Source organism: Pedobacter sp. GW822-FHT03F06, from assembly GCF_058801365.1.
Window position 1 is genome coordinate 173,015 of the sequence record NZ_JBXANE010000003.1, and the last position, 57,671, is coordinate 230,685.

The following is a 57,671-nucleotide window of genomic DNA, read 5'->3' on the forward strand; positions in this document are numbered from 1 at the left end:
TCTTTAGCAAAAACCTTCAACGCCATGTTCAAATAAACCAATGCCTGGCTCTGGTTACCCAAACGCTGGTAAATAGCAGAAATATTAGTATAACAACTTGCCATATCGGTTTCGTTACCCATTTTTTCGTAGATAGCTATAGCCTTTTGGTTAACTTCTAATGATTTTACATAATCCGGAATGCTGCCATATAAAGCACCCAAATTGAGGTAAGTTCCGGCAACCATATCTAAATTACCCACTGAAGAAAATTCGGCAGCTGCATTTTGATAATTTTCTTCTGCCTTTTGATAATTAGACCTTCCGTGATACATTAAGCCTCTACGGTAATAAGCCATTGCAGAGAATTTTTTCAGATTTTTCTCATGTGAAAGCTGAATGGTTTTATCCACATACTCTTCCGCTTTATCTACATTTTTCATCCTCATGTATTGGCGGTAAACTTCCGTCAATATTTTGATTTTGGTTGAATCTGTTTTTAAATTCTTTTGATTTAAACTCAAAAGGCTATCCAGTTTTTGCTGTGGTGCACTCACCTGGCTAAAAACAGCCATGCATAAAAATGAGAAAAAGAGAAACAGCATGCCTTTCTTAGAAAAACACGCTTTACTAACGAACCGGGCATTTACAAGATAGCGCTTCATTTTCAGATCAAATCAATGATTTGTTTCTTCTAGACGATGAGCATAAAAAACCTTGAGAATGACACCGTTTCATGTCTGGGATGAGATAAAACATACTGAAATAACAAAATAGAGTTTGGTGCATAAAAGTAGTTAAAAAACTAATTAATATGTAACCATTTTTTTACCTTTTCATCAAGAATCCCACTTCATTTAGGCATAAACAAAATAAGAAACTGATTGTAAACCTTTTAAACTATTCAGGCAGTTAAATCTTATGCCCCAGCGGTTGCTTTATTAAAAAAATGCGGGGTACTTAGTTGGATTTGCATCGTGCATCATCTGATAAATGGTTTCAATAACATCATCAACCGATGGTTTACTGAAATAATCACCATCAGATCCAAATGGCGGACGGTGTGCTTTAGCCGATAATGTTTTCGGCTGACCATCTAAGTGGAAATAGCCTTTTTGTTCTTCGAGTACCTTTTGCAGGATATATGCAGATGCACCTCCAGGAACGTCCTCATCTACAACCAGTAATTTATTGGTTTTGGCAAGGGAGTTTACACAAACCTGGGTGGTATCGAAAGGTAATAAGGTTTGTGGATCTATAATTTCTACAGAAATGCCCAATAGGCTCAATTCTTCTGCGGCTTCCTGAACAATTCTTAACGAAGACCCGTAAGATACTACGGTTATATCCGTTCCTTCTTCTAAAACTTCTGCTTTGCCCAAAGGAACCGTAAAATCACCAACATTACTGGGTAATTTTTCTTTAAGTCGGTAACCATTTAAACACTCAATTACTACGGCAGGCTCATCGGCCCTAAAAAGGGTGTTGTACATGCCGGCAGCTTGAGTCATATTTCTTGGTACGCATAAATGCATTCCCCTTAAAGCACCTAAAATCATGCTGATTGGTGAACCTGAGTGCCAGATTCCTTCCAATCGATGACCACGGGTACGCACAATAACTGGTGCTTTTTGAATCCCTTTGGTTCGGTATGATAGTGATGCTAAATCGTCGCTAAGTACATTAAGTGCGAAAATTAAATAATCAAGATACTGTATTTCGGCAATCGGTTTTAAGCCCCTCATGGCCAAGCCAATACCTTGCCCCATAATGGTCATTTCTCTAATTCCGGTATCGGTAATCCTCAACTCACCATATTTGGCCTGTAAACCTGCAAAACCTTGATTTACATCGCCAATATTCCCTAAATCTTCTCCGAAAGCCACTAAACGTGGATCGCGGGCAAAATTTTCGTTAAAACAGGCATTAAGCACTTCCCTACCGTCGACCATTTTCGATTGTTCATCATATGCCGCGGTAACCACTGCAATCATATCCGGACTTTCTTTGCCATCAGTATGCAGTTTAGAATTATAACGGTCGTGATTAAACTTGGCCTGCTGTTTATACCAGGTTAACAGTTCATTGCGTTCCGGAGAATTAAAACCAGCTGATAAACGGATTGCCTTCCTTACAGCAGTAAATACCTCCCTGCGTTGTGCATCGGCAGTTGAGGCCAGATTTGCAGCAATTTTAGCCAGTTCAGGTTGATGTTTAGCTACGCCTCCAATTAGATCAACCACTTGTTTTTGTTCGGGTTTAATGCTATCCAAAAACTCATTCCAAGCCTCTTTTTGTGCATTACGGACAAAAACTTTTGCGTCTTTTTCAACCGCTGCAATTTCCTCTTCGGTTGCTACTGCAGAATCGAGCATCCAGGCACGCATTTTCAGGATGCAATCGTGTTCGGTTTCCCAAGCTAAACGATCTTTTGATTTATACCTTTCGTGCGAACCAGAGGTAGAGTGCCCCTGAGGCTGAGTAAGTTCGGTAACGTGAATTAAAACAGGTACATGTTCATCTCTACAAACATTTATTGCTTTTTCATACACCTCGCATAAAGCAGGATAGTCCCAGCCTTTTACTTTATAAATTTCATATCCCGGTTGATCAGGCTCACGCTGAAAGCCTTTTAAAACTTCAGAAATATCTTCTTTTGTAGTTTGATATTTTGCCGGAACTGAAATGCCATAAGCATCATCCCAAATCGAGATGGCCATGGGTATCTGTAAAACACCTGCAGCATTAATGGCTTCAAAAAACACCCCTTCAGAAGTTGATGCATTACCAATGGTGCCAAAAGCAACTTCATTTCCGTTAACCGAAAAGTGCTTTAAGTAATCCAGTTCCTTATTTTGCCTAAATAATTTAGAAGCATAGGCTAAGCCAACCAAACGGGCCATTTGACCGCCGGTTGGAGAAATATCTGATGAACAGTTTTTAATCTGCGTTAAATCGTTCCAGCTTCCATCTTCATTAACTGATTTTGTTGCAAAATGGCAGTTCATTTGCCTTCCGCCTGAAAACGGATCAGCTCCATCGGTGGGATTGGCATAAAGCTGTGCAAAAAATTCTTTAATGGTAGAAATCCCTGTTGCAAAGGCAAAAGTTTGATCGCGGTAATAGCCCGAGCGCCAATCGCCGTTTTTAAAAGCTTTCGCCATAGCTACCTGAGGCACCTCTTTCCCATCGCCAAAAATACCAAATTTAGCCTTCCCTGTTAATACTTCTCTACGGCCTAAAACACTGGCCTGCCTACTTTCAAAGGCTATTTTATAGTCGTTTATAACGATAGATTTAAAATCGTTAAAACTGAGTTCAGAAGCATCAATAGTGTTGGTCATCAATTTTTCATTCGGCATAGTAATCAAAGATTGGTTGCGGCAAATATATACAAAATTAAAAGTTTGCCTTTATCCTCCATTGTAAAATTATATATGGATTTGTAAAATATATTTGGAATAGTTTTTGTTTTAATATGAAAACATTAAATTTGTTTTAGAATTTAAAAAATAAATTACAACCACATAACATGAAAAAGATCTTAGTATTATTCGCTTTTGTTTTAGGTTTAGGTATTGCTGTAAATGCACAAACTAAACCTGCAGAGTTTAAATTTGAATCGGAAACGCACGATTTCGGTAAAATCGTTTTAAACAAACCAGTAACTTACGATTTCAAATACACCAATATTGGCGAAGAGCCATTAATTATTACCAAAGCTGAAGCAAGTTGTGGATGTACAGTACCTAAATACACTTCTACTCCATTGAAAAAAGGTGAAACTGGTGTAATTTCGGTAACATTTAACGCTGCTGCCGGTCCATCAACTTTTTCAAAAGCCGTAACCATTACTTCAAATGCTAAAACACCAATTAAAGTGCTTTACATTAAAGGTGAAACGGTTGCCGCAGCTTCGAAATAATTATTTAAACGATAATATTTAAAAAGTCCCGATTTTCATCGGGACTTTTTTATTTTTGTGCCATGCCAAAAATTTCACAAAAAGGTGTGCAGATGCCTGCATCGCCAATCAGAAAGTTAACTCCATTTGCAGATCAAGCTAAAAAAGATGGTAAAAAAGTTTTCCATTTAAATATTGGTCAACCAGATATTGAAACACCTGAAGGAATGTTAAATGCCATCAAAAACATTGATTTTAATGTTTGGGCCTATACGCCATCAGAAGGTACACTTGCATACCGCTTAAAACTTACTGAATACTACAATAAACTGGGTTACAATATTACACCAGAAAATATATTGGTAACAGTTGGTGGTTCTGAGGCCATCACCATTGCCATGCAGACCTGCGTAAACGAGGGCGATGAAATTATCATTCCAGAACCTTTTTATGCCAATTATAATGGCTTTGCCTGCATGAGCAACGTGGTGGTAAAACCCATCCTTTCTTACATTGAAAATGGTTTTGCTTTGCCTCCGATTGCCGAATTCGAAAAACTGATTACCGAAAAAACGAAAGCAATCATTATTTGTAATCCCAATAACCCTACTGGTTATTTATATTCAAGAGCAGAATTAGAGGCATTAAAAACACTTTGCGTTAAATACGATCTATTTTTATTCTCTGACGAAGCTTATCGCGAATTCTGTTATGATGGAAGAGAATTTATTTCTCCAATGCATTTAGATGGTTTAGATGAAAATGTAGTGATTATGGACACCGTTTCTAAACGCTACAGCGCTTGTGGTGCACGTTTAGGTTGTTTAATTACCAAAAACAAAGAAGTTATTGCATCAGGATTAAAATTTGCACAAGCAAGATTAAGCCCGGGCATGGTTGAACAAATTGCCGGTGCAGCGGCTGTAGATACGCCTGATAGCTATTTTGAAAAAGTAAATACCGAATATACTTTGCGCCGTGATACTTTGGTTAATCGGTTAAATAATATCGAAGGCGTTTTCTGCCCTAATCCGGGCGGCGCATTTTACGTGGTAGCAAGATTCCCGATTGATGATGCTGATAAATTCTGTCAGTGGATTTTAGAAGATTTTACACACAATAACCAAACGGTAATGATGGCGCCTGCAACGGGCTTCTATTCTACCCCGGGTTCTGGTAAAAACGAAGTGCGTATGGCCTACGTGTTAAATACTGATGATTTAAACGCCGCGATGGACTGTTTAGAAGTAGCATTGCAACAATATCCGGGAAGAACGGTATAGTTTGCAGTTTACAATTCCGGTTTCCAATTTTAGATGCCAAATAACAGTTTAAGGCTATTATTTGGCATTTTATTTGTATATTTGCATCCGGTTTACAAACTGATTACTCAAAACTGTAAACTGAAAAGGGGCCGTTCTTGGATTTGACAGGGTGGCGAAGGTTATGTTAGCATGCAGTGCGTTGTACGGAGAGCACTTAAAGTGAACGTTCACATTTTAGTTGGCGAAAATACTTACGCCTTAGCTGCTTAGTTTAGAACTAACTAGCTTTTGTCCCTCTAACTGCTGCATTGTTGGGTTAGAATCTGGGGCATCGAAACAACAAAGCTGGCTTTAAGGAGATACGACTTAAAGTGAGACAAAGTATCTAAGGATTTAAATAAGGTCGGTTTTCAGCCCGTTTATTTCCCTAAAATCAATTGAAAAATAAGCATGTAGAAGGTATAATTTATCTCACAACTGGACAAGGGTTCGACTCCCTTCGGCTCCACTGGAATCAGTAACAAAATTCACCAAAAAACACTAAAAGCCTGCAAATCAACAATTTGCAGGCTTTTGTTTTTTGGTATTTAGTGGCTTTTTTGACCAAATAACGCATATATAAGGTGCCTTAAAAGGTGCCTCAGGAAATGAAAGCACCTGAGGAACTTTTTAGGGGGTTAAAAAACTGATTATCAACCAGTTTACCTTGTAAACATCTTGACTTTTTTTGACTGCAATCTTAACTTTATTCACCTTTTAAGATTACTTTTATGAAAAGAAATTTCAGTTTACTCTTCTTTTTGAAGAAAAGAAACACAGACCAAGAAGGCTGTTCTTCCGTATATCTCAGGATTACGGTTGACAAAAAACGCGCAGAAGTTGCGACAGGCAAACAGTGTAGCGAAACAGACTGGGATAATGGTAAATTCAAGGGCCGAACGACAATGGCAAAAACATTGAACTTGTATTTACGCCAGCTAGAGTCCAAGGTACACGAGGCACATCGACATCTATTACTATTGGATGAAGACCTCACGGCACAAAATTTAATGGACAAATTCCTCGGTAGAGGTCAAAAAGTCCGAAAACTTAGGGAGGTATTTACAATGCATAACGAAGAAATGGCTGCACTTGTAGGTGTAGAATATGCGCCTATGACACTCCTCCGTTATCAAACTGCACTCCGACACATCACTCAATACCTGAAAGAAAAATATAAAGTCCAAGACATTGATATCCGGAAGATTGACCACCAGTTCCTCACTGACTATGATTTCTTTCTAAGAACAACAAGAAAATGCAATAATAATTCAGCCGTTAAATACATCAAAAACCTTAAAAAAATTATTAAGCTCTGCCTGGCAAACGGGTGGATCAACAGAGATCCGTTCGCTAATTTTAAAGCAAAGGTGAAAGTAGTTGAAAGACCATGCCTTTCACAAGACCAGATAAATAACTTAGAAACCCTGGAATTTGGAAATGAAAGGCTGGACCGTGTTAAAGATATATTTCTCTTCAGTTGTTACACAGGGCTTGCTTACATTGACATTTATAAGCTAAAAAGGTCAGAAATCATTATCAGGAATGAAAATGAAATGTGGCTTATCACCAATAGACAAAAAACGGGTACACCTACACGTGTTCCCCTGCTTCCAAAGGCAATCACCTTGCTCGATAAATATAAAAATCATCCACTATCCATCGATCAAGATAAAGCTTTCCCGGTAAGCTCTAATCAAAAAATGAATGCTTACCTAAAAGAAATCGCAGATTTATGTGACATCAAAATTCCACTATCCTACCACATTGCCCGCCATACCTTCGCCACAACGATTACCCTTCAGAACGGAGTTCCCATCGAAACAGTAAGTAAAATGCTCGGACACAAGGACATCAGAACAACGCAGCACTACGCCAAAACCCTGGATGTAAAAGTTGGTAGAGATATGGCAGCACTTAAAGAGAAGCTAGCTACGGAAAAAACTGTGGCTAAAAACACCGTCTACAATTACACCATTACAAAATAAGCTATGATGGAGACCAATAACATGCCAGTAGAACAAAATATCATCGAAAAAATCTTTCATTTCCGCGGCTTAAAGGTAATGCTGGATTCGGATCTTGCTGCGCTATACGAAGTTGAAAACAAGCAATTGAAACGGCAGGTAAAACGAAATCTGATTCGGTTTCCTGAAGATTTTATGTTTGAACTCAGTGATGATGAACAGAAAATCTTAAGGCGCCAATTTGGCACCTTAGGACATGGAACGTATTCAAAATATCGGACTATGGCATTTACGGAACAGGGAGTTGCAATGCTTTCGAGTGTTCTGAACAGTGAAAGGGCCATTCTGGTGAACATCGAAATCGTCAGAACATTTACCAAAATCCGCTCGACGATTGCACAAAGCACAGTTTTAAGGCAAGAAATCGAAAAGATCAAAAACCGACTGGACAACCAGGATAAAAATCTGGAAATTGTATTTAAGTATTTGGATGAACTTATTACGCCACCGATACCTGAACCAGTACCCAGGCAGCGTATCGGCTTCAGACCTGACATGACATAGCAAGCAAATATACCCCAGAGGCAAACTGCCTCCGGGGTATTACCTAAGTGAGAGAAAAACACAGCCAATAACAAACATTAAAAATCAATTGTTAACTGAAGATTCTCCGGCCAAGTTCAATAGCTGCCAGCACGACACTAGATTTTGCGGAACCGATACCTTTAAACCGTGACAGATCAGCATGTTTCATGCCGGCCAACCCTTTCAGGTCAAAGGCCCTGGTTTTAAATATCTCATTGCCGATATCCAGCGCACTATTATCAGGCGTTCCAGAGCCGATCAGTATGACCAGCAATTCCGCTGTTTTCATAGCATTCCCTCCTGTCAACAAAAGTTTTTCCCTCGGCCTTAACTCCACCGGTAGCGCCTTAATTCCATAGATACGCTCCTGCTTTTTCTCATGAAATAAATCAAGTACAGACTTTTCCCTCTCTCCAATTTGTGAAGCTGTTGTAAACAGCGAACAAAAGGCAGAGATAAGAAATTCAAAATCTTCCTGAAAGACAACGATGCTGCGCCTGGCGTAAGTCCCATCCCGCTGTTCATCACTTCTGGTAATCTGTATATAATTAGTATTATTCCTGGCCATTTTAAAGTCCAGAAAAAAGTTTCTTCTTCCGGAATGGAATGTTTCTGTAGCAATAGTTCTGTTTTTCATAGCGTAAAAATTTAATTCCACAAAACTGTATAACAATCACCTTTTTAAACGGAAATTAAACGATTATAAACGTTTAAAATCGGTTAATCAAAGCATCCAATACGGTACCATGCTCGCCAACAATTACCATTTTCAAGAGATTATACTTAAATTCAATCGTGAATCTTCAAGGCCCTACCAATGAAAACAGACAACGATCCAATCACGTACCACTGTGAAGAATGTAACGAAATACTCCACGGCAGAATAGATAAGCGGTTTTGCAGTGACCTTTGCCGTACCAGTTTCAATAACCGCAAAAGACAAAAAGTTGCTGCAATAGATCCGCCTTTCCTACGTGAAATACCCAAAATAATTCTCAACAACTACAGGATACTCTCCAGGCTCAGTTCAGGAAGTAAGACGACTGTCCGAAAAACGCTCCTCGACCAACAGGGTTTTAATTTTAAGCATATAACCAGCTGTTACAAAACCACCGAAGGGGATCTTTATTATTTTTGTTTTGACCTGGGCTATCTTCCAATAAAAGGAGATAGAATACTTATTGTAAACCAGCAATCACAGATTGAAATATAATCCTACAACTAGTGGTGATATTTAGAAAAACAAGTAAAAGCGAATTGCCTGGAAGCGTATAATTTATATTTTTGTATACCATTCCCTTATGATAAAAATACACTCCTGTTTTGAAGATGAAACCACGATCATTATTGAATTCTCTAAGGAAGAGGATCATAATAATCATTGGCTTCACTATGAAAAGAATAATGGAGAATTTGTCCGTCTCTGGCTAAGAAACTGCGACTTCGCGAACGAAGTGGCAGAATACTATTTCGAACAGGGTTTCCTCAAAGTACGTGAGAATACGGCAGTGTTTATCCAAAAGTTTAACTTTCAGCAACACACGCTACGTAAAGTTCCTCCAGGTACAAAAATCCTTAGTCTTATCGAAATATATACCGGCAAAATCAGCGCCGCCGGTTAAGACAGCGAGTTATACCTTTTTTGAATCCTGCCCATCAGCCCAGGAAACCCTGCTTCCAAACTTTGGATGGTAGGAAGGCTCATATAAAATGTAACCAAGCCTGATTAGTTTTTTAATACTCTTGTGATAAGTGCGGGTAGATAAAATCTTGCTGATTCTCATGAGTCCACTGCGGGAAATCTGAAAAACATCCCCTTGCCCAGCCTGAATATAATACGTAATCAAAGCGTGCAATAAAGCCATATCTATAGAGGTCATGTGAATATCCGAATGGATAGCCGTTAAAATCTCCTTCAGTCTTTTATCTTTTCCGGAACCATTTATCCTTACGTCCATAACCTTTGCTTTCCAGCCGCTCCAGTTTTTCCCTCCAGCAGATCATCCACCACTTTGGAATCATAGTAATAAATACTGCCGATCTTTGAAAAAGACAGCGTTCCATTGGTCCTTAAATTTTGTAAGGTTCCCTGGGATATCCCTAAAATTGCCCTTACTTCATAGCCTTTCAAAAACTTCTTTTTCACTGGCGGATCAATTTTGACAATTTTTCTGATCTCTTCCAGTAAGCCGTTACCAAAATCCACCAAATCTTCTTTAGTTAATACTTCCACACTCATAACCCATTTATCTATGTTCTTAAAAATTCAAGCATGACAAAACAGGGGACTAAAAGTCCCCTGTACAAATTCATTAAAGTCTCTAAAAATTATCTTGAAACACCTTTTTTCTCCCTAGAAGCCGGTTCTTGTTCCACGACCATTTCCGGCACTTTACCGATCTCTTTTTTTTCTAGCGCATCAGCCCTATCTATTGCCTTACTATAAACCTCGTTTAGATCTTTATCATAAAAGTCCAGCGTTTTAAACTGTGGGTTAGCAGCGACAAAACCGGCTGTTTCTTTTCCATTCTTCATAAACGACACCTCATGAAGATTTCCACGTTCAAGGCTTTTAAGCAACTGATCCTTAAAACCAGGCTTGTCCATATTCAGTATATTGAATTTATCTACTGCTTGTTTAAGGTTAAAACCGTAGTTTTCGCCATAAGAATTCATTGCATAACCTTTTTCTGGTGTATGTTCGCCGAAATCCAGCTTGAGCCAAAGATTGGCTTTTTCTCCACTTTTCAGGACAACATCTTTATTTACAGCGCGTCCTGAAAGCAGGTTATAACTTTCCTTGACCGTTACTCCCTTACCCTTGTTGATATAGAAGGTCTGCTCAAGCTTGCTATCCAGTCCTGGTTTCTCCAGAGATGCCTGATATTTATTAAAAAAATACATGTCAGTTTCTTTACTCTTTGAAAAATCAAGGACATAAGATAATGCATTTGCCAACTCCGGTCTGCCTTGGGCATTGGGCATGTATTGTATAATATTAAAATTTAAGGAAAACTCCGGCAATTCTTTTTTTATAGCTTCCTTTAGCTGCTCCGAGAGCGATTCTCCAAAACCTAAATACTTTAGGGTGTTTTGCAGGTACTCCAAATTATTCTCATTCATAACTTAAAAATTAAAGGTTTAAAATTCATCTGATTAATATTGTTTATTCATACATGCCTATCTGGAAAAACCTGATCTGCCATATCCGCGCGAATACTCATTATTATTGGATACTGCTGAGGTTTTTTCTTCAGGGTCCTTAAACGTAGACTTCTGTGCGGCCGCTGCCTGAATCGCTTTATGATAATTTTCATTCCGCTCATCTTTCTGCGGCAACAGTCCCCGATCTCCGACCATGGCTTTTAGACCCGTTAGCAGAAGGTAGGATATGCCACCGTCCATCAGAAGAGAGACGACAAGCGCCAACCTATTGGAACGGATTCCATCCGGAGTCGTGCTACTGGCCTGAAAGGTAGTCCCATCCGGCATTTCAATCTGCCTGCCACTGCTAAATCGTTCTTTCTGATAAGGGGTAAGCAGCATACCGTTGACCATATCCGGCACCCGGAGCCTTGAGGTATCAGTGACAATAAATTCGCGTGTATCCCAATCATACTCCACCATCAGCTTCTTCTGCTGTCCGTTCTCCGTATTTTCTTTGATGAGGTTTGCTTTGAGACCGGTCAATAAATCATCTCCTTCCTGACGGGAAATGATGGAAGGAAGGTTGGCCTGCTTATAGACAGGGTGTACCAATAACTCAGATTTTCCTTCGGCATTTTTGGCCAGGGACAGCTTAACACTCATTTCTCTGATTTCAATGCCGTCACGATTAATATCATTTAACTTAACCAGCCCTGTCCGCATTCCGGACAACAGTGCATCGATATCCTTTTTAGGAAGCGTGATATCTCCTTCCCTGTAAAGCCCCAGTTCGCGTAGATCTTCAAACGGAAGATCCCGCACATTCAAGTTTGCAGTCTGCATATAGAGTCATTTAAAATTTGAGTTAAAATTTTGGCAGAAAGTGTTTGTTCTCTTATCCACCGTACAAATAGCGTTTAAGTTCGTCTCCAGACGTGGATAGGATTATCAAAAGAAAATAAAGTGGGTTAACACTCAGCCTTCTGCGAAGGACAGAAAGGTGCAGATGTTCGCCCGTCGTCCTTCCCGTTGATCCGGTAACGCCTATTGGATCCCCGGTCTGCAGGACCTGACCAGCTGAGGTATAGATTTTAGAAAGGTGAGCATAGTAAACCGTATAGCTGCCATACCTCACCACAATATAATTACCCATTATGGGGGTATAGCCCACGTTATCAACTATTCCGGGCAATACAGAAACAACAACCTCATTTTTGCCTGCTATATCTATCCCCTTGTGAAAAGAATGCCGCGCTCCGGTAACCGGATGGGTTCTGATGCCGTAAGTTGAATTCAATTTAAATACTTTAAGTGGGAGTGCTGCGTACCAGTTTATAGAAGAAACAGTATCCAGGTCCGCCCCATACCCGTTAGCCCTGATCAATAAAGCACTACATAAAACCAGCCACCAACATTTCAATTTCCTGATTGATCCGTAAAAAATTCCTCCTGAGGATTTCCTCTTTTTTTCCTCCGAAGTCGTAAAAATCAGGCAGCTCCACATATCCTTCTTCCTCCTTCTTAATTTCTTTTAAATCCAGGTTAATCTTGCAGTTTATCGCTGAGGACTCATATTGACCGGTAAATTTATCATCCGCATCAGTGGCAAATATGCCTACAAGCTCACCTGCTCCAAGTGAAGCGATCTTTCCTGCAGGAATCAGTACTTCCAGCTTTTCACTGATCGATTTGGATACTTTGCTCCTATCGATAGAAATACTCTCCCCGATCTGTTTTGATTTACCGAAGATCCTTTCCAGCCATTCTAAGGTTTCTTTGTTCCTCACCGATCCCGAGAGCACATTACCCACAACAGAAGTAATGGTAGTAGCCGTATCTTTACCATATTGCTGCTTAAACTGCGGAAGCTCCTGCAGCCCCATCAATATGGCTACTTTGTTAGATCTTGCGGTTGCAATCAGATTCTCGATCCTGTGGACAAAAAGTGTTGGAACTTCATCCAATATCAGTGCAGATGGAAGATTTCCCTTTGAATTGATCAACCTGGTAAGGCGGTTCAATACTACAGAATAACAGGCAGAATTAATGTTCTGGGTATTGGGATCATTAGCCAGCACCAATAATCCAGGTGAGGATGGATCAGAAATTTTCAGGTTGAAATCATCCCCTGAAAACACCCAGAATGTTTCGACAGTTGCCATCCTACTGATAAAGATTTTCAGTGTGCCGATCTGCCCCTCAAGCTGATCAAAAGCCTTGGCCATAAAAGCTGAGCGGAAGGGTGACAGCAAGGAAACCAGTTCTGGCTCAGTGAAGAGTACAGAAAATATCTCATCATATGACCTATTAAGGAAAGAGAGTATATGCGGAAGAGTCGAAAACACGCCCCTATTGTACCTGCTCATAAAATAAATACAAGAGGCCAGAAAATTGATGGCCGATTGGGTAAAAAAAGCGTCACTACCACTGGCTTTATCACCCTTTTTAAGCGCTTCTACCAATGCTTCAGCAGTTTCCGATGCGTCAGCCAGTGTTTTGATATAGTCAGATCTTAAAGGATTGATCCTTCTGCTTTTTTCCACCTGATTCAGGTTGATTACATGAAAACTAAACGCTTTCAGTTTTCCTTCAGCCTTAGATTTCCTGAAATGATAGTAGGCAACCTTGCCAAGATCTGGAAACTTAAAATCATACAGACAGACTGCAAAAGACTTCGCAATCAGCTGCCTGATAAAGGGGTTTACAACCGAAAAAGACTTTCCCGAACCTGGGGTCCCGATCAAAATTGTTGCGCGGAAAGGATTGATAAGGTTTATCCAACCCTTCCGCACTTTCCGTTTATAATAGAAAAGCATCGGGATATTTACCGAATAAGGATTTTCTATTTTTTTGACCTGCTGCATAAAACTTTCCGCTTCAACATTCCATTTATCCTTGCCCAGTTCTGATCTGATGATCTTAGAAACATTGTCCATAGAAATACTGATCAGTATAGCCCCAATTAGGGAAAATACCATATAGGTCAGATCCATCACAGTGGTATATGCAAACAAAAACCGGCCTGGTTTGCCATAAAAAAATAGGCTTCCAAAATAAAGGAGCAGACCAAGGCTCAAGGGATAAACTACTTTAGTCTTTGGATCAAAGTCCAACTGCTTTTTTGATAATGTTCCAATGCTGACCAGGCAGATCAACAACAGCACAGAAAGCTTGCTATAAATCGGTTCTTCGTATATGATGATTGTTTTGATCTTTACCAACCCTATATTGAAGATACCCCAGAATGGTGCCCCCAGATAGACAAAAACACTTATCTCCAGCGCGATTGCAAAGTAGATCAGACACTGCAGAAAACCGTGGAGTTTCTGGATTTCCCTTGTCTCTTCCATAGGAATCTCATTTACATGATAATCTTTTTAGCCTTAAGGATATCTGAATAGCGGATATCGAAAGTAATTGAACGTCCTGAGATCTGCTTTTCGGAAAGTTCTACCTTGAGCAGTTTATGATCCGGGAAGGTCAGCTTTCGAAGCACAAAAATATTCCTGTACCTTTTTTCAAAGACCTGGATATTTTGTAGGCTTGATATCGGAAGAATCTCCAATGACTGCACAGTTGTTGCTTTATGTTGTTTCTGATCTTCAATACGGAACCTTAATCCATCTATCTCGTAAGGGATATGAGTCGTATTATCAAAACCGATATCCAGCAGAATATATTCTCCAAGTGTACCAATGCCATTTAACATCGCACGGATTCCATTTTTGCTTTTCCTTACATCCGTATGCAATGGTCTATGTTCCAGCATTAACCTTGAAATGCTGTCAAGTTCAGTACTTGATATCGATGAAGCTTTCGGTTCAATTGCCCTCATCCCACCAATACCAATATCAATCAGCGGACTGAAAGCAGTTTCCGGCCTGTCATCACAGAACACCGCATACTGTTTGATCCGTTTTTCCCCAAGGATGGTGAGTACGCCCATAAACGCATCTTTGATTTTGGCGGAATCAGGAATTTTAACCCTCAGCAGGTTTTTATCCGGCAGATCGCCAACGAGTCCTTTGGGAATATCCACATATGTAATCCTCTCCGGAGCAAGAAAATGCAGCGTAAGGGAACGCTTGATAAAAATCTTTGGGATCTCTGAAGAAGATCCAACTGTATTAGCCGAAACTTGCGCAAAAAGGTTCCCTACCATATTAAGAACTAAAATGGCTGCTAAAATTATATTTTTCATATCGTTTTTATTTTTGGCCCTGAAGATCCTGGGGATCAACAAGGAACACTTGATTGTTGTATTTTAATTTTGCCCTGTTTTTCCTGACCATATTGGCAATGGCAGCAGAAGATGACTGGAACAGCCGGTCAACAGTACTCATCACAAATTCATTCTGGGTCTGTGCACTTCCCATCGTATTGAATCCCTGGACAGGGCTTGAGCCAAGGCCCTTAGAAAACTCCCTAAAAGCAGAGGCGGGAACATATAATCCAGGTAGGCCGTCCGTGTCATAGACTAAAAGTTTTATGGGCAGAATTTTACCTGCACAAAGAACAGAACTGATCTCTAACTGGACCCGCTGTTCGGAAAACCCACTGATCCTGGCATACATGGATGTTCCTTTTGGCAACTGCAGTTTCCCTGCATAAACCTGCTCAAGCAACCTAAGCCTGATCCTTGATCCTGAGTATCCGGTAACATCTTCGTCGATGATCGCGGTAATCATCTCCCTGCTTTCATCTGCTAAAAGGGTATTAAATTCAGATTGAACCGCAGCTTTTCTGGAAACAGGAAGAACTTTCTCTTCCCGGATAAGCTCCTCTGCCTTTGTCTTTTTTTCCTGCTGCAGGTCTATATAAGCAGGGTCATTAACTTTCTGCATGCTATCCATATAGGCCATTTGCCTTTTAAACAGATCCATGGGGTCAGTTTCTTTCGTCGTACCAATAGATGGTGGCTTTTCTCTGCTTCTTGCCTCCGCCAGGCTTGCCAGTGCCTGTGCCACAGCCCGGTCTTCCGGCCTATTGCCAATACTGCTTTCGGTCCGAGAATATGGAGATAAAGGTTTCCTAATCTGCGGCATATCCACGTAGGCCTGCCTTTTGATAGATTCTTCAATGGAATCAAGTCTGTGTTTCTCCCGGTCAGAATAAGAACTGGCCATCGCCACTTGTGGCAAGCCTTCCTCCCCGACAGTTTTGATTGCTGAGTAGCCATCAGCCTCCTTATAACTGTTCTTATAGGCTTCCAGCTTATCGGAAAGTCCTCGCTCACGGACCTGGTCCGATATTTCTGCAAGGTTTCCGCTGATATCCTTCTCAGCCCTTACTATCTGTTTTTTCGATGTGCTCTGCCGGTACACAAAAAAGAAAAGGCATAGAAAGGGAACGGCAATGAGTGGAATAACATACCGTGGATTTTTAAAGTCTATTTTCATAACAATATGGTTAACGGAGCTTTCTAAGCTCCTCTAGTTTAGCTTCCAGAAAAGCAGAATCAGCGCTGTTCAGTGTTTCCCTGTCCAACACCGAATCTACCTGTTTTCTGATCTCCAGCGTTTTCCTAAGTTTTGCCCCTGTTGTACTGATCCGGGATAACCCATCATTAATGGAATAAGACGGTTTACTACTCTTTTCCCGATTACTAAAAACGACCGCCTTTATTTCTTTTTTATCCTGCAAGGGAAATATGCCAAATGAAAACACTCCAGAAAAAACGACCAGTGTAACCATCAGCGTAAATACCTGTCTAGGATATGCTTTTAATAGCCGCACTATCCGTCTGCATATCAGAATCAGATAAGGCCGGAATTCATGGTAGAGCTCGACAGGAACCGTCCTGTCAGGTGCCCTGTTAGATCGGATTTTTCTGAACATTTTCGATATCTTTATTTTCAAGTGTTTTCCAGGAAATGATCAGTACCCCGTACAAGTTGTTATCGCTTTTCGGAATATCCCTTAAGTAACCTTCTGTAATCATTGAACGGGTAACAATAGAGCTTCTGCGCTCAATCCGTTGCTTTCCATAATAGCGGAAATATCTCTTTTTGACATCGATATAGATTGAATCGGTCTGAAGGGTCAGCACTGAACTACTGGAAAGTATAGAACTGAAATATCCTTTTTCCTTTAGGTTCAGGTATTGCTGCATCCCCGATTCATCGATCAGGTACATCGCTTTTTTCATCTGATAATCGATATACCTGTCATCTGGGGTAAGGGAAAAGAAAAGTGAATGAAAAAGCTCCACATGCCCGCGGTATACTGCTGGCCGGATCAGTTGCTCGTCGGTCTGTCTGGCCAACACAGGAACATTGTTTTCAAAAATGTAAATACTGCGCCTGGCAATCTCTATTTGCTTATAAGCAAAAAAACCAGTCGAAATAGAGATCAGAAAGGCACAGACCAGACTGCCAATAGAAACAATGGTAGCCAAACGTATCTTGGACTCAATATTTTTAATGATCATAAAAATTGGATTTAGGTTTAAAAGAATTTACCGGTAGCTTTTTTGGCTATACCGATAACGGTCTGAGATCCACGGCCAAAATTGGAGGCAGCTGAACTGATACCTGATGTGGATATAATCCAGGTGGAAATACTCGGCACAGTAAACATACAGATGGCACCAATCAGAAAGCTCACGATTACCGTTCCAAAGGAAAGAATGCCGTTGCCTGCAAACCAGGCCATTTTCTCCAGATTGGCAGCTTCTCCATTTTCACCGATAAGTTCTTTATACCTACTGATCTCAGTGGTCATGGCATATTTCTGTAACAGCGCCACCAGATACATGATCAGATAGGCAATCCCCAGATAAAGATTGACCGATACAAAACGCGCTATCCAGGTGCTTAAGGAATCTCGGAAAGCCGGCAGTATACTAACAGCGACAGCAAAGGGTCCCAAGATGATCAGGATGGTGGAATAGATAATCTGGATCATAAAAATCACATAGGTTGCGAGTCTCAGAATCCAGATCCCAAGTAATTCCAGCAATTGGGTCAGCAGTAGCTGCATGCCGATCTTCAGACGGTTCTTCAGTTCTATCACAGGACTGACCACAGTTGACATTCCCTCCTTGACCGTGCTGGTTACCGAATCCCAGGCCCTTCCCATCCAGGTATCAGACTCCTTTTCCGCCATTTCAGTTTCCGCCTGAAAACTGTAAAGGGAATTGGCGACCTTCTGCATATAATCGGCGCGGGTAAGCCTAAGCGAATTAACCTCTGCCTGCTCACTATTGAACATCGTTTCTGTCCTGGCGGCTACAAGGTCCGTTGGAAAAGCGACCATCTTAACAAATGCACCCCACCATAGTATGATCATAACCAGACTAAAAGGCCTTAACAAGGGCATAATTTCCAGTTTTTTATCCCCAGCTATCATCTCGTAGGATTTGATCGCAAAAAAGATGATCATAAAAATCGCCGCCAAAGCCTTGGCATCGGCAATGAACATATCAAAATGAGTCCATATTGAATCCTTTAATCCTCTTAGGATCACCATCACCCCCTCTTCATATACTCCGTTTCCCTGCAGGAACTCAAAGGACCTGCGGTAATCAGTGGTCTGCCCAAATGCTAAACCAGCGGTCAGCATGACCAAGCACAACAATAGAATCTTTTTCATTTCCTTTTTAGTTTAAAATTTCCGTTTGTTAAGGATTTCTTTTGCCGTCCTGACATCTGATTCCGGTGTCCAGCCATCTATCTTCATTTCCTCACTGCTCAGCTCCTGCCTTACCTTGACCCTTGCAGGTTCACGGGCAGCCGCAATCACCTTATCTGCCCATATTGCCGATATCTTTCGGTATTCCGCAAGCAGCCTGTGATAGGATAAAATCCTCGCTCCCCTTTCCAGAATTGTTGTCCGCGCCGCTTCCAGTCTTTCCGAAAGGATAGCGATCTCACGGGTGTACCAGTCTAAGCTACCGTCAGCAATAACCTGCTCCCTTGCAATCTGGGGAACAGCCGCAAGCGCTCGCCCGGGATCAAAATCCGTTACGCCTTTAAGCTGCCGGGAATAATACAGTATCCATAAGGGATCTGTGGCAGAAAGCACACCGGACATTCCAGAAATCTGTAAAAGCGAAGTCTGCGCCAATGTATCAGACTGCAGCTCATAATTTTTATCTGTTTGCTGCATTCCTGTCACTGCGCCCAGGCGTTGGGTCTGAGTACCTGCCGGCCCCAATGGACGCAGATCTGTTTTGGGATAGTTGGGATGAAGGCCCCAGGTCAACCAGTAATATGGATTAAGGCCCAGAAAGCCGGAAGTGGGCGTAAACTTTTTTCTGTCCCACTGTTTAAACACCATGCGTTCCTGCTGGTTGACAATACTTTCATCCCTGATCTGTTTTTGTGCCTGCGCTGTAGTAATTATACACAGCAGCATCATACTTATAAATAATAAATTCTTCATGTGCTTTATTGTTGTTTCTTTAAATACCTCGTTTTGGTAATAATATCAGATACGATCTGTACGTCACGGTTGATAAAACCTTGAAATGGGTTGAACAACTTGATTACTCCCCTCACTTTTGCCCAATACATTGCTTTCCACGCGCCATAAGCCAAGCCACGTATGATCTGAAGATCAGCCCTGATCCCTGTCAGCAATTTATCCCTACTGTTATAGTCCATCAGAATATCCTGACCTTCTTTGAGCACAAAGCCTGATATTTCGGTCATCATCTGGGCACTCCGCCTTGTAATGTCCTTGACGATCTGCTCACTGAACAGTAACAGATAAGGTTCATTCAGACCGAGTTTTCCCATTTCCCTGCCATAACCGATAATATCTTCACATACTGCATACATATCGCGTAAAGCCATCCCATTTTTAAGCGCTGAATTTACATTGGACAGCGAGGAATAGATCATGCTTTGGGCCAGAACAATACTGGAAGTATTTAGATTGATATTGTCCAGTGATTTATTGATCTTGCCCAGCAGTTCGTTATGGCTGAGCTCTGCTGCATTTCTCACCAACGCATTTTCATTTACAGTGGCCAGGTGCCTGGCATCAAAAACTACCCGTTGTGCCAGGAGGAAAAACGGACACATGCAAAAAAACATCACATAAAATATCAGTTTCATTTTTTCAGGTATTTAGCGTTTTCAAGAATATCCTTTACGATTGCCCGATCAATATCTATATACTGGGAAAAGGGATTGGCATTTTTGATCATAGCCGAAAGGCTTCCATATTCAAGGTTCCGAACCAGGGCGGCTGCCAGATTCCTCAAAACGGACAGCTCTGTGAGCACATGGTCAAACAATATCCGCCTGTCTGAAGCTTTCATCTGATTCACCGCACCAAGACTGGCGGTAAGCCCAGCTAGATAATAGACCAGGTCACGGGATCTCTCCAACAGATCAATCTCGCTCTGGAGTACCAACGGCAACAGGTAAGGATTTTTCCCAGTCAGTTCATATAACCTATGTTGGTCTCGCGTGATCTGGCTGACCATTGGCACTGCCTGACTTCCGATATTCAGCGCATCGATTGCGGTACCGACAATACCGAAACGAGACTGCAATTCCCGGTAACTGTTTTTAAACTTTGCCAGCAATGTTCTGTTCGCCTGTTCGTTAACCGTATTGACCGCCTGCCTGTCCCTCGCCACCGACTGCCGCTCATGCTCACTTTTGGAATCCGAAACAAGCTGATGGATTGCCGGAATGTTGAGCGCTTTTTGCTGGGCTCGCGCTGCGTGCAAACACAGAACAAAAGCCAAAAGTAGAACCAGCCCCTTCATCTCTTTAAGTATTTAGCCCCAGATAAAATATCGTTTGCGATACGGACATCCATATTGACCCAGCCAAACCAGGGATTGAGCGAAGCGAAAATCCCCCGCATCTTTGCCCAATACATTGCCCGGTGCATTCCATAAGAAGTCCCCCGGAGGATACGCATTTCAGCAGCGATATGGTTCAGCAATTTCGAGCGTTCGCCAGCATCCATCAGGTTATCCCTGCCGCCCTTGAGGACAAAAGCCCCAACCTCTGAACCCAGCCTCACCGCCCTTGATCTAAACTCTCGGGCATTGTGCTCTGCAAAGAGTAACAGCACCGGATTGGACTTCCCAAGTTCCACAGCCTTTTCTACATCAGAAACGATATCGAGACCGATATCGGTAATCTCCTTAACAGACATCAGGTTGTTGAGTATTGCCGATACCTCGGTCAGCCCCCGATATATCCTGTCCTGCATATCATTCACGACAACCAATTGACCAGTTACCAATAGCTGTCCCCTTGAGATCAGGCTAAGGTTATTATTCGTTCGGTCCAGTTGCCGGTTAATAATACCAGAGTGGCCTGCAATAGCTGCTGAGGTAACCGGATCGACATACAGGGTCTGTGCCTTTATGCCACCGCATAACAGTGCACAACAAATCATTAATAAAGCTTTCATGATCATCAGTTTTTTTAAAAAATATTTCTTTATTGCCCAGACGCGGACGAATTGACCTGTTTAACGAAATCCCCGAGGGAAAGTCCAGAACCTTTTAAATCACCGATAAAAGCTTCGAGCGCATCAGTATAGGAACCGAACCTTGAAAGATAGTTTTCCACGGCCAGTTTTTCAGGTTTCTCGGTTGTATAGGTCAGGTATTGGGGAAGCGAAGCCTCTACACCATAAACTTCTCCAACGCCCCCCCTTCTGATATATACTTCCTTGAAAGGGCTTCGGCCCTCATGGTTGTCCAGCTGATTAACACTAAAAATCTTGTTCCTTTCACTCATGGAAATAGAGAGCATTGCTGCAATCTCATCGTAATTATCCCGGAATTTGGCCTGATCGAGCAGTATCACCGTATCCGAACTGCTTATAATCGTATCTTTTACTATCGCATTCCCTACCACATCTGCAAGATCCTGGGTCACCAGTATCAGCTCCCCCCAAAACTTTCTGACCGTTTTATCAACGTAGACTAGAAAACCTACCATCAAGGGCGATGAGATCGCTTTCCATGCTTCTTCGATGACCAATGATTTCCGCTGAAAATTACGGTATCTCATTTTCTGGATGAAAATATCCATTATATTGAGCGTGACGATCGCAAAAAGCAAGGCATTCTCTTTAATACTGTCAATTTCAAACACGATCAGCCGCTCATTTAACAGGGATTTATCTGCATCCTCGTTAAGTACGGTCCCAAATTCGCCACCGCGGCAGAACTTGCGCAGGATGAAGCGGAAGCCATCAAAATCAAAAGGCACGTTATCCTCTTTCATGATCAGCGGGATCTTTTCCATTGCATAAGCATAAAAAGAATCAAAATTGAGCTTTTTGATCCCTGAGGCTTCCCCCTGAGAAAACCATTTGGCATAATAGGAAGTAACCACTTCAGAGATTACGTCCTTTTCCAGTTGGCTGACATCACCTTGCGGGCCCTTTAAACAGACGAGGATCAGAACCAGGATGAATTCCTTCTTTTCGATGTTGTACTCTTCCTCGCTAATGGCAAAAGGATTCATCGTTATGGGACTATTATCGCTATAAGTGATATACCTGCCGCCGGCATACTGGCACAGCCCTGAATAGGAATGACCTGTGTCAATGATCACTGTATCCATATTGTATAATAGATACTGTTCTAGCAGGGAATTCATGAGAAAGGATTTACCGGTACCAGAGGGACCAAGAACGAATTTATTCCGGTTGGTGATCCTTCCTGTAGACATCGGCAGATCCGCTGGGTCCATCGCTATCGGTATACCCATCCTGTCGGTAAAACGGACAAGAAATCCTGATTGCTCATCCCTGGGAAGGCTCTCTTTGAAAAAAAGACATATCGCGGCCTCGGCAGTAGTCAGGAACCAGTCATACTTCCGCAGTTCGGTTGCATTCCCAGGCAGCGCCGTCCTAAATAGCTCCAGTTGGTTATAGGCATTCCTGCTCGGAATGATCCCGGCACGGAACAGCGCGCTTTCTATATAGTTATAGGCCCCGTTCAGCAAAGGTTTTTCTGCGCACACGATGATATTAAAATGTGCATTGATCAGTAACCTGCCGTCCCTGGCCACTTCATCCAGTAATAAAGAAATATCCTCCACACAGAGATTATTCGCAGGGTCGGGTATCCCACTGTGCCGTTTCCGCTTAAGCTCCATCTGCCGTACGGTCATGGTCTGCGAAGGGATTTCGAGAATCTGATTGTACAGAATAGCGGAACAATCCGGCACTTTAAAAAGAAATGAAAGGATATCCGTAGGAAATCCCTTAAGGCTTTCTTTATCGGATAGCTTTCCAAACGTCGGTAGCATCGCAGGCAGATCGACCTGATCGATATTGATCAGCGGTACGCAGCGGAAAGAACGTGCTCCGATATTTACTTCGGTATCCGTAGGATGATAATTGTCCAATGAAACGCTTTCCTCACCGAACTGCATGGACATAATCCTCACGATAAATAGGTTGATTTCTCTTTCCCTTAGTACCCGTGGTTCCATTCCAGAATTGCCCAGCATCCCGATAACCTTGGCAACGGTGATCTTAAATTCAGCCAGCGACTTTTTATCGTGCACAAAAAATGCTCCTTTTTTCACCTGCCTGGTAATGGTCAGGACCGTCCTGAGTTTTACATATGGCCTTCCTTCAAAGTGCCTGTTATAACTGTCCTGCAGATATTCACCGGCTACCTGATATTGATATTCAGCCTTATAGATAATATCCTGCTTCTGGATCACGTGGCCTTCCCCGATGACCCGGGCGAGGTTGACAAAGAGCTCATGAAAATTATTATAAGCCTTAGGATCGCCACTAAACCTGAGCACGGGATTGGTAATATCGATCAGCACAGAAAACTCCCCGTTGAGCCCATATAAAATATCGAGTTCCGCACCAATATCAATACCCAGATAGGGCACCCTAAATTCTTTTTGTCTTACCATAAAGATTGATTTTTGAAAGATGGTTTGTCTGGAGATAAATCCCATTTAAACGGGTCTTGCTGTGCAGGCCTTTTTTCTGGCAGATCCCGATGTAGAAAAAACCGCCTATGAGCAGCGTAAGCATAAATACCGCCCCCACATACATATTGATAAGAGCCATGGCCAGTGCACCGGTGACCAGCGAGAGCAACAATACACCAAGGCCCCAATAAATAAAACGTCCCTTAAAACCTTTATAAGTGAGTGGCCGCTGTAGCCCCCTGTAGACCGGAAAAAGCCTTTCCATTATTACAGCCCGAAAAAAGCTTTAACTATAAGGGAAGAAAGAACGAGAAAAAGACACGACCCTCCCCAGCCCATCAGCTCCTTGTTGATATCCTGATCACCGCTGTTCCACTTGGAATACACACGTATACCACCTACGATGCCGACCAGTCCACCGATCACAAGGGCAATATTGGTCGCCGGATCTACATAGGTCTTGAGCGTGCTGGTAGCGGTGTTCAGGCCGTTCACCCCACTCTGCGCCATACCATATCCGTTGATCGTACACAGATATAAAAAAATAATAAACCTTAAATTTTTGATCTTTTTCATTTGATTGGGAATTAATTGAATGGTTAAGAAATAAAAAAACCGCCATTAGCGGTCAGAACTACTTCGGCTCAGAGTCCGAAGATGTGCACCATTACGACATGGATGACGATAATGAACAGCGCGGAAAAGAACCATGCCGGGATATCCGCACTCACATCTTTGCCCATCTGCATCTTGTGGTATACATGGACTGCACCAATGATCGAGATGAGCGCGGCCAACACGAATGAGAGGTCCCTCATGGAAAAAAACGACTCCCTGATAAAGCTCCTCGCTTCTCCCATTTCTGCGATTCCGGGCTGGGCGCCTACTCCCGTCCAGGTCAGCATACAGATGACCATGAACATCAAACATCTTGCTTTCATCGCTAGAAGGATACCGAAGATGTGTACTCTATAGATTCGGAACGCGCCAGGGCAAAAAGTTCTTTGATGGAAACCCCTCCGGAAAATACGATCGGAGATTCTTCCAGTTCCTCATCATCCAGGAAATAATCAATCTCTTCATCTTCGATCTCTTTGAGCGATACCTTTTCAGGCTCGGGAAGATCAATGACCACAGTAGTCTCATCTCCGATTTCCGTATTGGTCAGCTTCTTGTTCCTTGACAGATCGAAAGCAATAAGCCCTGAATAATAAAACACATAGATGCACAGCATCCAGGATAGGAATTGTATCCAGCTCATAGTTCAAAATTTTCTAATGATGTTTTAATAAATTTTTTGATCTCCGGATGCTGCTCAAAAAGACTGTGCAAGGCAAAAGCAATTACCCTGTTCATATCCAGTCCCGAAGCCAGCTTTAGCCTGTTGAGCAGCTGCACCGTCCTCTTGTTCAGTCTGGGATGCAACATATGGGTATTACCGGAACAGTCAAACGCCCTGATCAGCTTGATGATCTCCAGCTCCTTCCTGATCCCTTTCCCCTCTTTGCCCGCACCTTTAGCACCCGCAACAGGGTCTTTATTCGTAGGCATAATTTCAGGCGGCCTGATGCTTTTTCTGATTTCATCGGCAAGTGTTTTGATCTCAACTTTCATAAACTGCTTTTAAGGTGTAACTCCGGTTGCTTCGATGTGATCTGTATAGATCTGATCAAATACAGGCACAATGACCGGAAAAAGGGATAAGGGTGTCTGAGCGGTATCGGTCCGCTGGAAATCCACACGGTCTGAAATGGGAGCAGTTATTTTTCCAAACCTGGAAAGCTGCTCTTCTACCTCAGTAGCCGTATCATACCTGACATTTCCCTTGACCCTGTTTGGGATAAAGACCAGGTGCCCCGATGGATTGATCTTTTTTAACACGACCGAAAAAAGAACGGTTGAATCGAAGCTGAACTCATCATAAGAAAACGGGCACAGAACCAGATCCGCGGAGCTGAATACCGGGATAAGCCCGTCATCATCCAATTTCCCGGGCAGGTCAATGATCACGATATGTTCTCTGCTCTGGCTGAGCACAGTGTACATGGAAGGAAAATGTTCCAGTCCCGCGGCAATGATCTCATAGTGTTCGGGCGTTTCAGCCAGTTTGGCTTTTTCATATTTCTGCGCAAGCGATTGCTGATAGTCCATATCGATCACGGTCACCTTCCGCTTTTTGACCAAGGTTAAAAAGTTGGCCAGTAAAAGGGTGAGCGTACTTTTCCCCGCCCCTCCCTTCTGGTTTCCAATAATAATTAGCATAATAAAAAAGGTTTAAAAAAATTAACGGGTATTTGTGCGGGCCTTGCCCTTGCGCTGACGGTTGCGGCCAAGAATGGCCTCATCATCGATATCCTCCTGGAGATCAAGCGTCCTAATTGGCTCTTCATAGAAACCAGCACCCTCCAACCCGGAAAGAGTATAATTGACTTCAACTGAAGGATCTGCAAGAGATATCCTATAGTCCGCAGGACTTGGATCATTTTGATGTTCAAAATTCAACAGCGCAATAACTTCACGTAAATGCATTACCTCAGAGCCCTTCATCACCGTTTTATTGGAATGATCAATGATAGTGTAACCGTAAGGGACTTTATCATCCTTACTGTGAAAGATCAGTTCAGCGCCTGTTTTATTTTTGACCACCCTTGAAAATTCTTGCAGGTCCGATCTGATATCGGTTTTTGGAGAAAGAAAATCAGGACTTGATAAGCGTTCGGTCAGGATTTTTGAAAAGATAGCTTTTAACTGCCTGCACCTGTTTTTATCATTGCCCTGACCCCTGCATAAAGATTCAATATCTACGATCTTAAATGTGGAGATCAATTTCCCGGACCGGGACACTTCCAGGTTTTCTTTTTCAAAACGGACATCAAATCCCGATCTTTCCAAGAGTGTACGCACCTGTGCAACAGTAGTAAAATTGTATTTAAGCAACTTATCAAGCTTTGCTATATCAGCTTGCTCCAGCTTCATAACATTAGAAAGTGCCCTGACTGAGCGGACTTTTTCAAAGGCCGAAGAGATCTTCCTGCCATTTTTATCGATCCTGGTCGATACGATATGTACATGGTTGTTTTCCGTATCGTTGTGAAAGATCACCAGATATGGATTGTCACCATAACCCATTTCCGCCATCCACTTTTCGGCAGTATCCAAAAGTTCTTCTTTCGATGTCGTTTTACCCTTAGCAGAGATCACCGCATGGAACTGGGGTTTACTTACCCTTTTGTTTACCACAGATACCGCTTTCAGATAATTGATAAAATCCTGTGGGCCGATTTTGTCCAGTCCCATTAGGCTACCGAAGTTCCGTACCTTTAAAAGCTCCCCCTTTCCAGAGCGCATCTTCTCATGGTTGTATCTTACTCCGGCAAAAGTTGCAGAAGAGCTGAGTATCTTTACGATCATATAACTATGCAGCTATGCAACCTGCTCACAGATCACGGGATTATTATAAAGCTACCTAGCTGGCTACGTTGTTTTACCGTTCCCTCCGCAACCTGTTAGCGGTATATCCACCTCTCGGGTTATATTCAAAACCAGCCATCTATGTAGCGAACAAACTGGTTACCAAACCACCAATGGAGCTACGGAACCATATAACAGTGTAACAATAGAACAAAAAACAGCATAATCGGTTATGCACCTAACTACATACGCCATAGCCACCTAACTGCCCATCAACCTTAACATTCTTCTGATTTCCATATTGAGATTTTTTAAAAGAAGCGAATGTTTATCAAGCTCTTTACTATACCGCGTAAAGATTACCGGCGAGAGTACTCGCTGCTTGTTTAGGATATTGGCGTACCTGGCCAGCTGATTGATATTATTTCCGGTCCTGGAAAGTTCAAGTCCGATCTGATCAATACTCTCCAAAACCGAACGCCCATCAAAAACTAACTGAACGTTGACCTCTAGCACCCGTTTTCTGATGATATCAGTCCTTTTTAAGCCCAGAAGTTTTTCAAGGGACACAATGAAACTAAATTCTTCCTCCGAAAACCTAACACTTATCTTTCTGGTTCTTTTGCCACCTTTCAGTTGAGGTCGCCCTAACTGTTTTTTCCTTTCTTCCATTCCGATATCATCTAAAAGAGAAAACGAGTTGCGAGTTTTCTCATCCCCAAATGCTCCGCTTTGGGGCAAGATTCTTTTTGTGGGCATAATCCCCGGATTATTGTCCGACAAAAAGACATCTTGCCAGTATAAAAAATCTAAGTATTTATTGGCAGCCCCTTCTATAATATTGAGCCAATTTCCTGTACCTGAACGATAAAAAATCAGGGCATAAAAAAAGGGGCCGAATGGCCCCTCCTACCTAAACTAAAAACAAAAAACAAATCTTTAATAAGGTATACCGGGATTACTCACGTAAGTCCATACGGACCTGGCCGTCGCCTGCCTCTGCGCTTTCGTCATATTGAAATGATCTCAACTTCGCAAGAATTTTCCGTTCCTCACGGAATAATGCTTCATCCCACAATTTCAAAGAACAGGTGCATGGCACCTATCTATTCCCGTTGGCATAAAAGACTATCTATTGAAGAAGATCTTTTACTTGATCATCTGGGACCGCATCTTCGACGACAGCACCATGGATCACGGTAATTTTTAGATTGTTATTCAGTTAGTCTTAAAACAGGTTATCCCGTTTCATTGACCAAACGTATCCAGTAATTTAGCGTGATGAAATTTTTGGCCTGAAATGGCCTGAATTGGTCGCAGTATGAGCCTAAAGTGACCCCAACATCTATAACATTGAAGGCAGAATTTCCGAAAGTGGAATAATATGGAAAAGAAAAATATTAGATTTTTTGGCAGGGACGAACCAATTACTATTTTCTAAAATGATAAAAAGATCAATACCTCTTTTTGAATTGACCTTGTTTAAGACCAAAAATAGTGTCGATTCTGAAAGTTTTAGCTTAAGAGATCTATAGTCCAAGTGTGTGCATGGGCTGAACGGGGCTACAATCGAACACTTAGCGCCTCTTTTATTCTTTATCAACGACCAAAATTCACTCAAAACAACTGATAATGAAACTGTTGAAAAAACAAAAAAAAAAAAAAAAACAGACTTCGAAAAACGATTACAAAACCATCCGGTAAAAAGGGAAAAACGAGGAGGGCCAAAAATGTAATTTTCAATCGAAAAAATAAGTGAACGGGATTTGATCGAACACTTTTAAGTTGAATAGTCATGAACCGATTTACTTACCATCGACTATCTTATTATCGATCAAAACCTGTAATGCGTCTTCCATTGTCTCCCGCATTGGACGGAAGCTTATGTTCAGTTCATTCTTTACTTTCGAATTATCTGCCTTCCAGGGGATAGTTATCGATTTTATTCTTAAAATAGCCTTACCGGTTTCATTCGTGTCATCCTTGATTTTACAAAATTATGCCTCGATTTACCATCTCTAACATTAATTGCTGCAGTTGTAACGCATTTCACTGATTAATATAGCACAATTGAATGAGATTTTAAGATCAGGCGGGAATCCTTCTGTAGATGGACGACAAAAAATACCCCAATCAGTAATTTGTTTCCTTTTTTGTAGTGGAATGTTTCTCCTGCTGGTCTTGACCGATTATACCTTTGTCACATCATTAAAATAAAAAACAATGAAGGAGAGCAAAGTTTGGTTAATAACCGGTGCTGGTAGTGGAATAGGATTGGAAATTGCAAAGGCGGCTCTTGCCGATGGCAATAAAGTTGTAGCAACAGGCCGAGATGCCAATAAAGTATCAAATGCTTTAGATAATACTACCGATAACTTGTTGGTGGTACAAATGGATGTGACTAACCCGAATGAAATCAATACGGGAATAAATTTGGCAATTGAAAAATTCGGGGCAATTGATGTACTGGTCAACAATGCGGGCAACTTCTATGCTGGCTTTTTTGAGGAGTTAAGTCAAAATCAGGTGGAACGTCAGATTGCAACCAATTTATTTGGCCCTATGAATGTAACAAGGGCTGTTTTACCCCTTATGAGAAAAAATAAATCGGGACATATCATATCCATTTCATCTACCGCTGCACTGGTTGGTTACGAACTGTGTTCAGCCTACGCTGCATCTAAGTTTGGATTAGAAGGCTGGATGGAATCCTTACAATTGGAAGTTTCCCCATTTGGCATAAATACTACCATTGTAGAGCCTGGTTTTTTCAGAACTAACCTATTGGAACCATCCTCCACAATATGGTCAGAACTTCAGCTTGAAGACTATGCTGATCGTATCGCAGCACTAAGGCCATTTTGGGAAAGTATGAGCGGAACACAAGGTGGTGACCCAGCAAAATTAGCTGTGGCGTTGCTTAAGATTACGAGTGAAGGCATACCTCCCAAGCGCTGGATGGCAGGAGCAGATAGCATTGCAGAAGCAGAAAGGAAAGCGAAAGAATTACTAGAACAAGCTAATGCTTATCGCGAATTATCTTCATCTCTATCGTATCAATAATGGCGCTAGCGAGAAGGTCCCCCACAAATAATTTCAAATAAAAATTGTCTAATTTTGTAAGATGAAATCGTTCAATGACTTCAAAGCGTTCAATGAATATATCGGTTTACCAAAGCCTTTAGACAATGATATTGACCTTGGATACTATGACCCACCTAGCATGCTCATGAAGTCAGAGCCTATAATGATCGACTTTTACAGAATTTCATTTAAGATCAATTTTGTTGACAAAACGGTACCTAACGCAAAGCCTGTTAATGCTGTGTTTTTCAACAGTCCCGAAATGTCCGGTGGATGGGACATAGAGCCTACTTACAAGGGAATGTATGTTCAACTGTCAAAAAAAATCATTGAAGAAAACCGGTTTCTGTTCAAAAATTACCTGGACTATGGACTACATGAGCCCTTGTTATTAACTGATAATGAAATCGTGGAAGTAAGCACCCTCTTTGATTTAATGATAAAATATTACAATAAGGAAAGACAAAATTTCGAGGTGCTGCTTTCTTATGTAAATGTGCTGGTTTCATTGGTGGAAGGATTTTATAAGAGACAATTTTCCACTAACCCGAAACAATACAATCGCATTCTAACCGACTTTCAACAAAGTCTGAAAGATTATTACAACCAGCCAGTAACCCAACTTCCCAATGTTCAATATTTTGCAGATAAATTTGGATTAACGGCCAACTATTTTGGCGACATCATTAAACACTTCACCCGAAAATCTGCCATTGAAAATATCCACGAATTTGTAATTAAAAAAGCAAAGGAACTGCTGGAAAAAAACAGGGAAATGAACAGTACTGAAGTGGCTTATGAACTAGGCTTTGAATATCCCAATTACTTTTCCAAATTCTTCAAAAAGCAGGTCAATCTAACACCAAAAGAATATCGGCTGCAAGCAATAAAAAAATAAATAAAAAAACGCCTTCTTCGAAAGGCGTTTTTCGTTATCAGTAATTTGTTTCTTTTTTGGCTGTAGTATTTACTCCCGTGCTATTTAAGAAGTTTCGACCTTTGTCTTATCATTTTTAAAGGCAAAATAATGAAAGCAAAAATCATTTTTATAGTGTTGATAACGATGTTATCATTCGGAACAAAATCGATTGCACAAACAACTTCAAAAGATGCAATTAACTCCAATACAGTATTACTTATCAATGCACATCTAACCTATCCTGGCCTGTCAGAGGGCAAATTGAATAAAGCCTTTTATGATAAGGCAAAGGAATTTTTTATTTCACAAAACTATAAAGTTTTAGAAACTAAAATCGAGGATGGTTATAACGTTGATGCAGAAGTTGAAAAACACATGCAAGCCGACATTGTAGTATTGCAAACACCGGTGAACTGGGAAAATACGCCGTGGATATACAAAAAGTACGTCGACGAAGTTTTTACAAACGCAATGCGAAGCCAAAAATTTCTTTCTGGTGATGGACGCTCAGCAACAGATCCTGCCAGACAATACGGGACAGGCGGAAAAATGCAGGGTAAAAAGTTTTTACTCTCTGCAACCTGGAATGCACCAGAAGAAAGTTTCAACGACCCCAGGCAAACATTTTGGAAAGGTAAGAGTGCGGATGATGTCTTATCAAACGTTACTGCAAACTATCTGTTTGTTGGGTTTACAGTAGTTCCCGGGCATTATTGCTACGATGTTTTTCATAACAAACACATTAAAGAAGATCTAGAAAACTATCCAGCTTATTTAGGAAAAATTTTAAAAGTCAAATAAATATTTTCAATATCACAACAATGAATTCACTTAAAAAAGTACTGTTAATCAATACCCATCTAACCTATCCCAATTGGAGCGAAGGCACGCTGAATGCCTCTTTTCATAAAACAGCCAAAACATATTTTGAAGAAAAAAATTATGAAATTTTAGAAACAATAGTTGAAGCTGGCTATGATGCCGATGAAGAAGTTGAAAAACACTTGCAGGCGGACATTGTAATATTGCAAACGCCGGTAAATTGGTTCGGTGCGCCTTGGATTTATAAAAAATACATTGATGAAGTTTTCAATAACGGGTTACAGGGCAAAAGATTTCTTGATGGTGATGGCCGGACAACAGAAGACCTATCGAGGCAATATGGAACCGGAGGAAACCTGAAGGGTAAAAAATTTATGGTTAGCGCCACTTGGAATGCGCCTTCAGCAGCTTTTGACGACCCGGATCAGGTTTTATTTCAGGGTAGAAGTACTGCTGATTTCTTTATCCCAATTACAAGCAATTACCGGTTCTGCGGAGTAGAAATTTTACCAGATTACAATGTTTTGACATTTTCAAGGATGGTGATATCGTAAAGGATTTAGAAAGTTATCCGACCCACCTCCAAAGAAATTTTAAATTAAAATGAGTCAATCAGATAAGGTAATACCAGATAAAATCAAAAATCATGGAGAAGAATAATTCAAGAAGAAATTTCATTCAACAATCTGCTCTTGCAGGAATGGGTTTACTGTTTGCCCCCAATTTGTTGTCTGCATCTAATAATCAATTCGAACATAAACAGGACCAAAAAGGAAATAATATGAAGACAAGAAGATTAGGAAAATTGGAAGTTTCAGAAATAGGCTTGGGCTGTATGAATATGGTCGGGAATTATAATCCACCCGCTAACCATCAACAGTCTATTAAAACTATTCGAACAGCATTCGAGAATGGCGTACGTTTTTTTGATACTGCAGAAGTTTACGGTCCCTACACAGATGAAACACTTGTTGGAGAAGCCCTTCAACCTTTTCGCGATCAGGTCAAGATTGCTACGAAATTTGGATTTGCAATCGATGGTACAATTGCATTAGACAGCCGATCTGAAAGAATTAAAAAAGTCGTTGAAGAATCTTTGAAGCGCCTGAGAACAGATCATATTGATTTATATTATCAGCACCGTGTTGATCCCAATGTGCCAATTGAAGATGTAGCAGGTACCATTAAAGAACTTATTCAGCAAGGAAAAGTACTGCACTTTGGCCTATCCGAAGCGAGTGCCAAAACTATACGCCGCGCCCACGCAGTTCAGCCTGTCAGCGCTGTGCAGTCAGAGTATTCTATGTGGACGCGTAATGTAGAATTAAATGGTATACTAAAAACCTGTGAAGAATTGAGCATCGGATTTGTACCTTGGTCACCCGTAGGTGCAGGATTTTTAACTGGTAAGTATGATACAAAAACAAAGTTTGATAAGACAACGGATTTCCGTGCTGGCTTTCCGCGCTTTTCGAAAGAGTTCTTGCCATTGAATATGCCTCTGATTGAATGGCTTAAAGGCTACGCTGCAACAAAGCATGCTACACCGTCTCAAGTAGCTCTTGCTTGGTTACTTGCAAAAAGTCCAAGCATTGTGCCAATTCCTGGGACCCGTACGGAAGAACACTTATTGGAAAATTTAGGTGCTCAGAATCTTAATTTGACTCAAAAAGATGTTCAGGACATTGATACCATATTATCTAAATTCCCTATTTACGGCGACCGTATGGGTGAAGCCCATATGAGTTCGATTGATTATACAATTTAGTAACGAGAGCAAAGGATAATTTCAGAAAAAAATGTTTTACAACCGGCATCTGGAACCATGTCTTTATTAATGATTTAGATGAGGTAAGCCAGTGAGGGTGGCGCGATACAGATTAAAATTAGGTCCCTATTTGGGGAGGGTACGGAAAAAGTCCCTGAAAAAACGTTGTATTAAGCATTGAGTAAAAATGGCAGATAGGCTCTTTTAGAATCATCTAATTGCAAAATAAAATTTAGAAGATTGCGAATATCATAAAGAAAAGGGCTTATGCAATCAAAAATTCATAAGTCCTTTTTCATTGCGTAGTTTTTCAGTGCCCTCCAATTTGGGTCACCATTTTTTTTACCTGTTTTGATGTGTTTTAAACAACTTCTTAGTGTAGATTATATATTTCGGGAACAGTGATTCTTCGTCACTTTTGGTGTTAATCGTTCCAATTCCGGGTAAGGGAAATATTTCACATTTTAGTGAGAATGTTTAGTTGATCTTAGCCAAACGAGATTATCGTGATTGGAGAAACTGTAAACATCCTTCCACCAGGTCGCCCCTCCGCGGCATGAGGACATTAAAAGCCTGTTCTTTTTATCCAGTGCCACATCACAAAGGCCTGAACATTTCGCCTGGGGCGCATTGGGCTCAGCCAGTAGGTTAAAACGCTTCGATCTGGGATTATAAAGATAGATACTGAAAGTCCGATAGACGCCCATGCCCGCGTCCGGTATGGAAAATGCAACGTCATCAAAGCCATCGAAATTGTAATCGGCAATCGTGGCATGCAGCTGGGGATTGGGATGGTCAAATCCCGGAAGCTGGCTGGTTTTTGTGCTGCCGTCGCTATAGCTGAAGATCAGCAGGTTGTCAGATGTATGCCGGAAGGAAATCAGCACGTCATGGAGAAGATACTTATCAATCCTTGCCTCGTCTCTGGGTACTATGATCTGCTCCAGCTGAAACTGCCTACCCTCTTTACCTCTTTTGTACCATATCCCTGACAATTTTCCAGCCTCCCGGGTAAGTCCGTAGCTGCCGGCAGCCTTTCCTCCAATTACCTCGTCCCACACATAGGTCACTTTGGATTGCGCTGATTTTCCCTGGTTGTTCAGGGTTTTTAGCCGAAGAGGGATAAGGCCTTGCTGACCACGATATTGGACAAATGCCCCCTTACCTTCAGTGCCAAAGTAAATGTCCAGGCTGAAAGGCTTCGCTGCATTTGTGGACTTCAAAGAAAAGGGCTGGGCCAATGCCTGGGAAAATAATAATACCAGTATGAATACGGAGGGCAACTTCTTTAGCATCATTTTTTATTTTATATCTCTCTTTGGCATTTATTGTGCCATCAATTTTAACATATTGTGGTATTGGTTTATTGTACGAATAAGAATTAGCGCTTTTTATCTCTTTTTTCATATAGTTCAAATATTTTATCAACCTCTCTGGACACTGGATCATTTTCAAAAAGAGCATTTTTTAAGGTAAATTTTTTCAGGAACGAAAGTGCCTCAAATGAGACATTTAACATTTGAGAATCATCAATATAAAAATCGCCCTTTTCTTTAATTCCCAAAATAACCATCCAGTAGAAACGTGGAACTTTTGTTTCCAGCTGATAATTGTTTTCAAAATAGTCATCGAAAGTAAGTTTTAAATTTCTGATACTGTAACCTGAAAATGTTGTAAGTTCCAAAGCAGATTTAAGACGTTCTGTAACAATAAAAACAGGATAGATTTCCATCAGATCATCTCCCAACCAATCTTCCAGGTTGATATGCAAATCCGTAACAAGTGGTGGAACGCTGGATTTTCCAATATTAGTGTCTTCTCCCAATCCTACAATTACTTCTGGTTCAATTTTAATATATTTCATAACAACTATTTAGTGAATTAAAGGACGATCCGCAACGGGAATTTAAAAAATCTGTAAAGGACTAGGAGACAAAAATGATATTTTTCTTCTAAAACTCGGGTTCTAATATAGATGTTAAAAAACATCAAAAATCCGCATTAAAAGGTATTCAAGCCAATTTTTTATAATTTCTCGTGTCAACGAATCCACGAAATTTGCTTGAATCTTCTAAAAAGACTTAAAATTCCACGTAGATAATTACACATCTACACACCTTTTTTCAACCCAAAATTCGGTGCATCCTTCAACCTTTGACCAATTTTTTGGAGGAGTTTGGGCGGAGTTTTTCATTTAACTTTATCATCATTCTAACTCGACAATTATCTCAAAATAATTTAAAATGCTAAACTAGATTCTCAACAGTTCCTACCAAATTCTAAATCATTGTTGTTCCAATCGTTTATTTATAACAAGTTTGTATGACTTAACGAAAAGCAGGCTTTACAACAAATGACTGATCAGTTCAATCGCAAATTATTGTGGATATTTCTCCTTCTTATGATTTCACAACAGGCAGTTGGGCAACAACAATCTTTTGGGAAGAATTTTATTTTCGAGGTTATTGGCACTGAAAGAAAAACAATGGTTAAACAGCCATTTGTATCTGCGGTCAGTGATACTTCACTTTACAGCATTTTTTTAAAATTCCAGAGTAATAAGAATGACGATATCATCAAGATGGCACCCAAAAGTCCACTTTTACTAGGCGTAAAATTAAACCCCAGTCTCCAAAAATACTTTTCTGGACCTGTATACTCACAAACCAAAGAATATCCGGTTTACCTGATTTCAGATTCATCGGATGCCATTTTAATATCGATGGGAATTACAAAGCATAACTACAAAGCATATCAATATCGGATAGTTGAAAATGATAGCTTAGAGCTTGTAAAATGGTCGCCCATTCCCAATCTTGAACAAAAATACGGAGCAAGACAACCTTATGGTGCAATAGGTAAATTCAATTATCCAGGCAAAAAAATCATGGTTGAAGTAGCAAACAAAGATAACTACAGTTTAAGAGATGGTGTAGTATTCGATTGGCGCATCAATTATAAACCTATACTTGAGCAAATAGTAATTTCAACTCGTCATTCCTATTTTAACTTAAAAGCTGAACATATAAACAAGGGTTATGCAAATTGGTCTTCTCTAAATAACCTTCCACAGAATTTCAATTTCCCTATAGATAGCGTAAAAAGGATACTTTTCAAATTTAAAAAGGAGGAAACTCTAGTTCATTCGGCTCGGTTGATCAGGAATTTTGAAGGTAAGAAGGATACGCTTTGGATAGGATTTTTAGACGCTCAAGGAAATATTGAATTAGAAGAAACCTATTTTAAACGACCTGGAAATTACGACTTTGTAGTACAACAACAAACAAAACAGCCAAAATGGACAGAGGCAAGTTTGGTTAGGATTTCTTTCAATGTAACAGCTGCTTCTTTGCCAAACTTCAACTATTGGTTACCTTATTTAATAGGCCTTATTTTATTCACTATTGTTGTATTTTTTGTTTACCGCAAATACACTAAAGATAAACTGAGAAAACTTAATAGACAGCGACAACAAGCTCAACTTCAATTAAAAACGGTTCGGGCGCAACTTAACCCCCATTTTATATTTAACGCGCTCAGTTCAATTCAAAATCTGATTAATAAGGATAAGATTTTAGATGCTAATATTTATCTATCGAAATTTGCTGGACTAACAAGAAAAGTACTGATAACCAGTGAACAGGAGATGATTTCCCTGGCAGAGGAATTAAAGATTGCTGAAGATTATCTGCAACTTGAACAACTTAGATTCGGCTTTACCTACGAGCTTAATGTAGCTGACACGTTGAATACTGAAAATATTGATGTTCCTGCTATATTGCTACAGCCTTTTATCGAAAATGCGGTAAAACATGGTATTTCTAAGTTGAAAGAAAAAGGATCTATCTCAATTAACATTTTAAGTGAAAACTGCAATCTGAAATTCATTATTAAAGATAATGGCAAAGGATTCTTGCTGCCTGAAGGAATGGAGAAACCTGGCTCCCTCGGATTAAAATTATGTAGGCAAAGATTGGATCTGCTCAATCAGGTTTTTAAAAAACAACCTGCAACATTAAAAATACAATCAGACGAAGAAGGAACTGTTGTAATACTTGAAATTAAAAACTGGATATCAAATGGAGATTAGAAGCGTAATCATAGATGATGAGCAGCATAACATTGAAAATTTGCAAATTATATTAAATAAATGGTGCAGAGATATCACTGTTGTTGCGGTGGGTACATCTGTTGAAGAAGGAATAGAAATCCTCAACACCCATCAACCCGAGCTGCTCTTTTTAGATATACAGTTACATGATAAATCTGGATTTGAAATCCTGAAATCATTAAAAACGATTGACTTCGGAGTCATCTTTGTTACTGCATTTGATCAATATGGAATTCAGGCCATTAAGTTCTCTGCGCTAGATTACCTTCTTAAGCCTATCAACATTATAGAACTGCAACAGGCTATAAAAAAGGCAAAAGAAAAAATAGCTTCAAAAAAGCAGAACCTCAACTTGAAGAATTTATTGGATTATATCAATAACAATAGAACCAAATCGCAAAAGATAGCCTTGCCTACCCTAAAGCAAACATACTATGTTAAAGTAGATGAAATTATACGATGTGAAGCCTCAAATAACTATACCACCTTTTATCTGAAAAACTCATCACCTATTATGGTTTCCAAAACCATAAAAGAATTTGTAGAGCTTTTGGCGCCATACAACTTTAAACGTTCACATCAATCTCACTTGGTAAACCTAGATTATGTTAAAAGCCTCCAAAAAGAAGATGGCGGCACTTTATTGCTAGAAGATGAAACGATAATTCCCATCTCCCGACAAAATTTAGAGCAAATAAAGGCAAGCCTGAAAGCCATGCGTTAATCAGCTCAACAATCATATAATCATCAATTTATAATGCTTAAAACACTGAAAAATGGGTGGCAGCGATTACCTATATCCGAAAAATTAAGTTATGAGACGAAACATAATCACCTTTTTGCTATTTTATTTGGCAATGAACAATTTACTTGCCCAAACCAGCGCTAAGCGGGTAGTTATTACAGGCAAAATCATTAATCGTACAGCTAGCACGCCAAAAGTTCTTGGCGTTAATTTTTTAAATCCCTTTAACAATACCAGAAAGAGTGCCGAAATAGATAGCCAGATGCAGTTTGCTGTAGAAGAAAATATGCTGTTTACTCAAAACATGACCCTAGCCTACAATAATACTTTTATCAATTTGTACGTGGTGCCAGGAGACTCTATACACCTGGTAATTGATGCGGCTTTATTAAATACGCCTAACTTCAAATGGTTAACTATTTCGGGTGATCATGCCAAAATAAGTACCCAGTTAAATCTACTTCATTATTATTTAAGTCAACTTCCCTATAAAAAATACAGTTATGCATTGTCTGCAACTGAAATGCTAACAGACGCTAAAAAGGATTATTCGCGTTACTTAACAGCAATTAATGACTACGCAAAACAATATGATATAGATCCTATGATTGTTGATTTTGCTAAAAGAGATATCAAGTATGGGATATCCAATTGGATCTCTGATTATGTAAATGAAGGCACAGACTCAGTTGTAAGCAGATCTGAAAGAATAAACATGTTTAAGGATCCTTTCTTTGAGTTTGGCATTGACACCAACTTTGTATCGATGATGTATCCCTATCATCTTCAAAACTATGTGTCTTGGAAAACTCGAACTGACAGCTCAATAATAAAGGCGATTAAATCAGGACAATTTAAACAAGCTTTAACATTGGGGGCTGAAATCTTTTTTAAAGAACCTTCCAGCATTAGTCGGGATTACTTAATGTTCACTTTCTTTTCTACTCAATTAAAGAAAACACCAGCACTGCAAGATGAGCTGTCTTTTATGAAGAAATATTTTACTGATCCTGCTTTATTTCACTACCTCGAACTTCTTTCAAACCGCATTGGAAATGTGGTTGTAAAGCCGACAGCATTGACTAAAATGCAGTATCTAGATAATGAAAACAAGGTTTCAACAATAAAAGACCCAGACTTTTTAAATTTCCTGTCAAAAAAGTATGCTGGTAAGGCTATCTATTTGGATATCTATGCAACATGGTGTGTACCTTGTCTTAATGAAATTAAATTCACGCCGGCATTGCATCAAAAGTTTCGGGACAAAGATGTGGTTTTTGTAAATCTATGTCTGCAGTCAACTGCTAAAAACTGGATAAAGTTAGTAAAAGAAAAAAACATAAAAGGTGAAAACTATTTCCTTGATGATGATGAGTCTAAATTACTGATGGGCAATTTTAATATTGGTGGCTTCCCCACCTACCTATTGATTGATAGCAAGGGTTCTATTAAGACAGCAAACGCCCCCAGACCCTCAGAGTTGGAAAAGCTGGAGAAAGAGATTGAGAAACTGTAGAAGATGGAAGATATATGATTTACCCAAAGGTATCAAGAGTGTAAATAAACTGTGTCAAAGTTGAAATTACTAACTTTAGATACAGTTTATAATGACGGGAGAAAATCAGCTGATGAAAGGGTGGGCAACATAGGTTGAATGTATGATTTTCCTGACATACCCTTTCCGTGGCTGAATTTTTGGCTGAATGAAATTAAAAAAGCACCAATTTGACCATCAAAGGTGATTTTAGCACTGTTAATGGGAATTGCAATATTCTCCACTAACGTCAAATTTGAAGCCAGTAAGCTGTATTTAACTGATATCACCGGCTCTTGAAGTCAAAACTCAGACAAACGCCAAAACAAAAAAACTCATAAATAATTTGAAAATAAAATATTTATGAGCTAAGCGGAGAATATCTGATTGAATGGTTCGCCTAATATTTCTCCTTAGATGCCTTTTGGATACTCTGAGAGGGGTTTTACTTTTCTCATTTCGCTATTTTTAGGGGGTATTTGGCAGACTTTTGTCAGACTTTTTACCCTTGATTTCTATTCAGAATTAAGAAAAAACACCTTTGTTTGCAAGGGTGGAGATTTCGGCTTAGTTGACCAAGTGATTCCGTGTCGGATTGACCAGTTTTAGAGAAGACACGACTTATCCCTAACCTATTATTTATTAGTCTATTGTAGTGGTCAGTTTAAACCGAAACATACTGATCCTAAATTCCGAAACGATATGGTCAAAGCTAACGAAATTTCCACTTTGTTGATAATCTTATGTAAATCCGGATCTGTATCTGCTAGCGTATCCAACTGTTGCTCCATGAGTGCCTGAATCTTCTTAAAACTTTTTTCATTGCTTATCATATATCTTATGTTCGCGATACTTTTGCCTTTGCTTATCGTTATTCAAATCCGTAAATTGAGATTTAATACGCAGTCATGGTAACGGCGAGTGGGATAATTATAATTCAAATTTTACATTCACGTCACCTGAACCCAGTGCTGCAACTAGTTCGGCAGAATTGTCAATCCTACCAAGCCTGGTATAACTGTAGGAGGTTTGTAAGTCCTTGTAAAATATGACTACGCATTTGTTTCCGTATAACATCAGATCTCCTGCCTGGATTTTACCTCCGGGAGATGAGCTGACAGGTAAATTTTCTGGGAGATAGTAAAACTTTTCGTTTTTATTCAAATCTTCCATCCTAATGTTCAGGGGAAACTTTGCCTTGAAAGCATCAGCAGCTTTAGTGTTACTTAATGTTGCTGTAAAAACTTTGGATCCGATTGTTATTTTCATCTTACCTTTTGTTTGATTATCTGTGGTGCTGACTGTTGATACATGATCTATCCAAAGTTCGCTAACAGGGGCTACCATGCTCAAAGAGAAAAAGGATATCGATATAATTGTCAACTGTAAGTTATTCATAACCTTCAATTAGAATGTACTCGCATCAATAACGTATCTGTACCTCGCTTTTTTGCTGACTACTTTGTCCCATGCATCATTTATCTCTGAAGCTTTAATAACTTCTATCTGCGGATAGATTTTATTGTTGGCACAATAATCCATTACCTCCTGTGTTTCGGGAATTCCACCAATTAAGGAGCCGTTGAAATTCACCCGGTTGAAGATCATATTGAAATTATTTATGGTCAGCTCCCCGTTGATGGGCTGCCCAACCTGTGTAAAATATCCGTATTTTTTCACACAATCTATATAAGGTGACATTTCGTATGCATATGGAACAGTAGAAATCATAAAGTCAAGTTTCCCTTTATATGGTTTTAGATCTTCTGTAGATTTTACAACAATGACTTCTTTTGCCCCGAAGGCCTTGATGTCATTTACTTTTGAATCTGATGTGGTAAATGCGTAAACCTCAGCACCTTTGGATACGGCTAACTTCACGGCAATATGCCCTAAGCCACCAATTCCTATTACACCAATCTTATCCCGTTTTTTGAATTTAACTTTCATCATTGGTGAATAGGTCGTTATGCCGGCACAAAGCAATGGCGCAGCATATTTCAGCTCAATACTTTTAGGGATTTTTATTGCAAAGTGCTCTGTTACAACGATATTATTGGAGTAACCTCCCTGGGTAATCCCACTAGGCGAGGACTTTTCCGGAACGCCATAGGTACCTATCATTCCTCCAGTCTCGCAATGATGTTCTTCTCCGCTTTTGCAACTCTCGCATTTCATACAACTATTGACCATACACCCTACGCCAGCCTGGTCACCTACTTTGAATTTGACAACATTTTTTCCTACTGCTGTCACGATACCGGCAATTTCATGACCTGGAACCTGAGGATATTTTTGTTCGCCCCAATGTCCTTTGATCGTATGAATATCTGAATGACAAATGCCTGAATATTTAATTTCTATCAGAACATCATTATCGCCCACTGGTCTTCTCTCAAAGTTCCATGGAACCATTTTTCCGGCTACATCTTTTCCCGCGTAACCTTTTGAAATAATATTGGTAGTCATATTTTCTTTATTGTTATTTGAAATTGCGAAAACTTGTAACGGACCGGCAAGTGCTATACCAGCCCCAGCAATTCCTGCCTGTTGAATAAATTTTCTTCTCGAATTATTCTTTTCTGATGATTTCATGTTGAACTTTTAAGTGTTAATTTCCTTAATAATTTTCGCAGGTATTCCACCGACAACGGAATTGGCTGGAACGTCTTTATTTACTACTGCTCCTGCTGCGACAACGGCATTCTCACCAATTGTAACGCCCGGTAGTATGGTGACATTCGCCCCTATCCATGCATTTCTTTTGATCAGGATAGGTGTGCAAATCATCCCTTTTCTTTCCTGCGGTGACAAGGGATGATTTTCGGTAATAAGACTTACTTTGGGGCCAATCAAAACATCGTCTTCGATGGTGATTCCACCTAATGCGAGGAAGGTGCAGTCAAAATTGATGAAAACATTTTTACCGATGTTAATGTGTTTTCCGCAATTGATATACAAGGGTGTAAAAACTGCAACCTGATGAACCTCTTTATCGAGAATCTTTGATAGCATGCGTGAAATTTCAAGAGGATCGGCTGAATTATTCATCTCATTGAGTAACGCTTTAACAGCGAATGCTTCATCCCTTAACCTGCCTATCTCAGCATCGTTTGGAAGAATGGCCTCACCGGATAATAGTCGCTCAAAAATATCCTTTTCAGCCTCCCCTGGATGTATATTGTAATGTGAATCTGAAATCATGATAGATTTAATAAACAAATACAAAGTTAGTTACCCCAGAAAGGCGGGGGTAATGATTATCAAACCAAAGGTTAAGAATTTCAAACCTATTGCCTATAAATCATCAAAGCTAAGGACGCATAACCTTTTTGTCCTATCCCGACTACTTGATATCAATATTCTAATCATGATTTTATGGTTTCGATACCTATTTCAGTGAAAGCTCATCAACCCCGACTTCTACCATTTCGCTATTTATAATATTCTGCATCTTCCATCATTCGAAGCAGGCCCATCTGTAGTACTTCGGGAAGTTCCCTCATAATTCTTCTAGCTTTGATATCAAACCAAACGATATCCACCCGTAAATTTGCCTTTGTCTTTCCGTTAGGGTCTTTAAACTCATGTAAATATTCCATTTGGTAGACGACTCATTCATTTCTTCGATAATAAAATTGATCGTAACTTTATCCTTAAATCTGATTTCCCTTTTGAAAACGCATTCCTCTCTTAATAAAATCGGAGCAAAGCCGTGATTCTCCATGACCTCCATTGTGATATTGTAATATTCTAAGATCTCCATTCTATATTGGGAGGCCAGGTCATAATAGCTGCTGTGTTTAACATGGAAGTTTGGGTCCAGGTCAGACCATCTCAAATTGATATTTCTTTGTTCTATTGCCATTTTTTTAAATTCATTTCTACGTTTTTGGCTAAACCAGCAGTGACAATCCCCTGGGTCTTCCAGTCTAATTTTTAATTCCGGTATCAGTCATCGTTGATGGTTTCGTTATTTTCCATTTTGATATTCTTGATCGGAAACGGGCTGCAACCATTTTACAATTCCTTGCTCTGTGTTCGGAACGATGTATAATTGTTGTACACCTTGATTAGGGCTTGCTCCATGCCAATGTATTACATTTGGCGGGCATTTCACTATATCACCTTTTCTTACAGTTTGACGTGGCTCTCCTTTGATTTGGTGGTAACCGGTTCCATCGGTAAATATTAGAATCTGACCTGCGGGATGTGAATGCCAGTTACTTCTTGCCCCGGGCTCGAAATACACGTTGCCAACGACGGTATTATACATGGTATCGGTTTCCACCAGGCCAATGTTCCAGGCCTTGCCGGTAAAGTTGTCAGCGGGACCTAGTTTCCCTTTTGGAAATATAGCTTGCACATCTGAGGTGTTATTTTTTTGTTTGGTCTGCGCAACACATATACTGATACAAGCCGACAAGGTTAAAATAGGAATTATTAATTTTTTCATCATGATGTTATTTTTATTTTTAAATGTATACCTGTAATTTTTTTTAAACTGAAGCCTGTTTTCTTCAATACGTTTTGATTTGTTTTATGTTACTTCAACCATGGTCACAAGGACCTGGATCTAGTTTGGAATTGTCACTTTACTTTCCTAAAAGAATTGCTTCCCATGACTCTATTTAGGCAGTTTTTCGCCTATCCTAGTTCATTTTTTTTTCTGCGTTCAAAACAGAAAGCTATGTTGCTTATGGATAGTGTGCTGTCTCCTGGTAAAAGAAAAGTATTTCCCTAGAAGCTACGGCCATCAAGATGAACAGGGAGCTGTTACTTTCTAGGTCGTTAGTTCCTTTTTTAGAAGTTTATCCATTGTGATGGGATATTCCCGGATTCTGATTCCCGTAGCATTGTAAACCGCATTTGCAATTGCCGCTGCTACCCCGACCAGCCCGAGTTCACCAATCCCCTTAGCTTTCATAGGTGACATCGTTGGATCCAGGTCTTCCAAAAGGTTGACTTCAAGATGTGGGACGTCTGCATGAACAGGCACTTCGTAGCCGGCCAAATCATGATTGACAAAAAAACCTATTTTTTTGTCGACAACAAGTTCTTCCGTCAGTGCTGCACCGATCCCCATTGTCATAGCGCCAATAACCTGGCTACGTGCAGATTTAGGGTTGAGTATTCGTCCGGCGTGACACACCGCCAGCATTCGTCTCACCCGGACTTCATAAGTGAAGCTGTTAACAGCGACTTCTACAAAATGGGCGCCGAAAGTGTCCTGTGCATATTTTTTGGATAAATCGCCATAGGTCATCTCGTCCTCCGCTATCAGTTCAGCCGCTTCTGCTGCTTTCTCTAAGGGAAAATGTTTATTGTTAAAACTTACCTTACCATCTGCAAATGCAGCCTTACCGATCTCAAGTCCGAAAATCTGTTCTACTTTTTCACGCAGTTTCATACACGCAGCATACACCCCTGAAGTAGAGGATGCAGCGCCCCATTGTCCGCCAGAACCTGAAGACTCTGGGAATGAGGAGTCACCCAGTTTTACAACTACCATGTCCATACCTACCCCCAGCATTTCCGCTGCTGTCTGTGCAATGATTGTATAACTGCCTGTACCAATATCGGTCATATCGGTTTCTACCGTGATTATGCCTTTACTGCTTAGCTTTACTCTGGCAGCGCACTTCGCGATTGGTGCTCCACGAACTGCCGAAGCGACTCCCATACCAATAAGCCAGTTACCTTCTTTTCTTTGTCGGGGAGTTGCACTCCTGTTCTTCCAATTAAATTGCTTCGCTCCTTTTTGAAGGCACTCTACAAGCAAACGTGTAGAAAAAGGTTTGGCGGGTTCTTCGGGATTAAATTGCGTATCATTTTTAATGCGGAATTTCACCGGATCCATGCCCAGTTTTTCAGCGAGCTCATCCATGGCAATTTCAAGCGCCATCATTCCCGGAGCCTCTCCCGGGGCTCTCATTGCGCTCCCTTCGCCTAAATTAAGCACAGCTAATTTTAATTGGGTCATTCTGTTTTTTCCTGCATACAGTGATCTGGTAGAAGCTGTAGTAGACTCCGGTATACCCCCAGGGATGTTGCCCGATAAACTTTCGTGACCAATAGCCGTAATGACCCCATCCTTATTCGCTCCAATTCTTACCCTCTGGATAGTAGCGGGCCGATGGGTAGTATTGTTAAAAATCAAAGCCCGTTGCAAGGCGATTTTTACTGTTCTGCCTGTAATTTTAGCGGCCAGTGAGGCAGCTACCATATCAGAGAGTACAGTACCCTTTCCACCAAATCCGCCCCCGATAAAACTCGATATCAGGCGAATATTATTTTTATCAATACCAAGTACATTGGCCAAATCCCTTAACCCCCAATTAATTTGCTGAATGGAGCACCAACAGGTAAGCTGATTTCCCTCCCATTTGGCAATAGTGGCATGGGGCTCCATCATGGCATGTGATTGATCGGGTGTAAAATAGGTCTCATCAATCTTAACGGGTGCTGCTGTAAAGGCAGCATCAAAATTTCCGGTATGTGATTCCGGCGGAGGACCAAATTCGCCAGCCTTGGGTACAATTGCTGTTTTTCCCGCCTCACTAAGATCAAATTCACCCTTACTCTTCAGGTAGTCCACCTTGATCAATGCGGCCCCTGCCCTGGCCTGCTCGAAGGTTTCGGCAACCACAATAGCGATGGCCTGGTGATAATGATCCACCTCTGGTCCTGCAAACAGTCTGTCGGCATAAAATTTTCCGGTCTGAAGGCTCCCTGCATTTGCCGATGTAATGACACCCAACACCCCTGGCAATGATTTGGCGGCTGTTTGATGAATTGCCTGTATCCTACCTTTTGCAATACCCGCCCCAACGATGTAGCCGTAGACTGGCTTTGAACCATTGATCTCATGTTCATATGCATATGTTGCTGTACCTGTTGTCTTTCTAGGGCCATCGATCCTGTCAACTGGCTTTCCAACAATTTTCATTTGGTCTATCGGGTTTTTACCCGCTGGTTTATCAAATTTCATATTACCTCCTGGATTGTTGCAACACGGATTCTACCGTTCGCTGTACAAGTGTTCTCTTAAATTCATTTTGTGAGGTGGGTCTTGATCCCTCCAGTATCCGTTCGGTAAACTTTACGGCACCAGTTCTCAAATACTGCTCTGCATCGGTAACTCGCCAGGGTTTTGCTGCAACCCCGCCAAGGGCAACCCTACCTGAACCATCAGGAAAGATAATTGCACCTACGGAAACAATAGCGAATGCGTAAGATGAACGGTCTCTAACTTTTTGGTAAAAGTGTTTCCCACCCACAGGCGGGGGAAGCACAACTGAAGTGATCATTTCATTTTTCCGAAGTGTTGTTTCCAGATTGGGAGTATGACCTGGCAGTCGATAAAATTCGGCAATAGGAATTTTTCGTTCGTTGCCGCGATCATCAATGGTTTCAATCACAGCATCAAGGGCCATCATTGCAACAGCCATGTCACTGGGATGAGTGGCGATGCAGGAATCGCTACTGCCAATGATTGCAAGTTGCCTGCTAAAGCCCGCAACAGCCGCACAACCACTTCCCGGCACCCTTTTGTTACATAACTGATTGGTATCGTAAAAATACGGGCACCTGGTTCTCTGAAGAAGGTTTCCACTTATCGTGGCCTTATTGCGGAGCTGACCTGATGCACCGGCGAATAGTGCCCTGGATAGCAGGCCATAATCTTGCCTAACCAACTCATGTGCACCCAGATCCGTATTGGATACCATTGCACCGATACGGAGGCTACCTTCAGCCGTTTTTTCAATTTTATCTAATTGTATTCTGCTGACATCGATAAGGTGGGAAGGTGTCTCGATTTGTAATTTCATTAAATCGAGCAAATTCGTCCCCCCTGCAATAAACTTTGAACCCACATTGGCGGCAGCAGCTTGAGCACCTTCTAATGCAGAACTTACCCTCTGGTATGTAAAAGATTTCATATGGTAGGATTATGATTAAAAAATTTATTCCTGCTTAGGCATTTCTTTCAGCGACTTCGGCAATCGCTTCAATTATATTAGAATAAGCTCCGCAGCGACAGATATTACCACTCATTCGCTCTCTGACCTCCTCACTATTGAAGAGTGGTTTTTGATTGAGGTCAATACTTGTGTGGCTGGGAATACCCGATTTAATTTCCTCAAGTACTGCTACTGCTGAACAGATCTGGCCGGGGGTACAGTATCCGCACTGGTAGGCATCATGTTTAATGAATGCGGCCTGCATGGGATGTAGATCAGTCGGTGACCCCAAACCCTCAATGGTTTGAATTGTATCATTTTCATGCTGTAACGCCAGGGAAAGGCAGGAATTTATTCGTCGACCATTGACTAGTACCGTACAGGCGCCACATTGACCGTGATCACATCCTTTTTTGGTTCCATTCAATCTTAAATGCTCCCGAAGTGCATCGAGCAGTGTTGTTCGGGTATCAATAGTCAACTGCACTTCCTTTCCATTTACTTTGAAAGCAACAGATGCCAAGGCAACCTTATCTGATTTCGCCGCTTTGATTCCTGTAATATTAGTTGCTGCAATTGCGGAAAGGGCAGCAGTGGTACCAACGATCATATCTCGACGGGATATCTTGAATTTATTTTCCTCTTCCATAAAAACTATAAGTTTAAATTGCTACCATTCTATTTATGTGATATTGTCTGATGTTGCCCTAACAATAAACCCACTCAAAGGAACATCATGATTATTTCATTCCTAAGGCTGCACTTCTTGCGATCGATGAATCAATTTTCTCAGTCCAACAATGCATGCGGATCAACTGATTATCACAGTCATCCTTACTGCGTTTCAAACCTTACTGAAACTGTCCCTGCGCCTAAAGCTGCAGTATATCCTGCGATATTATCTACCTTTCCAAGCCTGGAATAGCTAAACGTGGTATTAAATCCTTTGTAAAAAAGCACCAAACAGTTATTTCCGTACAACATCAAATCTCCTTCCTGAATATTGCCTCCAACGGTTGCAGTAGTTGGAAGTGTGGAGGAGAAGTAGTAAAACTTTTCATTTGCGTTTAAGTCATCCATATTAAGTGTGAGCGGAAGCATTGCTCTGAAGGCGGTCGCACTCGGATTGGTGTAAAGGGTTGCGGTAAAGACAGAGGATCCAACGGTAATCTTAATTTTACTCCCGGTTGGACTATTGGAAGCCGCATTATTTCCCTCTGGTGAGGTTACCGGTTCGCCCAGGTCACCCTTACCACAACGCGTAAAAACCGTAATGACAAATATTAGCGACAGAAATAATAAATACTTTTTCATGGATAATGTCTTTTTTTATGTTTTATATTTTGAGAAATTTCTTCTTGCCAACGAGGCTATTCTGCCAAATGAACTCTATCAGAGTTTTTTTAAATGATCTTGCCTAAAGCCCTTATTACAAATATACCAAGGGCAGTTATATAGTAGTTTATACACATTACGGTATTGTTTACCACTTTTACTGATTACAGTTTCTTAATCAATAATTTTTGCCGTAATGTGGTTGAATGGCTCTGGATGTTGGCATTAGAGAAACCCTGAGCGGATGACAAGATCCCAATCAGTGGTAAGCCATTAAATAAACCAGCGCGGGCAATGGCCCCGCGCTGGTTTAGAAACATTGCTATAGGGGGCGCAAGGTAAAAATGATGCAATTTTCCTGGCTTAGCAGTTTTTTACTTTGAGTGATGCTGTCTTTTGTATTCAGATTTTTCATTGCCTGCTGTTCAATGAACAAGTCTTTTAATGGATCATTGTTCATGATTTGTTGCTGGATGATTTCCAGCCAGAATTGATTGCTTCGCAATGCTAGTTCCTGAGACCTTTGGCTTTCAGCCCTAAATTTCCCCAGCTCTTCAAGGGTGACCCCGCTTTGGGCCAGTTTAGATATTTCCTCCTTAGCGGCATTAATAAGCTGCTCCATTCTTGCCGGATCGCACTCAAATGAGATGGTGAAAGCATAAAAGTTTATAGGTTCCTTGGATTTCGTCTTATTCACTCTTGGCGAATACACGCCCCCCTCATCTTCTCTCAACCTTTTGACCAGCCGGGACTGGAGTGTCTCTGTTAACAGGTCGATATATAAATTATTAACCGCTCCATATTCATAGCCTCCACTTAATACCATTTGAACGGTCGCCTTATTGGATTTTCCAGACCTTATATCTTTTCTGAACTGACCTTTTGGAACCCGAATATTTAAGTCCTTTGGAGCCTCCGCTTTTCCGTTAGGGGGTATGGCACCCAAATATTGTGCAGACCATTTTTTAAGGGAGTCAATTTCAAAATTACCTGTAAAGACAAAGGTAAAATCCCCGGGATTTGAGAAACGCTGGTAAAATATAGACTTTACTTTAGCGGAGTCGATTTTCGAAAAATCCTGCATAGCAGCAGGCTTACGGCGTAGATGGTAACCGGAAAGCACATAATCCACAGTATCAGAAAATTCGCGGATCGGATCCGGTAAACGGTTATTGAATGCCTCTCTTGAAAGGGTGATAATGCTGTTAAATTTTGCGGTATCTAATTTTGGCTCACTCATGTAGAGATAGATCATCTCCATGGCAGTAGGGAGGTCCTTTGAAGCGCTGCCCCCTGAAAAGCCTTCCCTTCGTTCAGCAATGTAAGGTTGTATTTGTACGGCTTTTTTGTTCAACAGCTGGGACAATTGACTTCCATTAAACTCCCCAAGTCCACTGCTGGTAACAAAGCCAGCGGCATATTTGGCTGAAATGAAATCATCCTGGCTATAAAGTGAGGTTCCGCCCCCACTAAAACCGGATATCAAAACCTGGTCATTTCGATAATCAGTAGATTTGGCAAAGATATTCAACCCATTGTCCAACTGCCAGTGATAGATACCGTTCTCTTCTTTTTCCTGTTTTGAAATCCTCCCTGGTTTAGGTAAGGTCCTTAACAATTTTTCGCTTGATTTAGCCAATTGGTAAGGTTCAACGGCCATGCTCCCTATATCAGACATCCACTCATTCAACAATTTTTCATCCGGAAGCTTCTTAAGGCCTTTATCAGGCCCAATCACCAAAACAGTCTGATCACTACTGTTTAGATATTGCTTAATGTAATTGTTAATGTCCTGACTGGAAATTTGAGCAATGAATCGATGATAAAGCGCATCTCTTTCAAATCCCGATAAGTATGCATCACCTGTCAGAAAAAATTTAAGGTAATCATCCGCGTAAGCTGCAGAACTGGTTTTGTTATTTTCTGATTTAGCGATTTCCATAGAACGATTGGTTCTATCTTTGGCCAGGGAAAGTTCCTCTGGGGTGAAACCGAAACGCCCCACCTGTTCAATCGTTGACCAAAATGCCTTAAATCCGCTCTCAATGGTATTTGGATTGAGAGACACACTAAATCTTAAAGCATCCAAATTAGCTACCAGTGGACCAACATCTGCCCTGGCAGAAGAATATGCGGGTTTAGACCGGTCATATTTTTCGGATAGCCGGTTGGCAAACAGCAGGTTGACTAATCTTTCTAATAATCGCCTTTTGAAATCAGAAGGCGTTTTTAATGGCTGGTTAAGCTGCTTGAAGAAGTATTGAATAGCGTATTGCGTAAATTCCGGATCACCGACTTTTAAGAACCCTTTATTCGGCTTTAAAGGTATACGATAAGGAATTCTTTCAGCGGGTTTTTCAGGAAGCTGAAGATCGGAGAACAACTTAATTACTTGTTGCTGGACTTGATCAACATTGATATCCCCTACAATAATTATCGCCTGCAGGTCAGGCCTGTACCAGCGCTTATAAAAGTTTTGAGCAACTGAGACATCAGCATGCAGTATCACATTATCAAGCCCTATCGGCATTCGCTGTGCATATCTGCTTTGATTAAACAGAAGTGGCTGATATTGTTCGGCTAATCTGCTGGAAGCATTTAAACGCTGCCTTCGCTCTTCTTGTATTACGCCACGTTCTTTATCGAATTCGATTTTATCGAGTGTAGCATCTGCAGCCCAATCTCGAAGGATTTGCATACCATTGTTCCACAGCGCAGCATCATTAGTTGGAAGAGGCAGTTTATAAACCGTCTCATCATAGCTTGTATAAGCATTCAGATCAGCGCCAAATTTCACACCGGAACGCTCAAGATAACCAATGAGTTCATTTTTAGGAAAATGTTTTGTCCCGTTAAAATTCATATGTTCAATAAAATGTGCAATTCCGCGTTCTTGTTCATTTTCGACTATAGAACCAACTTTGTTTGCCAGGTACATCGTTGCACGTCCAGCGGGCTCGAGATTTCTCTTGATATAGTATCTAAAGCCATTTTTCAGGATACCGGTTTTAACCGAGGTATCCCTTGATAAACCAAGTTCTTGAGCTAATACTTTGTTTAAAGTGCAATGGGCGATAATGACGATCAAAGCCCCTATGAAAATATTTTTCCTGTTATCCATAGTTATCTTCTTTTTCTGGATATCAACATCCATGAAACAAACAGCGCGGTCAGTCCCGGCAATACCGCAAGCAGAATCCAGCGAATCCATGACAGCTGCGCATTATTCAGGAGTAGCTTATTGTCGATAGATTCCTTGCGGGTGGTATCTATCGGAAACTCCCCATTGCTAAACCAGCCAAAAAGTTCTGTAATGAAAGTAAAGTTTGCAGCCTTTGGGCTCTGCCTGATAATTTCTGCGTTACTCATAAAATCAGCATCACCAATAACAAATATTCTCTGCTCATTATTGCCAACCTTTCGTTTAAGTGCTACTGCCAATGGGTAGGATGTCTGTTCACCACTTTTTCTCTCATCGGCCAGCTCGGCTGCTTTATTCAGGCTCAGTTCATTTATTCTCCAGGAATCTGATGCCTTTGAAGTAATTACCGGGAAAGATTCGTACAGGCCTCCCGGCAAAACTTGTATAGCGCTAACAGTTGGAGTGGTGACCATACTACTATCGAGCTTCAAAAAACTGCTATTTTTAACAAGTTTGGACCAGCGCCGCACTGAAATCATTCCCATCACAAATGATGGCTCGAAGTTCTGGCTTTTCTGCACCATCATCCCATCCTCGATCCTGACATTTAATGGCGATAAAGCAATATTTAATATAGGTCCACTACCTGGCTCCCCGGCGATCAGCAAATTGCCACCCATTTTGATGTAGGATGACAGGTTCGCTAATTCCTTGTTGCTATATGCACTTTTTGGATCTGCGATGATCAGGATGTTAACATGTTTTATAAGCTCAGGGTCATTCAGGGAAACTGAACTCACATCAAAACCTTGATTTACAAGCGCATACCTAAAAGATATCTCATTAGTTGATGTTTGGTAATCCTGATCACCGGAACGGATGATGTTGCGCTCACTGTGACCAGTAACAAAGCCAACCTTCGGCGAGGGGGTGACTAGGCGCTTAAGAGCTGCCGAAACTTCTTTTTCTGCGGGATATTTAAACATATCATCATACATTCGAAGCACTGTTTTTTTTCCCTTATAGGTTAAAATCCTCACGAGTCTGTTGCGCTCCGGTTTGAGGTCAATGAGTTTTTTGATTTGTTCCGGGCGTAAGAAGCTTTCAAAATCAAGTTCGGTAGCCTTGGCCATTTTGCGGGCGATCTGTTCATCACTCAATCCGGGATTTTCAGCGTAAAGGCGGGTATTCTGAGAATGATCCCAATAATAGACATATTCCATTTTCATATTGGGTAAGAAACGAAAATACATATCAAAGTTTTTCCTGTCGCTATTTTGAAAGGCAGGTAATCCATAAGAATAATTTTCATCCAAAAGATTGACATATGTGGTGATCAGCACAGGTTCATCGAATTTCTCCACTATTGTCCTGCTGTCAGTAGTCAGGGTTCGCCGTTGATTTGCTGTCATATCGATGTAGCTGATAAACTGTGGTCTTGAGCTTAAATATCCGAGCAAAAGCATCACCACGATAAGTCCCAGATACCGCATTATCCTTGTGGAAAGAGAAAGTGTCCTTCTTTCAAATTCGAGCTTAAGAAGGGTCAAACCGAGGAAAAGAATGATAACGATTAAAAAGTACAGGACATCATTGGACCCGATGAGGCCATTGATGGATTCTTCTGCTCTCCCGTTGATGGAAAGAAAGTATGTAATGTCTCTAACAAAGGGAATATTTTGCCAAAGTGTTCCGATAAAATTCAAAATGGCAAGGACTACTAGCGTACTAATTGCTGCCACCACCTGGTAACTTGTTAAACTGGACATAAAAAGCCCAATGGCGGAATACGCGCAAATTAGTAAATACAGCCCTATGACTCCGGAGATGATAAACACAAAGTCAACGTTTTCGATGGCAAAATAAGATATAGCCCCCAAAGATAGCAGCACACTGATGAGGATGAAACAGAAGGTGACCATGGCGAGGTATTTACCTGCCACGATGTCGATCATTCTTATTGGTGAAGAATATAACAACTTGATAGATCCACTATGTGTTTCTCTACTGATAAGTCCCATTGTGAGCAGGGGAATGTATAGGTATAAATATTCCTGCATTTTGGGATAAAGTGCCATAAATCCGGAGAATACGCGGTCTGTAAGACTTTGGGCCACTTGACCCATTTGCTGCGCCTGGTCCACTCGCATCATAATGGAGGTGTACTGCCAGCACGCCTGAATGACAAAAACCAATAGTACAATCCATGCTACAGGAGAGTAGCATAAAAGGCTTAGTTCTATCCGGGCAATTCTTAATATATTTTTCATGCAAATTTAATAAGTCGTGATAATGATATTACCTAGGCAGGTATCTGGAAGCCCAAATCATGCATAGGTTCGATTTTATGATTTTTTCTTGTTAGACAACTGGGCGAATATCTCATCAAGGGAACTTTTCTCGAGCGTAATCTCAGACATTCTCCATCCCGCTCCGGTGCTGATTTCAATCAGCCGTTCGCTGATCTGCTCGCCTTCATCGAAGTGAATCCTAAAGTTGTTTCCATTTATTGCCTCCGCCTTCCTGATGCCTGGAATTGTTTGAAGTACATCTAACGATGGAGGATTGAGAAGGTTCATTGTCAGGCTATTTGGCGCTATGTAGTTATTAAATGCGTCCATGGTATCGGCAAAAACCATCGAACCGTTTTCTATCATCTTAACCTGACTACAGGTAGCCTGTATCTCAGACAATATGTGAGAGGAAAATATAACTGACTTTTCCTCGCCGACTTCTTTGATTAGTTTGCGCACTTCGTAAATCTGATTGGGATCCAAACCGTTTGTCGGTTCGTCCAATACCACGAGTTTTGGCTCGTGAATAATGGCCTGAGCGATTCCAACTCGTTGTTTATAACCACCCGAAAGATTGGAAATCAGCCGATTTCTAAAATGCGATACGCCGCACTTCGCCATAGCCTTATCTACTGCAGCAGGGACATTTTTTTTCTCAATCAGTCTCAAATGTGCGCATTGCGTTAGATATTCGCTCACGGTAAGTTCCATGTACAACGGCGCATTCTGTGGCAGAAAACCAATAAGTTTTTTTGCTTGTATCGGATTTTGCTGCATGGTGTACCCTCCAATTTCAACAGTCCCTTCTGTTTGGTTGAGCACCCCGCACATGATATTCATGGTGGTGGATTTGCCAGCTCCGTTGGAACCTAGCAGGCCCAGAACTCCAAGTTCCCGGATTTCAAAATTGATGTCTTTGATTGCCCATGCGGTACCATAGCGATGGGAAAGGTTACTTATTTTTACGATATTATTGTCCATTTTCTTTAATTATAATGTAGAACCAAGTCCAATTACCAGTTTGTGACCAGACACGCTTTTAAAATAAAAGATGTCTCACGTGTTTTCAATGAACTCGAAAGCAGCTGCTGAATTCGTGTTCGAGTGAGGTCTTTTGTGTTGGAAACTTTCTGGCGGACTCGTTTGTCTCCCTTAGATCTGCAAACGCATGACCATATCAGGCACAGGGCCAATCGCCCTGTGCTCAAATGATTATGATAAAGCTAAAAGCCCGGATTTTGGGTTAGCTGAGGATTTGCATTGATGATCGCCTGGGCAATAGGATACAATTTAGCCTCCGGGCGGTAAGTCGCTTTCAGTGCTGAAAGTGTTGCATCCGCCCTACCTGTACGTTTTAAATTGTACCATCTGAAACCCTGTTCGCAGAAAAATTCCTTTCTAAACTCGAGAGCGATTTCATTGAGCAGTGAAACTCGGTCCAGTGTTGTACTTGCAGCGAGTCCGGCCCTTTGATGTACCACATTCATGTCTGCCAATGCCCCGTTCAGGTCTGTTCCCAGTTGGGCTCTTGCTTCTGCCCTGGTGAGATACATTTCTGCCAGGCGGATAATATTCTGGTTTTCGAAAGAGTTTGCCGCAACGGCCTCTGCGTTATTTCTGTACTTATATTTGAAAGGAATGTTATAGACAGTGCCTGAGATTGTTCTTCGGCTGATCCAGTTTATGCCCCGAAGATCATCTGCCTGGAACAACTGCACCAGGTTGGGCTGTAAATCATAATTCAAAGCCGCAAGTGTATTTGAGCCAGGCAATAATGTAGCGGCCTCTGTCACATACTGATTTGTTTCTGATACCGGGGCGCCAAGCTGCCAGATGCTCTCCCGATTATTTCTCTGGAAGACTCCGCTGGCCATGGTTGAGGATGGAATCATTGAAAACAGGTTGGAAGCAATTACTTCTGAGGCATTGCGTTCAGCGTTCACATAGTCACCTGTAAATAAATAAGTTCGGGCCAACAGTGCCGCAGCTGTATATCTATTTACGCCAATCCTGTTGTTTGCGGTAAAAGAAAAATCCGTCAACAAATTATCCTTTGCCTCTGTCAGGTCGGTTATAGTTTGATTATATACCGTTGCCGCGGCAGTGCGGGGCAGGAATGCAGTTATATTGATATCTGTCTGGGTAATCAGCGGTACATCTCCGTAATGGTTGACCAAATTAAAATAGCAGTATGCCCGCATTAATTTCGCTTCGGCCGTGAGCTGCCTTCTTATTCGATCGCTAGTTCCGCTATAGTTTGCAAGCCCCTCAATGATGGCATTGGCTTGATAGATAATGTTATAAAAATTTGTGAATAACGTTGAGGATGCACTGTTCGGAAGATAAGTATTATTATAATACTCCTGATTCACAAGTACCCCTGATCGATATCTGAGATCATCTGCCATGAGCGCCGTTGTTACACTAAGGTCATTCTGTCCCTGCGAGGCGATGAGTGCCGAGTGCATTCCCGAGAGGGCTGCAATTGCAGTGCGGTCTGATGAAAAGATAGCGTTAGAAGGCGTTTCATTCAGTGGTGGTTGTATTTCCACTAATTTCTCACAGCTCATCAGACAGATGGCCAGCCCGGCAAATGCGAAAAGATTGAATATGTTTAATTTCATGATTTTTTAATTAAAATGTACACTGAAGTCCGGCTGTTATAGTTCTTAAGGGTGGTGTGCCTATGCCCTGTGATTCAGGATCATAACCATCATACTTGGTTATGGTGAACAGATTCTGTCCTTGTACATAGATTCTAAAGTTTTG

56 protein-coding genes, 1 other RNA gene and 1 pseudogene (2 of these 58 running past the window's edge) are annotated in these 57,671 nt (G+C 41.0%); 14 read left to right on the forward strand and 44 right to left on the reverse strand.

All coding sequences use genetic code 11. The features are described from left to right. Positions 1-554: the start of a tetratricopeptide repeat-containing sensor histidine kinase gene (locus AC1RJ8_RS06185; RefSeq protein WP_493008034.1), read on the reverse strand. 1,672 nt of this gene lie to the left of the window's left edge; 554 of the gene's 2,226 nt are visible here — the first part of the coding sequence; it begins with the start codon at positions 552-554; its stop codon lies off the left edge, out of view. A 366-nt stretch (positions 555-920) separates the two neighbouring features. Next, positions 921-3,341 carry an alpha-ketoacid dehydrogenase subunit alpha/beta gene (locus AC1RJ8_RS06190; protein WP_492953142.1) on the reverse strand — a complete coding sequence of 807 codons (2,421 nt, stop codon included), beginning with the start codon at positions 3,339-3,341 and terminating at the stop codon, positions 921-923. A gap of 170 nt (positions 3,342-3,511) precedes the next feature. Here AC1RJ8_RS06190 and AC1RJ8_RS06195 point away from each other — a divergent pair, with 170 nt between their 5' ends. The 5 genes from AC1RJ8_RS06195 to AC1RJ8_RS06215 all read left to right on the forward strand — a co-directional run bounded on the left by AC1RJ8_RS06195 (position 3,512) and on the right by AC1RJ8_RS06215 (position 7,718). Continuing rightward, complete coding sequence (locus AC1RJ8_RS06195) at positions 3,512-3,904, forward strand: DUF1573 domain-containing protein (protein ID WP_057934084.1); 393 nt, start codon at positions 3,512-3,514, stop codon at positions 3,902-3,904. A 62-nt stretch (positions 3,905-3,966) separates the two neighbouring features. After that, positions 3,967-5,166: a pyridoxal phosphate-dependent aminotransferase gene (locus AC1RJ8_RS06200; RefSeq protein ID WP_492953141.1), complete on the forward strand. Its 1,200-nt coding sequence runs from the start codon at positions 3,967-3,969 to the stop codon at positions 5,164-5,166. Positions 5,167-5,293: 127 nt separating this feature from the next. Beyond that, positions 5,294-5,659, forward strand: a transfer-messenger RNA (tmRNA) gene (gene ssrA / locus AC1RJ8_RS06205). A gap of 259 nt (positions 5,660-5,918) precedes the next feature. Continuing rightward, entirely contained in the window at positions 5,919-7,175 is a 1,257-nt protein-coding gene (locus AC1RJ8_RS06210) for a site-specific integrase (protein ID WP_492953140.1), read from the forward strand. A 21-nt stretch (positions 7,176-7,196) separates the two neighbouring features. Then, positions 7,197-7,718, forward strand: coding sequence for an ORF6N domain-containing protein (locus tag AC1RJ8_RS06215; protein ID WP_492953139.1), 522 nt, complete (start codon positions 7,197-7,199; stop codon positions 7,716-7,718). 91 nt (positions 7,719-7,809) lie between these two features. Here the strand turns inward: AC1RJ8_RS06215 and AC1RJ8_RS06220 are convergent, their stop codons facing one another. Continuing rightward, a complete protein-coding gene (locus AC1RJ8_RS06220) occupies positions 7,810-8,376 on the reverse strand; it encodes a UPF0758 domain-containing protein (protein ID WP_492953138.1) in 567 nt (188 codons plus the stop codon). 664 nt (positions 8,377-9,040) lie between these two features. Between AC1RJ8_RS06220 and AC1RJ8_RS06225 the strand changes: the two genes are divergently transcribed. Continuing rightward, positions 9,041-9,361 carry a hypothetical protein gene (locus AC1RJ8_RS06225; RefSeq protein ID WP_492953137.1) on the forward strand — a complete coding sequence of 107 codons (321 nt, stop codon included), beginning with the start codon at positions 9,041-9,043 and terminating at the stop codon, positions 9,359-9,361. A 9-nt stretch (positions 9,362-9,370) separates the two neighbouring features. Here the strand turns inward: AC1RJ8_RS06225 and AC1RJ8_RS06230 are convergent, their stop codons facing one another. The 24 genes from AC1RJ8_RS06230 to AC1RJ8_RS06345 all read right to left on the reverse strand — a co-directional run bounded on the left by AC1RJ8_RS06230 (position 9,371) and on the right by AC1RJ8_RS06345 (position 27,943). After that, the gene (locus tag AC1RJ8_RS06230) at positions 9,371-9,697 is read right to left on the reverse strand and encodes a hypothetical protein (RefSeq protein ID WP_492953136.1); all 327 of its coding nucleotides are present in this window, start codon (positions 9,695-9,697) and stop codon (positions 9,371-9,373) included. Further along, the gene (locus AC1RJ8_RS06235; RefSeq protein ID WP_492953135.1) at positions 9,688-9,978 is read right to left on the reverse strand and encodes a helix-turn-helix domain-containing protein; all 291 of its coding nucleotides are present in this window, start codon (positions 9,976-9,978) and stop codon (positions 9,688-9,690) included. Before AC1RJ8_RS06235 ends, AC1RJ8_RS06230 begins: the two co-directional genes overlap by 10 nt. 89 nt (positions 9,979-10,067) lie before the next feature. After that, a complete protein-coding gene (locus AC1RJ8_RS06240; RefSeq protein ID WP_492953134.1) occupies positions 10,068-10,862 on the reverse strand; it encodes a hypothetical protein in 795 nt (264 codons plus the stop codon). Positions 10,863-10,919: 57 nt separating this feature from the next. Beyond that, positions 10,920-11,729, reverse strand: coding sequence for a DUF4099 domain-containing protein (locus tag AC1RJ8_RS06245; protein ID WP_492953133.1), 810 nt, complete (start codon positions 11,727-11,729; stop codon positions 10,920-10,922). Between the two features lie 52 nt (positions 11,730-11,781). Then, positions 11,782-12,306 (reverse strand): M23 family metallopeptidase, encoded by a 525-nt coding sequence (locus AC1RJ8_RS06250; protein WP_492953132.1) that lies wholly within the window; start codon positions 12,304-12,306, stop codon positions 11,782-11,784. Then, positions 12,278-14,236 carry a type IV secretory system conjugative DNA transfer family protein gene (locus AC1RJ8_RS06255; RefSeq protein WP_492953131.1) on the reverse strand — a complete coding sequence of 653 codons (1,959 nt, stop codon included), beginning with the start codon at positions 14,234-14,236 and terminating at the stop codon, positions 12,278-12,280. The genes AC1RJ8_RS06250 and AC1RJ8_RS06255 overlap by 29 nt, the downstream gene beginning before the upstream one ends. An 11-nt stretch (positions 14,237-14,247) precedes the next feature. Further along, positions 14,248-15,087 (reverse strand): conjugative transposon protein TraN, encoded by an 840-nt coding sequence (gene traN / locus AC1RJ8_RS06260; protein WP_492953130.1) that lies wholly within the window; start codon positions 15,085-15,087, stop codon positions 14,248-14,250. A 7-nt stretch (positions 15,088-15,094) separates the two neighbouring features. Continuing rightward, positions 15,095-16,285, reverse strand: coding sequence for a conjugative transposon protein TraM (gene traM / locus AC1RJ8_RS06265; RefSeq protein ID WP_492953129.1), 1,191 nt, complete (start codon positions 16,283-16,285; stop codon positions 15,095-15,097). Between the two features lie 10 nt (positions 16,286-16,295). Continuing rightward, positions 16,296-16,580, reverse strand: a complete 285-nt coding sequence (locus AC1RJ8_RS06270) for a hypothetical protein (RefSeq protein WP_492953128.1) — start codon at positions 16,578-16,580, stop codon at positions 16,296-16,298. A 121-nt stretch (positions 16,581-16,701) separates the two neighbouring features. Then, positions 16,702-17,316 (reverse strand): conjugative transposon protein TraK, encoded by a 615-nt coding sequence (traK, locus tag AC1RJ8_RS06275; protein WP_492953127.1) that lies wholly within the window; start codon positions 17,314-17,316, stop codon positions 16,702-16,704. A gap of 17 nt (positions 17,317-17,333) precedes the next feature. Next, entirely contained in the window at positions 17,334-18,479 is a 1,146-nt protein-coding gene (locus AC1RJ8_RS06280) for a TraJ family protein (protein WP_492953126.1), read from the reverse strand. 12 nt (positions 18,480-18,491) lie between these two features. After that, positions 18,492-19,271: a hypothetical protein gene (locus AC1RJ8_RS06285; protein ID WP_492953125.1), complete on the reverse strand. Its 780-nt coding sequence runs from the start codon at positions 19,269-19,271 to the stop codon at positions 18,492-18,494. 5 nt (positions 19,272-19,276) lie between these two features. Then, on the reverse strand, positions 19,277-19,948 hold the full coding sequence (locus tag AC1RJ8_RS06290) for a hypothetical protein (protein ID WP_492953124.1): 672 nt from the start codon (positions 19,946-19,948) through the stop codon (positions 19,277-19,279). Then, the gene (locus AC1RJ8_RS06295) at positions 19,945-20,610 is read right to left on the reverse strand and encodes a hypothetical protein (RefSeq protein WP_492953123.1); all 666 of its coding nucleotides are present in this window, start codon (positions 20,608-20,610) and stop codon (positions 19,945-19,947) included. The genes AC1RJ8_RS06290 and AC1RJ8_RS06295 overlap by 4 nt, the downstream gene beginning before the upstream one ends. After that, on the reverse strand, positions 20,607-21,254 hold the full coding sequence (locus AC1RJ8_RS06300) for a hypothetical protein (RefSeq protein ID WP_492953122.1): 648 nt from the start codon (positions 21,252-21,254) through the stop codon (positions 20,607-20,609). The genes AC1RJ8_RS06295 and AC1RJ8_RS06300 overlap by 4 nt, the downstream gene beginning before the upstream one ends. A 44-nt stretch (positions 21,255-21,298) precedes the next feature. Beyond that, the gene (locus AC1RJ8_RS06305) at positions 21,299-23,752 is read right to left on the reverse strand and encodes a TraG family conjugative transposon ATPase (protein WP_492953121.1); all 2,454 of its coding nucleotides are present in this window, start codon (positions 23,750-23,752) and stop codon (positions 21,299-21,301) included. Beyond that, the gene (locus tag AC1RJ8_RS06310; protein WP_492953120.1) at positions 23,730-24,038 is read right to left on the reverse strand and encodes a plasmid transfer protein; all 309 of its coding nucleotides are present in this window, start codon (positions 24,036-24,038) and stop codon (positions 23,730-23,732) included. Before AC1RJ8_RS06310 ends, AC1RJ8_RS06305 begins: the two co-directional genes overlap by 23 nt. Positions 24,039-24,040: 2 nt before the next feature. Continuing rightward, on the reverse strand, positions 24,041-24,349 hold the full coding sequence (locus AC1RJ8_RS06315; RefSeq protein ID WP_492953119.1) for a DUF4134 domain-containing protein: 309 nt from the start codon (positions 24,347-24,349) through the stop codon (positions 24,041-24,043). A 68-nt stretch (positions 24,350-24,417) separates the two neighbouring features. Then, positions 24,418-24,714, reverse strand: a complete 297-nt coding sequence (locus tag AC1RJ8_RS06320) for a DUF4134 family protein (RefSeq protein WP_492953118.1) — start codon at positions 24,712-24,714, stop codon at positions 24,418-24,420. A 2-nt stretch (positions 24,715-24,716) separates the two neighbouring features. Further along, positions 24,717-25,034, reverse strand: a complete 318-nt coding sequence (locus AC1RJ8_RS06325; protein WP_492953117.1) for a hypothetical protein — start codon at positions 25,032-25,034, stop codon at positions 24,717-24,719. Then, positions 25,031-25,387, reverse strand: coding sequence for a hypothetical protein (locus AC1RJ8_RS06330; protein ID WP_492953116.1), 357 nt, complete (start codon positions 25,385-25,387; stop codon positions 25,031-25,033). Before AC1RJ8_RS06330 ends, AC1RJ8_RS06325 begins: the two co-directional genes overlap by 4 nt. 9 nt (positions 25,388-25,396) lie before the next feature. Continuing rightward, entirely contained in the window at positions 25,397-26,035 is a 639-nt protein-coding gene (locus AC1RJ8_RS06335; protein WP_492953115.1) for a ParA family protein, read from the reverse strand. A gap of 21 nt (positions 26,036-26,056) precedes the next feature. After that, the gene (locus AC1RJ8_RS06340) at positions 26,057-27,184 is read right to left on the reverse strand and encodes a relaxase/mobilization nuclease domain-containing protein (protein ID WP_492953114.1); all 1,128 of its coding nucleotides are present in this window, start codon (positions 27,182-27,184) and stop codon (positions 26,057-26,059) included. A gap of 261 nt (positions 27,185-27,445) precedes the next feature. Continuing rightward, entirely contained in the window at positions 27,446-27,943 is a 498-nt protein-coding gene (locus tag AC1RJ8_RS06345; protein WP_492953113.1) for a plasmid mobilization protein, read from the reverse strand. 1,464 nt (positions 27,944-29,407) lie between these two features. Between AC1RJ8_RS06345 and AC1RJ8_RS06350 the strand changes: the two genes are divergently transcribed. The 5 genes from AC1RJ8_RS06350 (at position 29,408) to AC1RJ8_RS06370 (ending at position 33,777) form a co-directional block, all read left to right on the forward strand. After that, complete coding sequence (locus AC1RJ8_RS06350) at positions 29,408-30,247, forward strand: SDR family oxidoreductase (RefSeq protein ID WP_492953112.1); 840 nt, start codon at positions 29,408-29,410, stop codon at positions 30,245-30,247. Positions 30,248-30,308: 61 nt separating this feature from the next. Continuing rightward, positions 30,309-31,166 (forward strand): helix-turn-helix domain-containing protein, encoded by an 858-nt coding sequence (locus AC1RJ8_RS06355; protein WP_492953111.1) that lies wholly within the window; start codon positions 30,309-30,311, stop codon positions 31,164-31,166. A 129-nt stretch (positions 31,167-31,295) separates the two neighbouring features. Beyond that, complete coding sequence (locus AC1RJ8_RS06360; protein WP_492953110.1) at positions 31,296-31,988, forward strand: NAD(P)H-dependent oxidoreductase; 693 nt, start codon at positions 31,296-31,298, stop codon at positions 31,986-31,988. A 20-nt stretch (positions 31,989-32,008) separates the two neighbouring features. Next, positions 32,009-32,563 (forward strand): NAD(P)H-dependent oxidoreductase, encoded by a 555-nt coding sequence (locus AC1RJ8_RS06365; protein ID WP_492953109.1) that lies wholly within the window; start codon positions 32,009-32,011, stop codon positions 32,561-32,563. 92 nt (positions 32,564-32,655) lie between these two features. Beyond that, entirely contained in the window at positions 32,656-33,777 is a 1,122-nt protein-coding gene (locus tag AC1RJ8_RS06370; RefSeq protein ID WP_492953108.1) for an aldo/keto reductase, read from the forward strand. A 464-nt stretch (positions 33,778-34,241) separates the two neighbouring features. Here AC1RJ8_RS06370 and AC1RJ8_RS06375 read toward each other — a convergent pair whose 3' ends face one another. Further along, on the reverse strand, positions 34,242-35,075 hold the full coding sequence (locus tag AC1RJ8_RS06375) for an XAC2610-related protein (protein WP_492953107.1): 834 nt from the start codon (positions 35,073-35,075) through the stop codon (positions 34,242-34,244). 83 nt (positions 35,076-35,158) lie between these two features. Further along, positions 35,159-35,641: a hypothetical protein gene (locus AC1RJ8_RS06380; protein WP_492953106.1), complete on the reverse strand. Its 483-nt coding sequence runs from the start codon at positions 35,639-35,641 to the stop codon at positions 35,159-35,161. A 489-nt stretch (positions 35,642-36,130) separates the two neighbouring features. Here AC1RJ8_RS06380 and AC1RJ8_RS06385 point away from each other — a divergent pair, with 489 nt between their 5' ends. The 3 genes from AC1RJ8_RS06385 (at position 36,131) to AC1RJ8_RS06395 (ending at position 40,149) form a co-directional block, all read left to right on the forward strand. Beyond that, on the forward strand, positions 36,131-37,867 hold the full coding sequence (locus AC1RJ8_RS06385) for a sensor histidine kinase (protein WP_493008035.1): 1,737 nt from the start codon (positions 36,131-36,133) through the stop codon (positions 37,865-37,867). Continuing rightward, entirely contained in the window at positions 37,833-38,612 is a 780-nt protein-coding gene (locus AC1RJ8_RS06390; protein WP_492953104.1) for a LytR/AlgR family response regulator transcription factor, read from the forward strand. The genes AC1RJ8_RS06385 and AC1RJ8_RS06390 overlap by 35 nt, the downstream gene beginning before the upstream one ends. A 133-nt stretch (positions 38,613-38,745) precedes the next feature. Beyond that, complete coding sequence (locus AC1RJ8_RS06395) at positions 38,746-40,149, forward strand: TlpA family protein disulfide reductase (protein ID WP_492953103.1); 1,404 nt, start codon at positions 38,746-38,748, stop codon at positions 40,147-40,149. Between the two features lie 948 nt (positions 40,150-41,097). Here the strand turns inward: AC1RJ8_RS06395 and AC1RJ8_RS06400 are convergent. The 15 genes and pseudogenes from AC1RJ8_RS06400 to AC1RJ8_RS06470 all read right to left on the reverse strand — a co-directional run. Next, positions 41,098-41,436 (reverse strand): cyclophilin-like fold protein, encoded by a 339-nt coding sequence (locus AC1RJ8_RS06400; RefSeq protein ID WP_492953101.1) that lies wholly within the window; start codon positions 41,434-41,436, stop codon positions 41,098-41,100. Between the two features lie 138 nt (positions 41,437-41,574). Beyond that, positions 41,575-42,762 (reverse strand): NAD(P)-dependent alcohol dehydrogenase, encoded by a 1,188-nt coding sequence (locus AC1RJ8_RS06405; RefSeq protein ID WP_492953100.1) that lies wholly within the window; start codon positions 42,760-42,762, stop codon positions 41,575-41,577. Between the two features lie 9 nt (positions 42,763-42,771). Next, entirely contained in the window at positions 42,772-43,371 is a 600-nt protein-coding gene (locus tag AC1RJ8_RS06410; RefSeq protein ID WP_492953099.1) for a DapH/DapD/GlmU-related protein, read from the reverse strand. Between the two features lie 230 nt (positions 43,372-43,601). Beyond that, positions 43,602-43,769 (reverse strand): hypothetical protein, encoded by a 168-nt coding sequence (locus AC1RJ8_RS06415; protein WP_492953268.1) that lies wholly within the window; start codon positions 43,767-43,769, stop codon positions 43,602-43,604. 44 nt (positions 43,770-43,813) lie between these two features. After that, positions 43,814-44,035 (reverse strand): annotated as a pseudogene (locus tag AC1RJ8_RS06420) (acyl-CoA thioesterase); the annotation flags it as partial. 105 nt (positions 44,036-44,140) lie between these two features. Continuing rightward, positions 44,141-44,626, reverse strand: coding sequence for a cupin domain-containing protein (locus AC1RJ8_RS06425; protein ID WP_492953098.1), 486 nt, complete (start codon positions 44,624-44,626; stop codon positions 44,141-44,143). A gap of 324 nt (positions 44,627-44,950) precedes the next feature. After that, entirely contained in the window at positions 44,951-47,158 is a 2,208-nt protein-coding gene (paoC, locus tag AC1RJ8_RS06430) for an aldehyde oxidoreductase molybdenum-binding subunit PaoC (RefSeq protein WP_492953097.1), read from the reverse strand. Between the two features lies 1 nt (position 47,159). Continuing rightward, complete coding sequence (locus tag AC1RJ8_RS06435) at positions 47,160-48,110, reverse strand: FAD binding domain-containing protein (RefSeq protein WP_492953096.1); 951 nt, start codon at positions 48,108-48,110, stop codon at positions 47,160-47,162. Between the two features lie 34 nt (positions 48,111-48,144). Further along, entirely contained in the window at positions 48,145-48,780 is a 636-nt protein-coding gene (gene paoA, locus AC1RJ8_RS06440) for an aldehyde dehydrogenase iron-sulfur subunit PaoA (RefSeq protein ID WP_492953095.1), read from the reverse strand. A 185-nt stretch (positions 48,781-48,965) separates the two neighbouring features. After that, positions 48,966-49,445 carry a cyclophilin-like fold protein gene (locus tag AC1RJ8_RS06445; RefSeq protein ID WP_492953094.1) on the reverse strand — a complete coding sequence of 160 codons (480 nt, stop codon included), beginning with the start codon at positions 49,443-49,445 and terminating at the stop codon, positions 48,966-48,968. 343 nt (positions 49,446-49,788) lie between these two features. After that, positions 49,789-52,677 (reverse strand): M16 family metallopeptidase, encoded by a 2,889-nt coding sequence (locus AC1RJ8_RS06450; RefSeq protein ID WP_492953093.1) that lies wholly within the window; start codon positions 52,675-52,677, stop codon positions 49,789-49,791. Further along, positions 52,590-54,878, reverse strand: a complete 2,289-nt coding sequence (locus AC1RJ8_RS06455; protein ID WP_492953092.1) for a Gldg family protein — start codon at positions 54,876-54,878, stop codon at positions 52,590-52,592. The genes AC1RJ8_RS06450 and AC1RJ8_RS06455 overlap by 88 nt, the downstream gene beginning before the upstream one ends. A gap of 75 nt (positions 54,879-54,953) precedes the next feature. Then, positions 54,954-55,883, reverse strand: coding sequence for an ABC transporter ATP-binding protein (locus tag AC1RJ8_RS06460; RefSeq protein WP_492953091.1), 930 nt, complete (start codon positions 55,881-55,883; stop codon positions 54,954-54,956). Positions 55,884-56,125: 242 nt separating this feature from the next. Next, complete coding sequence (locus AC1RJ8_RS06465; RefSeq protein ID WP_492953090.1) at positions 56,126-57,526, reverse strand: RagB/SusD family nutrient uptake outer membrane protein; 1,401 nt, start codon at positions 57,524-57,526, stop codon at positions 56,126-56,128. Between the two features lie 10 nt (positions 57,527-57,536). Beyond that, positions 57,537-57,671 carry the final stretch of a TonB-dependent receptor gene (locus AC1RJ8_RS06470; protein ID WP_492953089.1) on the reverse strand. 3,105 nt of this gene lie beyond the right edge of the window, so 135 of the gene's 3,240 nt are visible here — the last part of the coding sequence; its start codon lies off the right edge, out of view — the gene reads right to left on this strand; it ends in the stop codon at positions 57,537-57,539.

Bases quoted from the DNA above. Each gene is read 5' to 3' on its own strand.
- AC1RJ8_RS06190 (WP_492953142.1), bottom strand. From the start codon at position 3,341: ATGCCGAATGAAAAATTGATGACCAACACTATTGATGCTTCTGAACTC.
- AC1RJ8_RS06195 (WP_057934084.1), top strand. From the start codon at position 3,512: ATGAAAAAGATCTTAGTATTATTCGCTTTTGTTTTAGGTTTAGGTATT.
- AC1RJ8_RS06200 (WP_492953141.1), top strand. From the start codon at position 3,967: ATGCCAAAAATTTCACAAAAAGGTGTGCAGATGCCTGCATCGCCAATC.
- AC1RJ8_RS06210 (WP_492953140.1), top strand. From the start codon at position 5,919: ATGAAAAGAAATTTCAGTTTACTCTTCTTTTTGAAGAAAAGAAACACA.
- AC1RJ8_RS06215 (WP_492953139.1), top strand. From the start codon at position 7,197: ATGCCAGTAGAACAAAATATCATCGAAAAAATCTTTCATTTCCGCGGC.
- AC1RJ8_RS06220 (WP_492953138.1), bottom strand. From the start codon at position 8,376: ATGAAAAACAGAACTATTGCTACAGAAACATTCCATTCCGGAAGAAGA.
- AC1RJ8_RS06225 (WP_492953137.1), top strand. From the start codon at position 9,041: ATGATAAAAATACACTCCTGTTTTGAAGATGAAACCACGATCATTATT.
- AC1RJ8_RS06230 (WP_492953136.1), bottom strand. From the start codon at position 9,697: ATGGACGTAAGGATAAATGGTTCCGGAAAAGATAAAAGACTGAAGGAG.
- AC1RJ8_RS06235 (WP_492953135.1), bottom strand. From the start codon at position 9,978: ATGAGTGTGGAAGTATTAACTAAAGAAGATTTGGTGGATTTTGGTAAC.
- AC1RJ8_RS06240 (WP_492953134.1), bottom strand. From the start codon at position 10,862: ATGAATGAGAATAATTTGGAGTACCTGCAAAACACCCTAAAGTATTTA.
- AC1RJ8_RS06245 (WP_492953133.1), bottom strand. From the start codon at position 11,729: ATGCAGACTGCAAACTTGAATGTGCGGGATCTTCCGTTTGAAGATCTA.
- AC1RJ8_RS06255 (WP_492953131.1), bottom strand. From the start codon at position 14,236: ATGGAAGAGACAAGGGAAATCCAGAAACTCCACGGTTTTCTGCAGTGT.
- traN (WP_492953130.1), bottom strand. From the start codon at position 15,087: ATGAAAAATATAATTTTAGCAGCCATTTTAGTTCTTAATATGGTAGGG.
- traM (WP_492953129.1), bottom strand. From the start codon at position 16,285: ATGAAAATAGACTTTAAAAATCCACGGTATGTTATTCCACTCATTGCC.
- AC1RJ8_RS06270 (WP_492953128.1), bottom strand. From the start codon at position 16,580: ATGGTTACACTGGTCGTTTTTTCTGGAGTGTTTTCATTTGGCATATTT.
- traK (WP_492953127.1), bottom strand. From the start codon at position 17,316: ATGATCATTAAAAATATTGAGTCCAAGATACGTTTGGCTACCATTGTT.
- AC1RJ8_RS06280 (WP_492953126.1), bottom strand. From the start codon at position 18,479: ATGAAAAAGATTCTATTGTTGTGCTTGGTCATGCTGACCGCTGGTTTA.
- AC1RJ8_RS06285 (WP_492953125.1), bottom strand. From the start codon at position 19,271: ATGAAGAATTTATTATTTATAAGTATGATGCTGCTGTGTATAATTACT.
- AC1RJ8_RS06290 (WP_492953124.1), bottom strand. From the start codon at position 19,948: ATGAAACTGATATTTTATGTGATGTTTTTTTGCATGTGTCCGTTTTTC.
- AC1RJ8_RS06295 (WP_492953123.1), bottom strand. From the start codon at position 20,610: ATGAAGGGGCTGGTTCTACTTTTGGCTTTTGTTCTGTGTTTGCACGCA.
- AC1RJ8_RS06300 (WP_492953122.1), bottom strand. From the start codon at position 21,254: ATGATTTGTTGTGCACTGTTATGCGGTGGCATAAAGGCACAGACCCTG.
- AC1RJ8_RS06305 (WP_492953121.1), bottom strand. From the start codon at position 23,752: ATGGTAAGACAAAAAGAATTTAGGGTGCCCTATCTGGGTATTGATATT.
- AC1RJ8_RS06310 (WP_492953120.1), bottom strand. From the start codon at position 24,038: ATGGAAAGGCTTTTTCCGGTCTACAGGGGGCTACAGCGGCCACTCACT.
- AC1RJ8_RS06315 (WP_492953119.1), bottom strand. From the start codon at position 24,349: ATGAAAAAGATCAAAAATTTAAGGTTTATTATTTTTTTATATCTGTGT.
- AC1RJ8_RS06320 (WP_492953118.1), bottom strand. From the start codon at position 24,714: ATGAAAGCAAGATGTTTGATGTTCATGGTCATCTGTATGCTGACCTGG.
- AC1RJ8_RS06325 (WP_492953117.1), bottom strand. From the start codon at position 25,034: ATGAGCTGGATACAATTCCTATCCTGGATGCTGTGCATCTATGTGTTT.
- AC1RJ8_RS06330 (WP_492953116.1), bottom strand. From the start codon at position 25,387: ATGAAAGTTGAGATCAAAACACTTGCCGATGAAATCAGAAAAAGCATC.
- AC1RJ8_RS06335 (WP_492953115.1), bottom strand. From the start codon at position 26,035: ATGCTAATTATTATTGGAAACCAGAAGGGAGGGGCGGGGAAAAGTACG.
- AC1RJ8_RS06340 (WP_492953114.1), bottom strand. From the start codon at position 27,184: ATGATCGTAAAGATACTCAGCTCTTCTGCAACTTTTGCCGGAGTAAGA.
- AC1RJ8_RS06345 (WP_492953113.1), bottom strand. From the start codon at position 27,943: ATGCCCACAAAAAGAATCTTGCCCCAAAGCGGAGCATTTGGGGATGAG.
- AC1RJ8_RS06350 (WP_492953112.1), top strand. From the start codon at position 29,408: ATGAAGGAGAGCAAAGTTTGGTTAATAACCGGTGCTGGTAGTGGAATA.
- AC1RJ8_RS06355 (WP_492953111.1), top strand. From the start codon at position 30,309: ATGAAATCGTTCAATGACTTCAAAGCGTTCAATGAATATATCGGTTTA.
- AC1RJ8_RS06360 (WP_492953110.1), top strand. From the start codon at position 31,296: ATGAAAGCAAAAATCATTTTTATAGTGTTGATAACGATGTTATCATTC.
- AC1RJ8_RS06365 (WP_492953109.1), top strand. From the start codon at position 32,009: ATGAATTCACTTAAAAAAGTACTGTTAATCAATACCCATCTAACCTAT.
- AC1RJ8_RS06370 (WP_492953108.1), top strand. From the start codon at position 32,656: ATGGAGAAGAATAATTCAAGAAGAAATTTCATTCAACAATCTGCTCTT.
- AC1RJ8_RS06375 (WP_492953107.1), bottom strand. From the start codon at position 35,075: ATGATGCTAAAGAAGTTGCCCTCCGTATTCATACTGGTATTATTATTT.
- AC1RJ8_RS06380 (WP_492953106.1), bottom strand. From the start codon at position 35,641: ATGAAATATATTAAAATTGAACCAGAAGTAATTGTAGGATTGGGAGAA.
- AC1RJ8_RS06385 (WP_493008035.1), top strand. From the start codon at position 36,131: ATGACTGATCAGTTCAATCGCAAATTATTGTGGATATTTCTCCTTCTT.
- AC1RJ8_RS06395 (WP_492953103.1), top strand. From the start codon at position 38,746: ATGAACAATTTACTTGCCCAAACCAGCGCTAAGCGGGTAGTTATTACA.
- AC1RJ8_RS06400 (WP_492953101.1), bottom strand. From the start codon at position 41,436: ATGAAAATAACAATCGGATCCAAAGTTTTTACAGCAACATTAAGTAAC.
- AC1RJ8_RS06405 (WP_492953100.1), bottom strand. From the start codon at position 42,762: ATGAAATCATCAGAAAAGAATAATTCGAGAAGAAAATTTATTCAACAG.
- AC1RJ8_RS06410 (WP_492953099.1), bottom strand. From the start codon at position 43,371: ATGATTTCAGATTCACATTACAATATACATCCAGGGGAGGCTGAAAAG.
- AC1RJ8_RS06415 (WP_492953268.1), bottom strand. From the start codon at position 43,769: ATGGAATATTTACATGAGTTTAAAGACCCTAACGGAAAGACAAAGGCA.
- AC1RJ8_RS06425 (WP_492953098.1), bottom strand. From the start codon at position 44,626: ATGATGAAAAAATTAATAATTCCTATTTTAACCTTGTCGGCTTGTATC.
- paoC (WP_492953097.1), bottom strand. From the start codon at position 47,158: ATGAAATTTGATAAACCAGCGGGTAAAAACCCGATAGACCAAATGAAA.
- AC1RJ8_RS06435 (WP_492953096.1), bottom strand. From the start codon at position 48,110: ATGAAATCTTTTACATACCAGAGGGTAAGTTCTGCATTAGAAGGTGCT.
- paoA (WP_492953095.1), bottom strand. From the start codon at position 48,780: ATGGAAGAGGAAAATAAATTCAAGATATCCCGTCGAGATATGATCGTT.
- AC1RJ8_RS06445 (WP_492953094.1), bottom strand. From the start codon at position 49,445: ATGAAAAAGTATTTATTATTTCTGTCGCTAATATTTGTCATTACGGTT.
- AC1RJ8_RS06450 (WP_492953093.1), bottom strand. From the start codon at position 52,677: ATGGATTCGCTGGATTCTGCTTGCGGTATTGCCGGGACTGACCGCGCT.
- AC1RJ8_RS06455 (WP_492953092.1), bottom strand. From the start codon at position 54,878: ATGAAAAATATATTAAGAATTGCCCGGATAGAACTAAGCCTTTTATGC.
- AC1RJ8_RS06460 (WP_492953091.1), bottom strand. From the start codon at position 55,883: ATGGACAATAATATCGTAAAAATAAGTAACCTTTCCCATCGCTATGGT.
- AC1RJ8_RS06465 (WP_492953090.1), bottom strand. From the start codon at position 57,526: ATGAAATTAAACATATTCAATCTTTTCGCATTTGCCGGGCTGGCCATC.